This is a genomic window from Streptomyces sp. NPDC001002 (genome assembly GCF_053599215.1).
In genome coordinates, this window is the sequence record NZ_JBSFLV010000013.1 from 1 (window position 1) to 56,297 (window position 56,297).

General features: G+C 71.1%; 53 protein-coding genes (1 of these 53 running past the window's edge). 33 read left to right on the forward strand and 20 right to left on the reverse strand.

Annotated features, from left to right (window positions below):
- Window positions 1–294: 294 nt before the first annotated feature.
- The 5 genes from ACWDR3_RS09005 to ACWDR3_RS09025 form a co-directional block, all read right to left on the reverse strand.
- Window positions 295–1,491, reverse strand: coding sequence for an ABC transporter substrate-binding protein (locus ACWDR3_RS09005; RefSeq protein ID WP_450351787.1), 1,197 nt, complete (start codon window positions 1,489–1,491; stop codon window positions 295–297).
- 42 nt (window positions 1,492–1,533) lie between these two features.
- Window positions 1,534–4,062 (reverse strand): ATP-binding cassette domain-containing protein, encoded by a 2,529-nt coding sequence (locus ACWDR3_RS09010; protein WP_450351788.1) that lies wholly within the window; start codon window positions 4,060–4,062, stop codon window positions 1,534–1,536.
- 12 nt (window positions 4,063–4,074) lie between these two features.
- The gene (locus ACWDR3_RS09015) at window positions 4,075–4,944 is read right to left on the reverse strand and encodes a branched-chain amino acid ABC transporter permease (RefSeq protein WP_450351789.1); all 870 of its coding nucleotides are present in this window, start codon (window positions 4,942–4,944) and stop codon (window positions 4,075–4,077) included.
- Window positions 4,945–5,107: 163 nt separating this feature from the next.
- Window positions 5,108–6,466 (reverse strand): FAD-dependent oxidoreductase, encoded by a 1,359-nt coding sequence (locus tag ACWDR3_RS09020; protein WP_450351790.1) that lies wholly within the window; start codon window positions 6,464–6,466, stop codon window positions 5,108–5,110.
- 188 nt (window positions 6,467–6,654) lie between these two features.
- Window positions 6,655–7,728: an NAD(P)-dependent alcohol dehydrogenase gene (locus ACWDR3_RS09025; protein ID WP_450351791.1), complete on the reverse strand. Its 1,074-nt coding sequence runs from the start codon at window positions 7,726–7,728 to the stop codon at window positions 6,655–6,657.
- Window positions 7,729–7,804: 76 nt separating this feature from the next.
- Here ACWDR3_RS09025 and ACWDR3_RS09030 point away from each other — a divergent pair, with 76 nt between their 5' ends.
- The 17 genes from ACWDR3_RS09030 to ACWDR3_RS09110 all read left to right on the forward strand — a co-directional run bounded on the left by ACWDR3_RS09030 (window position 7,805) and on the right by ACWDR3_RS09110 (window position 22,660).
- On the forward strand, window positions 7,805–8,599 hold the full coding sequence (locus ACWDR3_RS09030; protein WP_450351792.1) for an SDR family NAD(P)-dependent oxidoreductase: 795 nt from the start codon (window positions 7,805–7,807) through the stop codon (window positions 8,597–8,599).
- A 10-nt stretch (window positions 8,600–8,609) separates the two neighbouring features.
- Window positions 8,610–9,743, forward strand: coding sequence for an acyl-CoA dehydrogenase family protein (locus tag ACWDR3_RS09035; protein ID WP_450351793.1), 1,134 nt, complete (start codon window positions 8,610–8,612; stop codon window positions 9,741–9,743).
- A gap of 104 nt (window positions 9,744–9,847) precedes the next feature.
- Window positions 9,848–10,636, forward strand: a complete 789-nt coding sequence (locus ACWDR3_RS09040) for an enoyl-CoA hydratase/isomerase family protein (protein ID WP_351492692.1) — start codon at window positions 9,848–9,850, stop codon at window positions 10,634–10,636.
- The gene (locus ACWDR3_RS09045) at window positions 10,621–10,992 is read left to right on the forward strand and encodes a Zn-ribbon domain-containing OB-fold protein (RefSeq protein WP_450351794.1); all 372 of its coding nucleotides are present in this window, start codon (window positions 10,621–10,623) and stop codon (window positions 10,990–10,992) included. Before ACWDR3_RS09040 ends, ACWDR3_RS09045 begins: the two co-directional genes overlap by 16 nt.
- The gene (locus ACWDR3_RS09050) at window positions 10,989–12,137 is read left to right on the forward strand and encodes a thiolase family protein (protein WP_450351795.1); all 1,149 of its coding nucleotides are present in this window, start codon (window positions 10,989–10,991) and stop codon (window positions 12,135–12,137) included. The genes ACWDR3_RS09045 and ACWDR3_RS09050 overlap by 4 nt, the downstream gene beginning before the upstream one ends.
- A gap of 82 nt (window positions 12,138–12,219) precedes the next feature.
- Window positions 12,220–13,431, forward strand: a complete 1,212-nt coding sequence (locus ACWDR3_RS09055; protein WP_450351796.1) for an acyl-CoA dehydrogenase family protein — start codon at window positions 12,220–12,222, stop codon at window positions 13,429–13,431.
- Window positions 13,428–14,399, forward strand: coding sequence for a phosphotransferase family protein (locus ACWDR3_RS09060; protein ID WP_450351797.1), 972 nt, complete (start codon window positions 13,428–13,430; stop codon window positions 14,397–14,399). Before ACWDR3_RS09055 ends, ACWDR3_RS09060 begins: the two co-directional genes overlap by 4 nt.
- 12 nt (window positions 14,400–14,411) lie before the next feature.
- Window positions 14,412–15,638, forward strand: coding sequence for an acyl-CoA dehydrogenase family protein (locus ACWDR3_RS09065; protein ID WP_450351798.1), 1,227 nt, complete (start codon window positions 14,412–14,414; stop codon window positions 15,636–15,638).
- Window positions 15,635–16,411: an SDR family oxidoreductase gene (locus tag ACWDR3_RS09070; RefSeq protein WP_450351799.1), complete on the forward strand. Its 777-nt coding sequence runs from the start codon at window positions 15,635–15,637 to the stop codon at window positions 16,409–16,411. The genes ACWDR3_RS09065 and ACWDR3_RS09070 overlap by 4 nt, the downstream gene beginning before the upstream one ends.
- Complete coding sequence (locus ACWDR3_RS09075) at window positions 16,408–17,178, forward strand: SDR family NAD(P)-dependent oxidoreductase (protein ID WP_450351800.1); 771 nt, start codon at window positions 16,408–16,410, stop codon at window positions 17,176–17,178. The genes ACWDR3_RS09070 and ACWDR3_RS09075 overlap by 4 nt, the downstream gene beginning before the upstream one ends.
- A complete protein-coding gene (locus ACWDR3_RS09080) occupies window positions 17,175–17,963 on the forward strand; it encodes an enoyl-CoA hydratase-related protein (protein ID WP_450351801.1) in 789 nt (262 codons plus the stop codon). The genes ACWDR3_RS09075 and ACWDR3_RS09080 overlap by 4 nt, the downstream gene beginning before the upstream one ends.
- Window positions 17,964–18,110: 147 nt before the next feature.
- On the forward strand, window positions 18,111–18,737 hold the full coding sequence (locus tag ACWDR3_RS09085) for a TetR family transcriptional regulator (RefSeq protein ID WP_450351802.1): 627 nt from the start codon (window positions 18,111–18,113) through the stop codon (window positions 18,735–18,737).
- A 143-nt stretch (window positions 18,738–18,880) separates the two neighbouring features.
- Window positions 18,881–19,231, forward strand: a complete 351-nt coding sequence (locus ACWDR3_RS09090) for a nuclear transport factor 2 family protein (protein ID WP_450351803.1) — start codon at window positions 18,881–18,883, stop codon at window positions 19,229–19,231.
- Complete coding sequence (locus tag ACWDR3_RS09095) at window positions 19,228–19,602, forward strand: nuclear transport factor 2 family protein (RefSeq protein WP_450351804.1); 375 nt, start codon at window positions 19,228–19,230, stop codon at window positions 19,600–19,602. Before ACWDR3_RS09090 ends, ACWDR3_RS09095 begins: the two co-directional genes overlap by 4 nt.
- A gap of 19 nt (window positions 19,603–19,621) precedes the next feature.
- Entirely contained in the window at window positions 19,622–19,942 is a 321-nt protein-coding gene (locus tag ACWDR3_RS09100) for an EthD family reductase (RefSeq protein ID WP_450351805.1), read from the forward strand.
- Between the two features lie 109 nt (window positions 19,943–20,051).
- A complete protein-coding gene (locus ACWDR3_RS09105) occupies window positions 20,052–21,602 on the forward strand; it encodes a class I adenylate-forming enzyme family protein (RefSeq protein WP_450351806.1) in 1,551 nt (516 codons plus the stop codon).
- A complete protein-coding gene (locus tag ACWDR3_RS09110) occupies window positions 21,599–22,660 on the forward strand; it encodes an MBL fold metallo-hydrolase (protein ID WP_450351807.1) in 1,062 nt (353 codons plus the stop codon). The genes ACWDR3_RS09105 and ACWDR3_RS09110 overlap by 4 nt, the downstream gene beginning before the upstream one ends.
- An 8-nt stretch (window positions 22,661–22,668) precedes the next feature.
- Here the strand turns inward: ACWDR3_RS09110 and ACWDR3_RS09115 are convergent, their stop codons facing one another.
- Entirely contained in the window at window positions 22,669–23,418 is a 750-nt protein-coding gene (locus ACWDR3_RS09115; protein ID WP_450351808.1) for an SDR family NAD(P)-dependent oxidoreductase, read from the reverse strand.
- Between the two features lie 23 nt (window positions 23,419–23,441).
- Window positions 23,442–24,245, reverse strand: a complete 804-nt coding sequence (locus tag ACWDR3_RS09120; protein ID WP_450351809.1) for an SDR family NAD(P)-dependent oxidoreductase — start codon at window positions 24,243–24,245, stop codon at window positions 23,442–23,444.
- 308 nt (window positions 24,246–24,553) lie between these two features.
- On the opposite strand from ACWDR3_RS09120, the gene ACWDR3_RS09125 reads away from it, so the two are divergent.
- Complete coding sequence (locus ACWDR3_RS09125; protein ID WP_450351810.1) at window positions 24,554–25,033, forward strand: hypothetical protein; 480 nt, start codon at window positions 24,554–24,556, stop codon at window positions 25,031–25,033.
- A gap of 54 nt (window positions 25,034–25,087) precedes the next feature.
- A complete protein-coding gene (locus ACWDR3_RS09130; protein ID WP_450351811.1) occupies window positions 25,088–25,855 on the forward strand; it encodes a Stf0 family sulfotransferase in 768 nt (255 codons plus the stop codon).
- On the opposite strand, the gene ACWDR3_RS09135 is transcribed toward ACWDR3_RS09130, so the two are convergent.
- The 6 genes from ACWDR3_RS09135 to ACWDR3_RS09160 all read right to left on the reverse strand — a co-directional run bounded on the left by ACWDR3_RS09135 (window position 25,820) and on the right by ACWDR3_RS09160 (window position 32,521).
- Entirely contained in the window at window positions 25,820–26,467 is a 648-nt protein-coding gene (locus ACWDR3_RS09135; RefSeq protein WP_450351812.1) for a DUF5825 family protein, read from the reverse strand. The two genes, ACWDR3_RS09130 and ACWDR3_RS09135, sit on opposite strands and share 36 nt — an antisense overlap.
- Complete coding sequence (locus tag ACWDR3_RS09140; RefSeq protein ID WP_450351867.1) at window positions 26,464–28,407, reverse strand: RiPP maturation radical SAM C-methyltransferase; 1,944 nt, start codon at window positions 28,405–28,407, stop codon at window positions 26,464–26,466. Before ACWDR3_RS09140 ends, ACWDR3_RS09135 begins: the two co-directional genes overlap by 4 nt.
- A gap of 26 nt (window positions 28,408–28,433) precedes the next feature.
- Window positions 28,434–29,198, reverse strand: coding sequence for a hypothetical protein (locus ACWDR3_RS09145; protein ID WP_450351813.1), 765 nt, complete (start codon window positions 29,196–29,198; stop codon window positions 28,434–28,436).
- Window positions 29,195–30,211 carry a multinuclear nonheme iron-dependent oxidase gene (locus tag ACWDR3_RS09150; protein ID WP_450351814.1) on the reverse strand — a complete coding sequence of 339 codons (1,017 nt, stop codon included), beginning with the start codon at window positions 30,209–30,211 and terminating at the stop codon, window positions 29,195–29,197. Before ACWDR3_RS09150 ends, ACWDR3_RS09145 begins: the two co-directional genes overlap by 4 nt.
- The gene (locus tag ACWDR3_RS09155; protein ID WP_450351815.1) at window positions 30,208–32,307 is read right to left on the reverse strand and encodes a B12-binding domain-containing radical SAM protein; all 2,100 of its coding nucleotides are present in this window, start codon (window positions 32,305–32,307) and stop codon (window positions 30,208–30,210) included. The genes ACWDR3_RS09150 and ACWDR3_RS09155 overlap by 4 nt, the downstream gene beginning before the upstream one ends.
- A 61-nt stretch (window positions 32,308–32,368) precedes the next feature.
- Window positions 32,369–32,521, reverse strand: a complete 153-nt coding sequence (locus tag ACWDR3_RS09160; RefSeq protein ID WP_450351816.1) for a hypothetical protein — start codon at window positions 32,519–32,521, stop codon at window positions 32,369–32,371.
- Between the two features lie 243 nt (window positions 32,522–32,764).
- Here ACWDR3_RS09160 and ACWDR3_RS09165 point away from each other — a divergent pair, with 243 nt between their 5' ends.
- The 4 genes from ACWDR3_RS09165 to ACWDR3_RS09180 all read left to right on the forward strand — a co-directional run bounded on the left by ACWDR3_RS09165 (window position 32,765) and on the right by ACWDR3_RS09180 (window position 39,393).
- Entirely contained in the window at window positions 32,765–35,851 is a 3,087-nt protein-coding gene (locus ACWDR3_RS09165) for a lantibiotic dehydratase (protein ID WP_450351817.1), read from the forward strand.
- A gap of 386 nt (window positions 35,852–36,237) precedes the next feature.
- Complete coding sequence (locus tag ACWDR3_RS09170; RefSeq protein ID WP_450351818.1) at window positions 36,238–36,576, forward strand: hypothetical protein; 339 nt, start codon at window positions 36,238–36,240, stop codon at window positions 36,574–36,576.
- 640 nt (window positions 36,577–37,216) lie between these two features.
- Window positions 37,217–38,353 (forward strand): helix-turn-helix domain-containing protein, encoded by a 1,137-nt coding sequence (locus ACWDR3_RS09175; protein ID WP_450351868.1) that lies wholly within the window; start codon window positions 37,217–37,219, stop codon window positions 38,351–38,353.
- On the forward strand, window positions 38,353–39,393 hold the full coding sequence (locus ACWDR3_RS09180; protein ID WP_450351819.1) for a hypothetical protein: 1,041 nt from the start codon (window positions 38,353–38,355) through the stop codon (window positions 39,391–39,393). The genes ACWDR3_RS09175 and ACWDR3_RS09180 overlap by 1 nt, the downstream gene beginning before the upstream one ends.
- Window positions 39,394–39,412: 19 nt before the next feature.
- On the opposite strand, the gene ACWDR3_RS09185 is transcribed toward ACWDR3_RS09180, so the two are convergent.
- Window positions 39,413–40,552, reverse strand: coding sequence for a M23 family metallopeptidase (locus ACWDR3_RS09185; protein ID WP_450351820.1), 1,140 nt, complete (start codon window positions 40,550–40,552; stop codon window positions 39,413–39,415).
- Window positions 40,553–40,648: 96 nt separating this feature from the next.
- On the opposite strand from ACWDR3_RS09185, the gene ACWDR3_RS09190 reads away from it, so the two are divergent.
- Window positions 40,649–41,278, forward strand: coding sequence for a DUF2461 family protein (locus ACWDR3_RS09190; RefSeq protein ID WP_450351821.1), 630 nt, complete (start codon window positions 40,649–40,651; stop codon window positions 41,276–41,278).
- A 53-nt stretch (window positions 41,279–41,331) separates the two neighbouring features.
- Here ACWDR3_RS09190 and ACWDR3_RS09195 read toward each other — a convergent pair whose 3' ends face one another.
- On the reverse strand, window positions 41,332–42,132 hold the full coding sequence (locus ACWDR3_RS09195; RefSeq protein WP_450351822.1) for a DUF427 domain-containing protein: 801 nt from the start codon (window positions 42,130–42,132) through the stop codon (window positions 41,332–41,334).
- A 48-nt stretch (window positions 42,133–42,180) separates the two neighbouring features.
- Between ACWDR3_RS09195 and ACWDR3_RS09200 the strand changes: the two genes are divergently transcribed.
- The 4 genes from ACWDR3_RS09200 to ACWDR3_RS09215 are packed head-to-tail and all read left to right on the forward strand — an operon-like array spanning window position 42,181 to window position 48,048.
- Window positions 42,181–43,170 carry an NAD(P)H-dependent flavin oxidoreductase gene (locus tag ACWDR3_RS09200; RefSeq protein WP_450351823.1) on the forward strand — a complete coding sequence of 330 codons (990 nt, stop codon included), beginning with the start codon at window positions 42,181–42,183 and terminating at the stop codon, window positions 43,168–43,170.
- A gap of 56 nt (window positions 43,171–43,226) precedes the next feature.
- Window positions 43,227–45,605, forward strand: a complete 2,379-nt coding sequence (locus tag ACWDR3_RS09205) for a tetratricopeptide repeat protein (protein ID WP_450351824.1) — start codon at window positions 43,227–43,229, stop codon at window positions 45,603–45,605.
- Window positions 45,509–46,738: a hypothetical protein gene (locus ACWDR3_RS09210; protein WP_450351825.1), complete on the forward strand. Its 1,230-nt coding sequence runs from the start codon at window positions 45,509–45,511 to the stop codon at window positions 46,736–46,738. The genes ACWDR3_RS09205 and ACWDR3_RS09210 overlap by 97 nt, the downstream gene beginning before the upstream one ends.
- Window positions 46,735–48,048 (forward strand): alpha-glucoside ABC transporter substrate-binding protein, encoded by a 1,314-nt coding sequence (locus ACWDR3_RS09215; RefSeq protein ID WP_450351826.1) that lies wholly within the window; start codon window positions 46,735–46,737, stop codon window positions 48,046–48,048. Before ACWDR3_RS09210 ends, ACWDR3_RS09215 begins: the two co-directional genes overlap by 4 nt.
- A 43-nt stretch (window positions 48,049–48,091) precedes the next feature.
- Here the strand turns inward: ACWDR3_RS09215 and dmpG are convergent, their stop codons facing one another.
- Genes dmpG through ACWDR3_RS09230 form a run of 3 tightly spaced genes read right to left on the reverse strand, consistent with a single transcriptional unit; the run spans window position 48,092 to window position 50,951 of the window.
- Entirely contained in the window at window positions 48,092–49,105 is a 1,014-nt protein-coding gene (gene dmpG / locus ACWDR3_RS09220; protein WP_450351827.1) for a 4-hydroxy-2-oxovalerate aldolase, read from the reverse strand.
- Window positions 49,102–50,088 carry an acetaldehyde dehydrogenase (acetylating) gene (locus ACWDR3_RS09225; RefSeq protein ID WP_450351828.1) on the reverse strand — a complete coding sequence of 329 codons (987 nt, stop codon included), beginning with the start codon at window positions 50,086–50,088 and terminating at the stop codon, window positions 49,102–49,104. Before ACWDR3_RS09225 ends, dmpG begins: the two co-directional genes overlap by 4 nt.
- A complete protein-coding gene (locus ACWDR3_RS09230) occupies window positions 50,085–50,951 on the reverse strand; it encodes a 2-keto-4-pentenoate hydratase (protein ID WP_450351829.1) in 867 nt (288 codons plus the stop codon). The genes ACWDR3_RS09225 and ACWDR3_RS09230 overlap by 4 nt, the downstream gene beginning before the upstream one ends.
- A 152-nt stretch (window positions 50,952–51,103) precedes the next feature.
- Between ACWDR3_RS09230 and ACWDR3_RS09235 the strand changes: the two genes are divergently transcribed.
- Together ACWDR3_RS09235 and ACWDR3_RS09240 are read left to right on the forward strand one after the other, a co-directional pair.
- A complete protein-coding gene (locus ACWDR3_RS09235) occupies window positions 51,104–51,829 on the forward strand; it encodes an IclR family transcriptional regulator (protein ID WP_450351869.1) in 726 nt (241 codons plus the stop codon).
- Between the two features lie 84 nt (window positions 51,830–51,913).
- Window positions 51,914–52,705 carry a PIG-L deacetylase family protein gene (locus tag ACWDR3_RS09240; protein ID WP_450351830.1) on the forward strand — a complete coding sequence of 264 codons (792 nt, stop codon included), beginning with the start codon at window positions 51,914–51,916 and terminating at the stop codon, window positions 52,703–52,705.
- Window positions 52,706–52,745: 40 nt separating this feature from the next.
- Here the strand turns inward: ACWDR3_RS09240 and ACWDR3_RS09245 are convergent, their stop codons facing one another.
- Window positions 52,746–53,159 (reverse strand): VOC family protein, encoded by a 414-nt coding sequence (locus tag ACWDR3_RS09245; protein ID WP_450351831.1) that lies wholly within the window; start codon window positions 53,157–53,159, stop codon window positions 52,746–52,748.
- 253 nt (window positions 53,160–53,412) lie between these two features.
- Between ACWDR3_RS09245 and ACWDR3_RS09250 the strand changes: the two genes are divergently transcribed.
- A complete protein-coding gene (locus ACWDR3_RS09250) occupies window positions 53,413–54,573 on the forward strand; it encodes a S1 family peptidase (RefSeq protein WP_450351832.1) in 1,161 nt (386 codons plus the stop codon).
- A 78-nt stretch (window positions 54,574–54,651) separates the two neighbouring features.
- Here the strand turns inward: ACWDR3_RS09250 and ACWDR3_RS09255 are convergent, their stop codons facing one another.
- The gene (locus ACWDR3_RS09255) at window positions 54,652–55,413 is read right to left on the reverse strand and encodes a YqjF family protein (RefSeq protein ID WP_450351833.1); all 762 of its coding nucleotides are present in this window, start codon (window positions 55,411–55,413) and stop codon (window positions 54,652–54,654) included.
- A gap of 88 nt (window positions 55,414–55,501) precedes the next feature.
- Between ACWDR3_RS09255 and ACWDR3_RS09260 the strand changes: the two genes are divergently transcribed.
- Together ACWDR3_RS09260 and ACWDR3_RS09265 are read left to right on the forward strand one after the other, a co-directional pair.
- A complete protein-coding gene (locus tag ACWDR3_RS09260) occupies window positions 55,502–56,137 on the forward strand; it encodes a DUF6629 family protein (protein WP_450351834.1) in 636 nt (211 codons plus the stop codon).
- Window positions 56,138–56,211: 74 nt separating this feature from the next.
- Window positions 56,212–56,297: the start of an LLM class flavin-dependent oxidoreductase gene (locus tag ACWDR3_RS09265; protein WP_450351835.1), read on the forward strand. The gene runs 778 nt beyond the window's last position; only the first 86 of its 864 coding nucleotides appear in the window; its start codon is at window positions 56,212–56,214; the stop codon falls past the right edge of the window.

Below are 56,297 nucleotides of genomic sequence, written 5' to 3' on the forward strand. Positions count from 1 at the left end.
AAGAAGACGGTGAGGGCGATGCGGAGTCGACTGAGCTCGCTGCGGCTGCCCGGCACGGCGTTGTGCGATCGGGTTTTGTTTATTAGCGGCACAAAATCAGGCTAGGTGGGGGAGAGGGGTGGGGGCAAGGCCGGAGCGCGAACGGGAGCCGTCGACCTGCCGTGGGCCGATAGGTCGAAGTCCCGTCCGCGCAAGGCGCTCGTCCGCCAGCACCTGGCCTGAGCCGCCCGCAGCGCGAGCCGGCGATCGGCTCGCGCTGCGAACGTTGAGACGATCAGCTCCCGCTGGGGTCGTTCAGTCTCGCGTCGGAGGCGTGTAGAAGTCGCCCACGGAAGTCCAGACCCCGTTCTTCACCTCCACGCGTTGCACGCTGCGCGTCCCGAGGTGGTTGTCCGGGCCGAACTTCATCACCGGTGAGACGCCCGGGTCCACTGACGAAGCCTTCTGGTACGCAGCGGTGATCGCCTGGGAGGTGACCGGTCCCTTGACCGTCTTGGCGATTTCGGCGAACACCTTCGCGTTGCTCCAGCCCCACAGGGCGAGGAAGCCGGCGTCCTGGCCGGGCTCGTACTTGGCCATCGCGGTGCGGAACTCCTTCACCGAAGGGTCCGTGTCCGAGGGGGCCTTCACCAGCTGTACGGCCTTGAGGCCCTCGGCGGCGTCCTTGGCCAGCGAGAGCGTCGACTCGGCGGCCACCGGCGCGTAGGCGTAGGTCGGCAAGGAAAGGCCCTGGAGCTTGGCCTCCTTGAGGAAGGCGGCCGCCTCGGGGGAGGTGAGGATCAGGATCACCGCCTGCGTCTTCGCGGCCTTCACCTTGCTGATGACCGGGGTGTAGTCCGTGGTCTGGTACTTGACCGGCAGCCGGTCCACCTCGACCGAGGGGTCCACCTTCTTCGCGACGGGCTCCACCTGCTTGGCCACGTTCACGAACGCGGCCGGGTCACTGTGCACGACGAGGATCTTCTTCGCGCCGTCCTGCACCGCCCACGCGGCGATCGCCGCGGCCTGGTCCTCGTAGAGCGTCTGGGTGCCGAACAGGCCTGCCCGCGGCGGGTCGTACCAGGACTCGCTGCCGCCCACCTCGTTGAGGATCGGGACCTTGGACTGGTTGAGGACGAACGGGAAGGCCGCCTCCGCCTGAGAGGTGCCGTTCGCGTTGACGATGGCCACGACCTTGTCCTGCCCGACGAGTTCACGGGCGATCTGCACTGTCTGCTGCGGATCGGCCGCGTTGTCCTTGACGGTCCACTTGATCTTGCGGCCGTTGATGCCCCCTTGGGCGTTGACCATCTTGAAGTACGCGTCGGCGCCCGCCTTTTCGGGCACGCCGTACGAGGCGGTGGCACCGGTGAGGGGGAGCCACGCGCCGATATGGATCTCCGACGAGTTGCCGCCGCCTCTCGCGGAGTCCTGCCCCGCACACGCGTTGGCGGTCAGCGCCACGACGGCCAGCACGGCCGTCGTTCCCGCGGCGCGGCGGAATCTACTCATTGTCCGGAACACGGTCCACCTCGTTCACTACGGGATTTCAGTTCACCTGGGGGTCCGGGCGGTGGCCGCCGCGGGCGGGGCGGCTTCGAGGCCGCCGCTGAAGTACGCCGATTCCGCCAGGGCCGCGAACTCCGGGTCGCCCGGCCGCCCGTGGGCCGCGACGGCGCCCTCGTGCAGTACGGCCACCTCGTGGCAGACGGACAGGGCGCGGCTGAGCAGTTGTTCGAGCAGGACGACCGTCAGCCCGTCGTGGGCCAGCCGGGCGAGCCGGTCGTACACCTCGTCGACCAGGGCGGGGGCGAGGCCCAACGCCGGTTCGTCGACGATCAGGACGTCAGGGGCGACGATCAGAGCGCGGGCGATGGCGAGCATCTGCTGCTCGCCGCCGGACAGTCCGCCGGCCGACGCGGACATCCGGTCGCGCAGGCGCGCCGGCAGCCATTGGACGGTCTCGTCCATCCGCTCGCGAAGTGCCGAGCCGCCGATACCCGCCGCGTACGCGGCGACTTCGAGGTTCTCGCGCAGGGACAGCGTCTTGAACAGGGCCCGTCCCTCGGGCGCCAGGCTGGTCCGGACGGTCCCGCCGGTCTCCCGGTCACCGTGGGCGGGCCGCAGCGAGCCGTGCAGGATGCCGGCCAGCGTGCTCTTGCCCGCCCCATTGGCACCCGCGATACCCAGCACCACCCCCTGGCGGACGTCGAGTTCGACGTCCCGCAGGGCGACCACACCGCCGTAGCTGTGACCGACCCCGCGCAGCCGGATCATGCTCCGCTCGCCCACCCGCTCCGGCGGCCGGGTCCTGCCGTCGACCGTGCCCAGGTACGACGACCGCACTTTGGGGTCCTGCAACACGGTGTCCGGCGTGCCCTCGCCGATCGTGCGGCCGAAGTCGAACGCCAGCACCCGGTGGGCGACGGAGAAGAGGTCGTCGAGGACGTGGTCGATGACCACCACGGCCGTGCCACCCGCGTGCAGTCTCCTGATGTGCCGTGCCAGCAGGGCCCGTTCACCCGAGTCGAGGCCGCCGAACGGCTCGTCGAGGATCAGCAGTTTCGGCTCCTCGGCCATCGCGCGGGCCAGGTCGAGCCGCTTCTGCAGACCGAACGGCAGCTCCCCGGGGCGCCGGTCGGCCACGTCCGCCAGACCTACGGAGTGCAGCAGCCGCGTGACCTCGGCCCGGTCCCGAGCCGTGATCCGGCGACGGGTGCACAACACGTCCTCCGCGACGGTGAGTTCGGAGAAGACCTCCGCGTGCTGGAAGGTACGGCCGATGCCCAGCCGGCGCCGCGCGGTCGCCCGCGCCTTGAACAGCGGCCGCCCGTCGAACTCGGCGATCCCGTTCACCCGGCCGTTGCCGGTCAGCCCCGACAGCGCGTTCAACAGGGTTGTCTTTCCTGCCCCGTTGGGCCCGATGACGGCCAGGATCTCGTCCTGCCGCAGCGGCAGCGAGGCGTCCTCCAGCGCTTTGAGCCCGCCGTACGAGACCGACACATGCTCCAGACGCAGCAGTACGGGACCCTCGCTCGCCGTTTCGGACGGGAGCTGGAGCGGCGCCGGCTCCACCAACGTGCCCTGTGGCGAAGGGCGTTCGGTGCCAGGCCGGCGCAGCACGCGCCGCAGGAGCCCGCGAGCGGGCTTGGCGAGGAACGGCACGACCCCGCCGGGGAGGAAGAGGAGCACCGCGATCAACACCAGCCCCTGCACCACCGGTTGGGGGAGTCCGACGGCGGACGAGAGCGACGGGTTCCAGGTGAGGTAGATCCCGCCGGCCACGGCTCCCACGATGGTCCCGACTCCGCCCAGCACGCAGGCCGCGATCAGCGAGATGCCGAACGTCAGCGAGAAGGGTTCCGGGCTCACGAACCCGGTGAGCAGTCCGAGCAGTACGCCCGCGAAGCACGTACATGCCCCGCTCACCGCGAACGACAGCGAGGACTGCGCCTCCGGGGCGATGCCGAGCGTACGGGCCGCCAGGGGATGGGACTTGGCGGCCACCAGCCGCATCCGCAGCCCTGAGGCGGCGGCCGGCACGGCCAGCGCGAGCACCACGGAGGCGGCTCCGACCGCGAGGTACTGGGCGTCCGAGCCGCCGCCCGCGAGGGTACCGAGGCCCAGGGCGCTGCGCAGTTGGACCACCGGCACGCCCTGGTCGCCGCCGGTCACGCTGCTCCAGCGGTTGATCAACTCCAGTGTCACCGTGGTGAACGCGAGCGTCAGCAGGGCGATGTAGAGCACCGAGAACCTGGCTCCGGCGTATCCGAGGAAGGCGCCCAGCGCGGCACCGGTGGCCACCGCGCCGAGGATCACCGCCTCCAGCGACCAGTCGTGGCCGCTGCCGTACGCGGCGAAGTAGGCGCCGATGGCGAAGAACGCGGGGTGACCCACCGACCAGATGCCGGACCAGCCGGCGAGCAGACCGACCGACAGCACCACGATCGTGTACACGGCCGCGAGCCCCACCGAGTACATCTGGTACGCGGGGATCGCGCCGCCCGCCATGAACGCCATGAGCACCGCGCCGGCGGCCGGGCCCAGGGCGGCCTTCGCCAGGAGGGAACGGTTGAAGACCATGGAGACGACCCCTCAGACCCGTTGGAAGGTGCGGGTGCCGAACATGCCCTGGGGGCGGATCAGCAGCACCAGCACGGTGAAGGAGAAAACGAACGTGTCCCGGAAGCTGGCGGAGACGTAGTTGGCCGCCAGGTTGTCCAGGACGCCGATGGTCAGACCGCCCAGGACAGCGCCGTACATGCTGGTCAGACCGCCCAGGAAGATTCCGGCGAAGGCCCGGAAGAGCGGTGCGACCAGTGCGGTGGGCACCAGGCCCGACCGTGGCGCGTACAGACAGGCGGCGAGGGCGGCGAGGCCGAGGCCGAGCGCCCAGGAGATCCGGGCCAGGCGTTGGGCGCTGAGCCCGAGCACTCGGGCGGTGTCCGCCGACTCGGCCACGGCGCGCATCGCCGAGCCGAGCGTGGTGCGGGCGAAGAGATAGCCGACCAGCGCCATTGCCACGGCGGCGACGGCGATCGTCACCAGGCTCTGGACCGGCACCGCGGCGCCCGACCAGTGCACCGACCCGTCGACCAGGCTGGGGAAGGCCTTCGGCTGGTCGCCCCAGATCGATCCGGCCGCGCTCTCCGCGATCAGGGACACGCCCATCGTCACGACCAGGGCGGAGAACAACTGCCCCTGCCCCAGGGGCCGGATCACCGTCTCGCGCACCAGCAGTCCCGATGCCACGGTGATGGCGACGGCCGCGAGGATGCCGAGCACCGTCGCGACCCCGCGGTCGTGGAGCGAGACCGCCACGTACAGGCCCAGGGTGGCGAGCGAGGCCATCGCGAAGTTCACGACGTCCGTGGCCCGGTAGATGATGACCAGCCCCAGACCCATGAGGCCGTAGACGGCTCCACTGGCCACTCCGCTGACCAGGACAAGCAGGAACTGGCTCACAGTCCCTCCTTAGGGGAAGAGCGCGTTCGCGCCACTTGGGCAAGAAGCATGATCACCTCACGAACCGCAAAGTTAAAGTGAACTCAATTCAGTACGCTAGGCAGTCAGGAGCCGGACGGGCAAGCCTCGTGCACGGGATTTGTGCCGAGCGCCCGACTCCGGTTCAGTGCGCGGCGACCGTCGGTGACTCGGTGAGCGCGGTCCGTGCCGCCGTCAGCCCGAAGACCAGCGCCGGGGCGAGGCCACCGGCGTAGGCGCGCCGGTACAGGCCGCCGGCGTCCGCCCCGGCCGAGAGCAGGCCGGGCACCGGGCCCCCGCCGTCCGAGTCCGCGGACAGGGCGTGCGCCCCGGCGTCGATGAGCAGCCCGCCGAAGGTGAACGTGATCGCCGGGGCCGCCTCGATCACGTAGAACGGCGGTTCATCGAGCGGCAGTTGGTCGAGCGTCCGCCCGGGCACCGGTGAACCGCTCGCGCTCGTAGTTGCGTTGAACTCCTCGATACGGTCCCGGATCGTGGCCCCCGGATAGCCCCACTCCTCGGGCATCGACGCGAAGTCGTCCAGGCTGTCCGCCACCGCGCTCCGAGCGCCCGCGCGATGGCACAGCTGGAACTTGTCCACGCCGGGGATGCCCTCCACGTACGAGGCGCTGATCCACTCGCGGTGCACCCGCGCGTCGGCGACCAACAGGCCGCGCGCCTGCGGCCGTTCGAGCAGCGCCATGGCAGTGAGATGGTCGCCGACCGTCTCGTCGACGAACCGCTCGCCCGTCGTGTCGAACAGCAGGGCGTGCTCGCTGTAGTAGAGCGCCAGGTCGACGAAGCGCGCGGGGTCGGCCAGCGAGACGCCCGCCGGCATCAGGTGCCCGTAGAACCCCGCGTCCTTCCTGCCGAACGCGGCGCCCGCGGCCCACCCGAGCGTCAGACCGTCGCCCCGGCTGTGCGGGTTGGCCCGCAGTTCGATGTCCGCGGCCTGGGGGTGGACGTGCTCGGCGCGCAGGCGCGGATCCCCCTGGAAACCGCCCGTCGCGAGCAGTGTCCAGGTCGCCTCGATCCGGCGCGGAGATCCGTCCGGCAGCAGGACGTCCGCCCCCTTGACCACCCCGTTCTCCGTCACGAGGGACTGGGTCCAGCAGCCGGTCAGCACCTCCTGGCCCCGGTCGCGGATCAGTCGCTCGCAGGTGTCGAGGTAGTGGTTGGTGTCGACCTGGTGCCCGCGGCCGAAGCCGAGCACGGGCACCTGCGGTCGGCACTCCACGCCGAGCGACCGGACCCACGCCACGCCGTCCGCGAACCCGTCCACCAGAGCGGCGGCCAGCTCCGGGTCGCCGTCCGGATTGACCCGGCGCATCTCCTCGACCGTCGGGGTCGTCCAGATGAAACCGGCGAAGCGGGCGGAGCCGCCGGTGCGTTCCGCCTTCTCCACCAGCACCACCGAGCCACCCTCGGCGGCCACCCGGGCGGCGGCCGAGAGGCCGGCCATTCCGCCGCCGATCACCAACAGATCCACTGTCTCCGTACCCATAGCGGGTCCCACCGCCTTCGCGTCGCTGACTGAAACATGACGCTAATTGAACTCACTTCTGGAGTCGAGAGAGCGGACGACGCGGGGTGGAGCGGTGTGGGTTTCGGCCGGATGTGCCGGGACCGGTCGGGGACCGGTTGAGGATCAGCCGGAGATCGGCCGGAGACCAGTCGAGGACTGGTCGGGGATCAGTCGGGGATCAGCACCGCACGCCCCCGCACCTCACCGGACCGCAGCTTCGCGATCGCCTCCGGCGCGCTCGACAGCGCGAACGGCTCGACTTCGACCCGCAGGGCGCCCTCGCGGGCCAGCGCGATGACCGCTTCCAGTTCGGGCAGGGTCCCCCAGAAGGGCAGCGAGACCCGCGTGCCGGGAGGGAGTGCGCCGGGTTTGCGGACCGCGAGCTCCCCGCCGCCGCTGCCCACGACGGCCAGCTCGCCGCCCGCCCGCAGCACGTCCACCGCGAGACCCAGAGTGGAACGGCTGCCTACGAAGTCGAGCACGGCCACCGCCCCGACCCCGCCCGTCCGGTCACGGAGGACCGTCGCGGTGTCGGGCCGCAGGAGCGTGCCGAAGTGCGCGCCGCTCTCGTCGGCCAGCGTCAACGCCTCTTCCCGTACGTCCACGGCCAGCACGCGCGCGGAGGTCTTGGCCCGCAGGATCTGGACGGCCAGATGTCCCAGTCCGCCGATGCCGAGCACGACCACGCTCGCGCCCGGGGCGTCGCCGAGCGCGCGGCGGACGGTGTGCACGGCGTGGTACGCGGTGAGCCCGGCGTCCGTCAGGGGTGCCGCCTCGGCGGGGACCAGGCCACCCACCGGGACCAGCAGCCGACCCGACGGTACGAGCATCAGGTCGGCCATCCCTCCGTCGCGCCCGAGCCCGGCTCCCGTTCCGACGTGGTCGGCGTCCAGGGCCGCGCGCCGGTCGCAGTAGTTCTCCGCCCCGACCGCGCAGCGCGCGCAACTCCCGCACCCCCAAGGGCCGTACACGACCACGCGCTCGCCGACCGCCGGACCCACGGCCCGCGGACCGCGCTCCAGCACCCGGCCCGCGACCTCGTGCCCGAGGGTGAACGGAATTCGGTACGGGAGATCGCCCGGCCCGGCGTCGATGACATGGAGATCCGAACGGCACAGGCCGGCCGCCTCCACCTGGATCAGGACCTCTTCGGCACCTGGTGAGGGGCGCGGCACCTCCGTGAGGACCGGTGGGCCACCGTGTCGGGTCAGTCTCAGCGCTCTCGTCCTGCCTGTTGACATACGTGGGACAGTAACAAAAATGAAGTCAGTTCAGTAACGGTCAATTCGGTACATGGGCGTGAGGTGGTGGCCATGGATGGGCAGTGAGCACGGGGAGCGCTTCGGTGGGCGGGTCGCGCTCGTCACCGGCGCTGGATCCGGCATCGGCGCGGCGGTCGCCCGGCGGCTCGCCGCGCAGGGGGCCGAGGTCTTCGTCGCGGACGTCGACGGCCCTGCGGCCGAGGCGGTGGCGAAGGAGCTGCTGCGAGCGCACCCGCTGACGGTCGACGTGGCCGAACCCGCCCAGGTGGACCGGGCGTTCGACGAGGTCGTACGACTCCACGGGCGGCTCGACACCGTCGTGCACGCGGCCGGAGTCGACGACCCCACGGCCAAGGAGTGGATCGCGGAAACCCTGGTCGCGGACCGGCCGCCGGACGTGACGACGCGGCTCGGCGACGAGGCGTGGCGGCGCGTGATGCGGGTCAACCTGGACGGCACCTTCCATGTCCTGCGCGCCGCCCTGCGGATCATGGCACCGCGGCGCTCCGGAACTGTCGTCACCGTCGGTTCCTCTTCGGTCTTCGACACCCAAGTCGGTTATCCGCACTACGCGGCCTCCAAGGCCGGCGCGCACGCGCTGAGCCAGTCCGTCGCCAAGGAGGCGATCGCGTTCGGGATTCGCGTCAACATCGTGGCGCCGGGCCCGACCGACACCGGTATGGCCGCCCGGACCCCCGCTGCTCTGCGTCGGGGCTTCGCTGATCCGCGAGTGCGCCCGTACGCCACGCCGGAGGAGATCGCCGACATCGCCCTGTTCCTGGCGAGCGACGAGGCCGCGAACCTCGTCGGCGCGGTCCTCCTCGCCAACGGCGGGCGCTTCACCGTCTAGGGAGGCTTGCATGTTCCGGCTCGATGCCGATCCCACGCTGTTGCTGGAGAGCGACGAACGACGTCAACTCCGCGAGGTGCTGAGGGAGTTGCTGGCCGCGACCTGCGGGCCCGCCGAAGTCCGCAGACAGGCGGAGAGCGCGCGTGGACACGACCGGGCGCTGTGGGACCGCCTCGCCGGCGAGATCGGCGTGCACGGACTCGCGATACCCGAGGAGTACGGCGGTGCCGGCTACACCTTCGCCGAACTCGCCGTGGCGCTGGAGGAGACCGGCCGTGTGCTGTGCCCCGCACCGCTGTTGCCCACCGTCGTCCTCGCCGGACAGGCCCTGTTGGCCAGCGGCGACCGGCGAGCCTGTACCCGATGGCTGCCGGGTATTGCGGCCGGTGCGCGCACGGCCACGGTCGCGGGCTTCCTGCATCCGGCCGATGTGGTGGCCGAAGAGGCCCCCGGCGGCTGGGTGTTGAGAGGTGAGGCCGATTTCGTACCCGACGGAGAGGGTGCCGACCTCCTGGTTGTTGCGGCCCAAACGCCGGACGGGGAGCGGCTGTTCGTCTGTGAGCCGGACGCCGCGACCTGTGACCGCACGGCTCGACGCGTGCTCGACGCCACCCGCCGCCAGGCCCTCGTCCGCTTCCGGGGAGCGCCCGCCGAACCGCTCGGTGAGCCCGGACAGGCACCCGTGATTGTCGAGGCCGTCCTCGACGCCGGTCGTGTAGCGCTGGCCGCCGAGCACGTCGGTGGCAGCTCGCACGCCCTGGACGCCGTACTGGAGTACGTGACGGAACGAACTCAGTTCGGTCGAGCCATCGGGTCGTTCCAGGCGATCAAGCACCGACTGGCCGACCTCCTCGTCGAGGTCGAGGGAGCCCGGTCGGCGTCGGCATACGCGAGCGCCTGCCTGGCCGCGGGGGCGCCGGAACTGCCCGTGGCGGCGAGCGCCGCGGCGGTCGCCTGCACCACCGCGTACCGCCTCGCCACCGCCGAGTACGTCCAGCTCCACGGCGGGATCGGCTTCACCTGGGAGCATCCGGCCCACCTCTGGCTGCGCCGGGCGCGGGCCGACGAGGCGCTGTTCGGCACGGCCGACGACCACCGGTTGCGGTTGGCGCGTCTGCTCGGCCTCACCGGGCGTACCGGCTGATCGCTCGCGGGGTGTCCGCGGCGGTCACTTGCCTCCCGATCCATTGACAGGGGCATCTACTCGCCCACAGAATCGAACTCAATTCAGTTCAGTTGGAGGAGCTCATGGCAGTCGAAGACGAGATCCAGTTCGAACGGGACGGGCAGGTTGCGCGGGTCTGGCTGAACCGCCCGCACAAGAAGAACTGCGTGACCGTGCCGATTCTGAACCGGCTGGACGAGATCATCACCGAGGTCGACGCGGACCCCGAGCTGCGCGTGCTGGTGCTGCGCGGGCGCGGCAACACCTTCTGCTCCGGGTTCGACCTGGACAGCCTCAAGGCCGACTTCGTCGGCAGGTCCAACGCGATCGACGTCGCCGTGCTGTCGGCCAAGGTCTGCGACCGGCTGTACTCGATGAAGACCCCGTCGATCGCCGTCCTCGAAGGCCATGTCACCGCGGGCGGCTTCGAGTTGATGATCTCCTGCGACTTCGCGATCGCCGCGGACGACGCCCTGATCGGGGACTTCCACATCCGGCGCGCCCTGTTCGGCGGCGCCGGCCCGATCTACCGGGTGCCACGCATGATCGGCGTGCGCAAGACCAAGGAGCTCATGCTCACCGGCAAGCTGCTCACCGGGGTCGAGGCCGCCGAGTTCGGTCTCATCAACTCCTCGGCCCCTGCGGACAAACTCGACGCCACCGTCGAGGAGTTCGCCGACCAGCTCGTCGACAAGAGCCCGTTCACCATGTGGATCACCAAGATGACCATCGACCGCAGCCTCGACGCCGACATCCAGTCGCTGATGGTCATGGAGCACCTCGCGGTCGGCGTGATGCTCAACTCCGAGGACGCGGCGGAGGGCGTGGCGGCCTTCCTGGAGAAGCGGGAGCCGCAGTGGAAGGGCCGCTGAGCACAGCGCCCGGGACCGGGAGCCGACTGCGTGGCTCCCGGTGCGCCGACTGCTCGGTGGCCGTCTACCCCGCCGACCCGACGTGCCCGCGCTGCGGGGGACCGGCCGAGCCGGTCGCCCTCTCCGGCACGGGCACGCTGTGGACCTGGACCGTGCAGCGGTACGCGCCCAAGTCGCCACCGTACGCCCCGCCCTCCGCTGGCTTCGCGCCCTTCACTGTCGGATACGTGGAACTGCCGGAAGGCGTAAGGGTGTTGGCCAGGCTCGACATCCAGCCCGAGGACGCGGAGATCGGCATGCCGTTGACGATCACGGCGGGCGACGGCGTGCCCACGGCCGCGGGAGACGCCGTATGAGCGGCGAGGACGTGCTGGTCTGTGGCGCCGGGATCACCTCCTTCGCCCGGACGGAGGCGAGCGGTCGGCAGTTGGCGGTGCAGGCCGTGCGGGCCGCCCTGGCCGACGCCGGACTCCCGTGGTCCCGGGTGCGGGCCGCGTACGGCGGCAGCGATGCGGCCGGCAACGCCGACACGCTGGTCGCCGAACTCGGCCTGACGGGAGTGCCGTTCACCAATGTGCGCAACGGTTGCGCGACCGGCGGCAGCGCGCTGGTGTCGGCGGTGAACGCGATCCGCTCCGGCGCGGCGGATGTCGCCCTCGCCGTCGGATTCGACAAGCATCCGCGCGGCGCCTTCGACCCGCGGCCTGCCGACTGGGGCCTCGACGAGGCCTACGGGCGCGACGGGTTGATGGTGACCACGCAGTTCTTCGCGATGAAGATCCAGCGGTACATGCACGACCACGGCATCAGCCCCCGCACCCTCGCGCTCGTCGCGCAGAAGGCGTACGCCAACGGGGTGCTCAACCCGCACGCCTGGCGTCGCAAGCCGCTCGACGCGGACGAGATCCTGGCGTCCGGGATGGTCAACGACCCGCTGACCCGGTACATGTTCTGCTCGCCCGGCCAGGGCGCGGTCGCGCTGATCCTGTGCAGCCGCGCAGTGGCCCGCGAGCTCGACGCGACGGCGATCACGCTGCGGGCGGCGGTCGTACGGACCCGGCGGTTCGGCTCTTTCGAGGTGTTCAGCCCCTGGGCGCCGGCGGGGTCGCCGACGAGCGTGAGCGCGGACGCGGCTCAAGCCGCCTTCGAGCAGGCCGGGTTGGGACCGCGTGACATCGACGTGTGCCAGTTGCAGGACACCGAGAGCGGCGCCGAGGTGATGCACCTGGCCGAGTGCGGGTTCTGCGAACACGGCGAGCAGGAGTCGCTCATCCCCTTCGGCGCGACCGGGATCGACGGCTCGCTGCCGGTCAACACCGACGGCGGGTGCATCGCCAACGGTGAGCCGATCGGTGCCTCCGGACTGCGCCAAGTCCACGAGGTCGTACAGCAGTTGCGCGGCCGGGCGGGCGAACGGCAGGTACTCGGCGACCCGTCGACCGGCTTCACCCATGTGTACGGGGCGCCGGGCGTGAGCGCCTGCACGGTACTGACCCGCTGACCGGCTGACCCACTGACGGGCTGACCCACTGACCGGCTGACCCACTGACGGGCCGACTCGCTGAGCGGAGGAGAGGAGGACCATGGACGCCATACCCGACCCCGACGAGTTCCGCGCCGAAGCCCGGCGCTGGCTGAAGGGCGTGGCGACAGCGCGCGCCGCACACCGGGAATGGGGGCGCGGCGACGACTCGGTGGCCGTCTTCGAGAACTGGACCGAGGCCGAGGAACGCACCCATACCGACCGGACACGGGACTGGGAACGCATCCGTTACGACCAGGGCTGGGGCGCGATCGGCTGGCCGCCGGAGTACGGCGGACGCGAACTGCCCCCGTATTACGAGCAGTTGTATCGCGCGGAGGAGTCCGCGTTCGACGTACCCCGGCGCACCGAGATCTTCCCGGTCACCCAGCAGCTCGTGGCACCCGCGATCCGGATCTGGGGCACCGAGGAGCAGAAGCGGCGCTGGCTGCGGCCCATGCTGCGCACCGACGAACTCGCCTGCCAGCTCTTCTCCGAGACCGAGGCCGGCTCCGACCTCGCCGCCGTGCGCACCCGGGCCGTACGGGACGGCGACGGCTGGATCCTGAGCGGCCACAAGATCTGGACGTCCGGTGCCAGGGTGGCCAGTTGGGGTGTCGCCGTCTGCCGTACCGACCCTGACGTGCCCAAGCACCCGGGCATCACGGTCTTCCTCGTGCGGATGGACGCGCCGGGCGTGACCGTCCGGCCCATCCGGCAGATGACCGGCGGCGCGAGCTTCAACGAGGTGTACCTGGACGACGTCTTCGTGCCCGACACCGACCGGCTCGGTCCGGTCGGCGAGGGCTGGCGGGTGACGCTCACCGTGCTCGCCGCCGAACGCCTCGATTCCGGGGGGCTCGGCCTGGACAACGCCGATCGCGCGCTCGACCTGGCCCGGCACATGTCCCGTCCGCTCACCGACGGTGAAAGGCAGCAGGCGGCCGACCTGTTCGTGCGCACCCTCGTCCAGCGCCTCATCGGGCTGCGCGTGACCTCGGCCCTCGCGGCCGGACGCGAACCGGGTGCCGAAGCCTCGGTCGGCAAGCTCCACGCCACCGCGACCATGCGCGCCACCACCGACCTCGTCCAACAACTCCTCGGGCCGCGGCTGGCCGCCGACACGGGGGAGTGGGGCACGTACGCCTGGACCGAGCACCTGCTAGGCGCGCCCGGCTATCGCATCGCCGGCGGCAGCGACGAGATCCAGCGCACCATCCTCGCCGAACGGGTGCTGGGCCTCCCCAAGGAGCCGAAGGGAGACGGACGTTGACCACCACGACCGAGGTGAACGAACTTGCCCGACGGGTCCGCGCCCGCCTCACCGAACACCATCCCGGCGAGCCGCTCGGCGACCTGCGCACTCTTCTCGGCGGCCACTCCGGGCTCACCTATTCCATCGCGGCGGGGTCGCTCTCGTATGTCGTGAAGGCGGTCCCGCCGGGCCAGCGAGCCGTCGGCCGCAACGACGTGTTGCGTCAGGCCCAAGTACTGGGCGCTCTCGCTGGATCTGCCGTGCCCGTGCCGGGTGTTGTCGCCGTCGACGAGGCCGAACCTGCCTGGTTCGCCATGGAGTTCGTGGCGGGCGAGGCGATCGAGCCGGTTCTCGACGAGCACAGTCTCGATCCCGAGCTGTGCCGGAACCGCATGCTGGCGGTCGCCCACGTGCTGCGCGCACTGCACGCCACGACAGGCACACCGTCGACGGAACCTCTCGACCCCGCCGGTGAGTTGGACCGCTGGACTCGCACCATGCGGGCCGTACCGGTGGAGCTCCGGCCGGGTGCCGAGGATGTGCTGAGCGCGCTGGCCGACCGTATCCCCGACGGCGTTCCTTCTACCCTCACCCACGGCGACTTTCGCCTCGGCAACGTCCTTTGTGAGGGTGCACGTCCGGCCGCCGTCGTGGACTGGGAGATCTGGGGGTACGGGGATCCGCGTATCGACCTGGGCTGGTTCCTTCTCTTTGCCGACCACCACAACTTCCCCCGGCTCGGCCGCGCCGTGCCCGGCCTGCCCACCGAGCGCGAACTGCTCACCGCCTACCTCGCCGGTCGGCCCGAACCCCCCGACCTCGACTGGTTCCGTGCGCTGGCCCGCACCAAGATGGCCGCGATCATGGGCCACAACCTGCGTCGGCACCGCGAGGGCAAACACCACGACCCCGACCAGGAGCGGCTGCCCCCGACCATCGCGGCGATGATCCGCGCGGCCGGCGACATCCTCGCCCGACGGTCCTGAAGGAGTGCCACCATGGATTTCGGACTCTCCCCGAGGGCCGACGAACTCCGCTTGCGCATGGCCGCGTTCATGGAGGAGTACGTCCTGCCTGCCGAGCCCGTCTACGACCGGCAGCTCGCCGAAGCGGACGACCCGCACGAACTGCCGCCGATCATGCGCGAGTTGAAGGAGAAGGCGCGCGCCGAGGGCCTGTGGAACCTCTTCATGGCGCACGGCCCTGAGCACGATGGTTGGGGCGCCGGACTCACCAACCTCGAATACGCCCCCCTCGCCGAACTGGCCGGCCGCTCAGTCATCGGCCCCGAGGTCTTCAACTGCTCCGCCCCCGACACCGGCAACATGGAACTGCTCGCCCTCTTCGGCACACCCGAGCAACAGGACCGCTGGCTGCGGCCGTTGCTCTCGGCAGAGATCCGGTCCTGCTTCGCCATGACCGAGCCCGAGGTCGCCAGCTCCGACGCACGCAACATCCGTACCCGGATCACCCGGGACGGCGACGAATACGTCGTCGACGGACACAAGTGGTACACCTCCGGGATCCTCGACCCGGACTGCCGGCTGATCATCCTGATGGGCGTCACCGACCCGGACGCGCCCACCTACCGACAGCAGAGCATGCTGCTGATCCCCCGGGACACACCGGGGATCACCGTGCTGCGCGATCTGCCGATGTTCGGCTACACCGACCGCTGCGGCCACGGCGATGTGCTCTTCGAGGACGTACGGGTCCCGGTGTCCTCGATGCTCGGCGGCGAGGGCGACGGATTCGCCCTGGCGCAGGGGCGGTTGGGGCCGGGCCGGATGCACTACGCCATGCGCGCGGTCGGATTCGCCGAACGGGCGCTGGAGTTGATGTGCCGCCGCACCCTGACCCGTACCGCTTTCGGCGGGCCGCTCGCCGAACGCGGTGTCGTCCGCGAGTGGATCGCGCGCAGCCGTATCGAGATCGAGCAACTGCGGCTGCTGGTTCTCAAGTCGGCCTGGCTGATGGACACGCAGGGCAACGCGGCCGCCCGTACCGAGGTCGCCGCGATCAAGGTGGCCGCGCTGGAGGTGGCCCACAAGGTCGTCGACCGGGCGGTCCAGGCGCATGGGGCCGCGGGGGTCAGCGACGACACCGTACTTGCCCGGCTCTACGCGATCACCCGCGCCCTGCGGATCGCGGACGGCCCGGACGAGGTGCATCTGCGCACGGTCGCCCGGCGTGAGCTCGCCAAGTACCCGGAGGAGTCGGCGTGAACGGACAGGTGCTGGACCGCCGGGTGGCCGTGATCACCGGCGGCTCGCGGGGGATCGGCCTCGGCATAGCGAAGGCCTACCGGGAAGCAGGTGCCCATGTCGTCATCGCCGCCCGCAAACCGGCCGGACTCGCCGCCGCGCGCGAGGAGTTGCTGCGCGTCAAGGGCGACGGCGAGGTGCACGACGTGGTCGCGCACGCCGGAGAGCCGGCCGATGCCGAGCGGTGCGTGGAGGAGACCATGGACCGGTTCGGCAGGCTGGACATCCTGGTCAACAACGCGGCCACCAATCCGTACATGGGCCCGCTCCTCGACCTCGACCCGCCGCGCGCCCGGAAGACCGTCGAGGTCAACCAGTACGGCATGGTGCTCTGGACCCGGTGCGCCTGGCGGGCGTGGCTACGGGAGCATGGCGGCGCGGTCGTCAACATCGCCTCCGTCGGCGGGCTCGTCGTCGATCCGCAGATCGGCTGGTACAACGCCACGAAGGCGGCCATGCTGCACATGACGCGGCAACTCGCCTACGAACTCGGGCCGTCGGCCCGGGTGAACGCCATCGCGCCCGGTCTGATCAAGACCGAACTGGCCCGCGCTGTATGGGAACCACGGGAGCCGATCCTGACCGCCAGGCTTCCCCTGCGTCGGCTCGGGACCGTCGAGGACGTGGCCGACGCGGCGGTGTTCCTCGCCTCCGACGCGTCCTCCTGGATGACCGGGCAGACGCTGGTCCTGGACGGCGGGGCGACCGCGTTGCCGATCGGGGTGGAGGCGTGAGCGCGCCTGCCGTGGACCTGTTCTCGCTGCGCGACCGGGTGGCCGTGGTCACCGGCGCCTCCTCCGGGCTCGGCGCGCGGTTCGCCACCGTGCTGGCCGCGGCCGGCGCCACCGTGTTCGCGGCGGCCCGGCGACCGGACCGGCTGAAGGAACTGGCCGACGGCGACCCGCGCATCCACCCGGTCGTCTGCGACGTCTCGCTCGAACACGACCGGGTACGGCTCGTCGAGACCGTGCTGGAGCACGGCTCGGGCATCGACGTCCTGGTCAACAACGCGGGAGCGCCCGGAGCCGTACGGGCCGAGGACGAGAGCTCCGGCGACTTCTCGGACGTCCTGGCCGTGAACCTCGTGGCGCCGTTTCATCTCGCCCGGCTGCTGGCCGAGACACCGTCCCACCATGACCGTACGAGAGCCGTCGTGAATGTGTCTTCCGTCCTCGGGCTTGTGTCCGGTGCCCCGCTCGGGGGCGCCGCCTACGCCGCGTCCAAGGCTGGACTCGTCGGGCTGACGCGGGAGTTGGCCGGGCAGTGGGGGAGGGAGGGGGTGCGGGTCAACGCCCTTGCTCCGGGCTGGTTCCGGTCCGAGATGACCGACGGGCTGTTCGCCGACGAGCGGGCGCGGCGGTGGGTGGAGCGCGGCACGATGCTGGGGCGCGGCGGCCAACAGGACGAGCTGGACGGGGCGTTGCTCTATCTCGCCTCCGACGCCTCCTCGTACTGCACCGGACAGGTGCTCACCGTGGACGGCGGATGGACGGCGCGATGAGGGTCACGTGCGAGATCGACGGCGACGGGGTCGCGCACGTCGAGATGTGCCGCGGCGCCGGCAACGCGATCGACCTCGCCATGGCCAGGGGGCTGCGGGACGCGGCGCGGGAGTGCGCGGGCGCACGGGTGCGTGCGGTGCTGCTCAGCGGGCAGGGGCGGTCCTTCTGCGTGGGCGGCGACCTGAGCGAGTTCGGCGCGCTGGACGGTGAGCGGCTGGCCGGGCACCTCGCCGAGGTCACCGACGCGCTGCACGAGGCGCTGCGGATCCTCGCCGGTCTCGACGCCCCGCTGGTGGCGGCCGTACAGGGAGCCGTCGCGGGGGCCGGACTGGGGCTCGCCATGGCCGCCGACCTCGGGTTCGCGGCCACGGACGCCGGGTTCACGGCGGCGTACACCGGGATCGGGTACTCCCCGGACGCGGGCGTCAGCTGGCTGCTGCCCCGGCTCGTCGGGCCCAAGCGGGCGCTGGACCTGCTGCTGACCAATCGCCGGGTCTCCGCCGCCGAGGCGCTGGACATGGGGCTCGTGAGTCGGGTCGTCGCCCCCGAGCGGCTACAGGCCGAGGCTGAGGAAGCCGCGAGGGCTCTGGCGCACGGAGCGACAGGGGCGTACGGGGCGACCCGCCGCCTTGTCGGCGGGGCGCTGTCGACCGGACTGCACGAACAGCTCGACGCGGAGGCGCACCGGCTGGCCGCGGCCGCGGTGTCCGCCGAGGGGCGGGAGGGCGTGGCCGCCTTCCTCGCCAAGCGGCGGCCGGACTTCCCGCGCGCGGTGACCCGGTGAAGCGCGCGACCGTACGTCCAGGGTGTGCGGCTGCCCGGGGTACGCGGCTCCCCGCCCGGTCCTCGACTCGTAACCAACCTGAACTTGGGTCTACTCTCGGACGACCGGCCGGTGATCGGAACCGGCCGTGGAGCAGAGGGAGCGGCAATGGCAAGGGCACGGATCGTGGATCCGGAGGAGGGGCCCAGGTCGAAGCGGGCAGCCATCCTGGTGGCCGCCGTGGAGCGGTTCGGCGAGGACGGCTACGAGGGCACCAAATGGTCCGAGGTCGCCGACCGGGTGGGTATCGGGCAGACCGCTCTCTACCACTACTTCGAGTCGAAGGCCCACTGTCTGCTCACGATCATGCGCCTGGAGCTCCAGCGCTCCCACGACATGTTCGTCGAGGCCACGGCCGACGCGACCGACCCGGTCGAGGAACTGCGTGCGGCGGTGCGCGCCGCCTTCGCGGTCAGCGAGCAGGAGATCCGCCAGATGCGCATCCTGCAGGCCAACATGTCCCTGCTGGCCAGCCCGCGTAAGTCCAAGCGCGAGGAGACCGAGCGGGTCGCGGCGCGCCAGCTGGTGCAGATGGTCGAGCGGGACTGGACGAATCTGCTGATGCGCGGCATGTCCAAGGGCGCGTTCCCGGTCCGCGACGCGCACACCCTGGGCCTCGCCGTGCTCGGCATGATCGTCAGCGTCTGGCGCTGGTACCGCCCGACCGGGGCGATCCCCCTGCCCGAGATCAGCGAGATGATCGAGGAGTGCGTGGTGCGGATGGTCGCCGAATAGCCGATCGGTCGGGTGTCGTCCCGCCTCTTGTCGGGGGCGGGCCGTCCGTCTTACAGTCAAACTGAATTGAACTCAGGTTGTTTTTCGACCTCAGGGATTCTTGAGTCTCAGGGATTTTTGAACCTCAGGGAGTGCGATCCGCAATGGTGCTTCGCGAATACATGGCCCGCATGGACGGCCAGGACCCGGAGAAGGTCCTGGACCTGGTGGAGCCCGGCTTCCGTTTTCTGATCGCGCTGCCCGGCACTCAGCGCGCCGGGGAGTCGCGCGAGGACTTCGCCGCGTACATCGCCGGGCGACAGGCCGTGGACCGTACGCACGAGATCAAGCGGTACGCGGTCGACGGCGACGTCGAGACGGCGTACGGGTTCGTGGTCGAGAGCGGCGTGACCAAGGGGGCGTTCCTGTCCGCCGTGCAGGTCTCGCCCGCCGGCCTGATGGCCCGTTACCAGTCCTTCTTCACCACCGACTTCGACCTGGTGGACCGGCCGTGACCGCGCCGTCCACCGCCTCCTTCCTGACCACGTGGTTCGCGATCCTGGACAGCGACGACGCTGACCGGATCCTCGACCTGATCACCGACGACTTCTCCTTCTCCATCCTGTTCTCCACCGGCGGCGACGGCGCGACCGACTTCCATGGTGGCCGGGCCGAGTTGGAGGGCTACCTGGCGCAGCGCGAAGTGGGCGTCCGTACCCACCACTTGCTCACGGCGAGCGCCGTCGGCACGGACGAGCTGTTTCTCGGCGAGGTGCGGCGCTCCGGCGAACCGGAGGCGACCTTCGTGGCCGGCGCCCGGCTCGACGAGTCCGGCCGGGTACGGCGGTTGCTCATCGGGCGTTCGCCCACGGTGCTGTTCACTTGAGAGGCCCGAGGAGGGCGCGATGTACAACCTGATCCTGCTGGCCGCACGGCCACCGGACTGGACCCACGAGCGGTTCATCGACTGGTGGCGCGTCGACCACGCCGAACTCACCCGCACCCTGCCCGGACTGCGGTCCTGGCGGCACACCGACCTCGACGCGGCCCTCGAACCGCGCTCCGAGGGCTGGGACGGCGTCTCCGTCCTGAGCTTCGACACGGCCGAGGACCTGCGCAAGGCGCTGGACAGCCCCGAGTGGGCGGCCGCGGTCGCGCAGGTGGGGGACATGCGGGGCCGACGGATCGCCGTCATGGGCGGCGAGATGGAGTTGTACGCGGGCTGAGTGGGGCCCGGCGGGTCGAACGGGAGGGTCGTAAAGGGCGGTTGTCCGGGGCGGTTTGTACGGGGCCGAGCCCCACCACCTTTCGCGCGAAGAGGCGAGGAAGCAGCGGATGCGAGACACAGTGCGGGAGTTCCAGGAGCGCGCGGAGAAGGCCGACTTCACTGCCGTAGTCGACGACTTCGGCCGCCACACCGCGCGCGGCCTGCTGGAGCGCGCGGCCGAACTGGCCGACGCCATGAGACCGGACGGAGCGGCGGGCGGGACGGCGGGCGGGACGGTCCTGCTCCAGGCCGACAACTGCTGGCGCACCGTCGCGGCGACGCTCGCCGTGGGACTCACCGGCGGAGTCCTCGCGCTGGTCAACCGGCATACGACACAAGCGGAGTTCGACGCCGCCCTGGAGGACATCCGCCCCGACGTCGTGATCGCCGAACCGTCGGCGGTCGCGGAGTGGCGGGGCCAGGAGGGCCTGCCGGGTGCCGGGGCGGTCCAAGTCCTGGATGGCTGGACGATGTTGGTCGGCCGCGGTCCGCGAGACGTCTCCCGCTGGTCCGGGGGCTCGGTCATCGGGCTCACCTCGGGTTCCACCGGGCGGCCCAAGGGAGTCGTCCAGTCGGAGGGCGCGCTGCGGTACGCCTGCGCTCGCACCGCCGAGATCAACGGGCTGCGCGGCGGCGACGCGGTGGCCGCGATCGTCCCGCTCTCGTCAACTGCCGCGTACTGCTTCGGTGTTGGCATGGCGCTCACGCTCGGCGGGCCCCTCGTCCTGAGCGGCCGGTGGGACCAGGAGGAGGCGCTCGTACGGATGTCCGCGAACGATGTCCGCTGGACGATGTGCGTGCCGACCATGGCCCTCCAGATGGGTGCGGCGGCAGCCGGGTCGCGCGTCCTCGGAGGCGTCCGCTCCATCACCGTCGGCGGTGGACCCATGGACCGCGGTGCCCTGGCCCGCGCCGAACGCTCCCTCGGCACCCGGATCCTGCGCGTCTTCGGCATGTCCGAGTGCCTCGGGCACACCTCGCCGCGGCCCGAGGACTCCGAGGAGGTCCGCCTGGACCGGGACGGTCGGCCGTTCCCGGGCACCGAGCTGCGCGCGGTCGCCCCCGACGGCACCGTGCTCGGCCCCGGCCGGACGGGCCGGGCCCAGGTCCGTGGCCCCTCCCTCTTCCTGGGCTACGCCCGTGACGGCAAGGTCGAGCCGCCCGCGCTCACCGCGGACGGCTTCTTCCCCACCGGGGACCTGCTCATGACCGGAGACGACGGCACGGTCACCATCATGGGCCGGGAGAAGGACGTCATCATCCGCGGCGGCCGCAATCTCGACATCACCGAGATCGAACGGGCCGTGGCCGCCCACCCCGGAGTCGCCCGCGCCTGCGTGGTCCCCGTGCCGGATCCGCTGCTCGGCGAACGCGCGGCCGTGCTCCTGGTGACCGAGCACGGGCAAGGCGGGATCGACCTGGCCGAACTCACCGCACACCTCGCACAGACCGGGCTCTCCAAGGCCAAGTGGCCCGAATTCGCCTTCACCGTCGCCGAGTTGCCGCAGACCACGGTCGGCAAGCTCGACCGGTCCGGAGCCCGCACGCTCGCCCACCGACTGCACGCCCGGCTCACCTCGGAGCCGGCCCGGCCGGCCCACCGGCAAGGAGATGCATGACCACCCCCACGACCCGCACCCCCCGTTTCGACCGCGGCCGATGGGCGGAGGCAGGAGCCGAGACCGTACGGCCCGGCGTCCACCGCATCCCGCTCCCGCTGCCGGACGACGGACTGCGCGCGGTCAACGTCTACGCGTTGGAAGGCCTGACGGACGGGCTGCTCCTGATCGACGGAGGATGGTCGATTCCCGAGTCCCGCACGGCACTTGAGGACGCCCTAAACGGCATCGGTCACGAACTCGGCGACATCAGCCACATCCTGGTCACCCACATCCACCGCGACCACTACACCCAGGCCGTCGCACTGCGTCGGCTGCTCGGTGCCCGGGTCTACCTCGGCTCGGGCGAGCGGCGCGGTCTGGAGCTGCTCGGATCGCTGCGCTCGAACCGGCCCGTGGGCTCGTTGGAGACGCTTGCGAGGGCGGGCGCCGGCGAACTCGCCGCGCGCATGGCCGCGATGGACTACGGCGACTTCGACCCGGCCGTGTGGGACGCGCCGGACCGGTGGCTGGAGGCGGAGGAACTCCGCTTCGGGGACGCGCGGTTGACGGTCGTACCGACCCCCGGACACACCCGGGGCCATGTCGTCTACCTCGACCAGGCGCGCGGGCTGCTGTTCTCCGGCGACCACGTCCTGCCGCACATCACCCCGTCCATCGGCTTCGAACTCGGTGGCGCCGACCTCCCGTTGGGCGACTATCTCGACTCGCTGCGCCTGATGACGACCCTCGGCGACGCCCGACTGCTGCCCGCGCACGGTCCGGTCGGCGACAGCGTGCACGCCCGGGTCGGCGAGCTGCTGGCCCACCACGACGACCGGCTAGCGCAGACACTGACGATCCTCGGGGACCGTACGCTCAACGCCCATGACGTGGCGGGGGAGTTGGGGTGGACCCGGCGCAAGGTGTCCTTCGCCGACCTCAACGCCTTCAACCAGATGCTCGCCGTCAACGAGACCGCGGCCCACCTGGACGTGCTGGTGGCCCGCGGTCTGGTCCGGAACGTGCGGCAGGACGGCGTTGATCACTACACCGTGAGTGCGGGAGAGCGCGTCTAACCGGTCGATCAGCGCGCCGTCCATCCTCCGTCGACGTACAGCTCCGAACCGGTCATGAAGCTCGCGTCGTCCGAGGCCAGGAACGCGACGGCCGCCGCGACCTCCTCCGGCGTACCGAGGCGGCCGAGCGGGGTGCCCTCCAGCATCGCGGTCAACCGGGGTGTGTCGCGCCACAGTTCGCGGGAGCGGGGCGTCTCGATGAAGCCCGGGTGCAGGGAGTTGACCCGGACGCCGCGCTTGGCCCAGTGCAGCGCGGCGTTCTTGGTCATGAGGCGTACGGCGCCCTTGGCCGCGTGATACGAGAACTGGGCGCCGAAGCCGCCGACCGTACCGAAGATCGACGCCACGTTGACCACGGAGCCGCCGCCGGAGCGCTCGATCGCGGCGCCGCCGTACTTCATGCCGAGCCAGACACCGGTCTGGGTGACCGCGATGACCTGGTTCCAGGTCTCCGAGGTCTCCGTCTCCACGGTGCCCATCGCGGCGATGCCGGCGTTGTTCACCAGGACGGACAGGGTGCCGAGTCGGTCCGTCACCCGGTCGACGACCGCCTGCCAGGCGGCCTCGTCGGTGACGTCAAGGGCCAGCCCCAGGGCCTCGCCGCCGACGTCCCCGGCGAGTTTCTCGCAGCGTTCCGCGTCCACGTCCGTGACCACGACCGCCGCGCCCTCGCCCGCGAGCCGCCGTACGACCGCTTCCCCGATGCCTCCCGTGGCACCGGTGACCAGTGCCACCTTGCCGGCCAGCCTCGCATCCATGGTGTTCCCTTCGCTCTTCGTCCTCAGCCCTTGACGCCGCGCCAGGCCAGCGCGCCGCCGTCGATCACGTATGCGGCGCCCGTGATGAACGCGGCGCCGTCCGAGGCCAGGAAGCAGGCGAGCCGCGCCACCTCCTCCGGCCGGCCGAGCCGGTCCACCAACTGCGGTGCCACCAGCTCCCGTTCCATCGCCCCGCGGTCCTCGGCCGCGGCGAAGTAGTCCTGCGCCAGCGGTGTGTCGATGACCCCGGGGCAGAAGCAGTTGCAGCGCACCGGGGCGAGGTCGACCGCGGTGACCTTGGTGAGGTGGATGACACCGGCCTTGGTGACGCCGTAGGCAGGGGCGTTGGGGAAGCCGACGAGACCGGAGACCGAGGCCGCGTTGACGATCGCCGGGTTCCGCGGAGAACGGCGCAGGAAGGGTGCCGCGAACTTGGTCGTCAGCCATACGGCCTTGAGGTTGACCTCGTAGACCGCGTCCCAGACCTCCTCGGAGAGCGAGTCGACTCCCCGTCCCTGCTCCGCGGTGAACGCCGTTTCGATCACCCCGGCGTTGTTGACCAGCACATCGAGCCCGTCGAACCGCTCCGCCGTGCGCGTCACCATCGCTTCGATGTCGTCGCGGACGCGCAGATCGCACACGATGGCCTCGGCCTTCGCCCCGGCGGCCCGCACCAACTCCGCCGTCTCGGCCACGGTCACGCCGTTCAAGTCGGCGACGGCCACCGCGGCGGCGCCCTGGCGTGCCGCCTCCACGGCGATCGCCCGGCCTATGCCCTGGCCCGCGCCGGTGACGAGCGCGGTCTTTCCTTCGAGGGAACCCAGCATGCGGTCTGCTCCCGTCCACTGGAAGTGAACCAACTTCAGTTCGGTTTGGAGTCTAGTCATCCGGTGGGTGAGCGACAAGGTGCGCGACGGCTCGCGAGATCGGTCAGGCGGTGGGCGAGCCAGCGGCCGTTTCCTGCATCACGTCGGAGCGGACTGTTGTGCTCTGTCACACGCCTCGGGGTAAGGCCGTTCACCTCGCGTTGGATTCTTGTTGGGGCGTCTGCCGCTACTGTCTGGCGAGCACTCAGATCGACGACCGCAAGACGACGCGAACCAGTATCCGTGCTTTCCGAATACGGGAGATACACGTGAAGGTATTTCGCCTGCCGTTCGTCCTCGCCGTTGCACTGGCGGCCCTGTTGGGAACTCTCGTATCGCCCGCTTCGGCCGTGGAGCGCACCTGTTACGGGAAAACGGGAAACTTCAACGACAACAAGATTCTCCTGGTGGACTGGGACCGAGGCGAAAGCGAATGCTTCGGCGTCGCGCCGTCCGGCAGTATTTGGCACACATGGCAGACCGCCGACGCGTGGTACGAGATGCCGGGCAACGGCCGTGCCTCGTATGTCGCACTTGGCTATGACATCTACGACGGCATTTTCGAGTCGAACTCTCAGAACATCGGGAAAGCCGTAAAGGTCGTCACGACGAGCAGTTCGTACTGCAATTATCTTGACTACGCGACCAACACCTGGGGTGGCTGGTACGAGGTATCCACTTTCAGCACATGCACGAGCTCACCCAACACCGGGCACGAGGCCACGCATTGGCTCCTGCCGCTGGACTGACCGTGCGCCACGGAGCCGGTGACAACCACTCGTGCCGGGCGCGAAAGTGGTCTCATGGCGCTGCGCTATCGGACCAACGACTCGGAGTTCGACTTCCCGCCCTTCGCCGGTCTGCCGCCGGTGCGCTACGTGCTCGCGTCGACCCCGCGATGCGGCAGCAACATGCTCGCCCGCGCCCTGTGGCACACCGGGCTGGCGGGCTTCGCCGAGGACTACTTCGCCGACGCCTTCGTGCTGGACTACTTCGAGCGGTGGGGATTCGACTCCGGTGATCCGCAGGAGCTCGCGGCGGGCTATGTACGGCAGTTGATGACATGCCGGACCAGCCCCAACGGCGTGTTCGGCCTGCGGATCCACGCGGGGCATCTCGGGAGCCTGGAGGCCGACCCGTACGACATCCTCCAGGCACCCCGGTACATCTGGATCCAACGCCGAGACCGGTTGCGCCAGGCCGTGTCGTACACCATGGCCGAGCAGACCGGTGTCTGGATCCTGGACGGGACCTTTCTGCCGGAGGGCAGCACGCGCGCCGCTCCCCGGTACAGCTACGAGGAGATCCGCCGGCATCTGCGGATGCTCGACCGTGATCTGTCGGTCTGGGAGGAGTACTTCGGGCGGCACGGTGTCTCCCCGTACACCGTCGTCTACGAGGATCTGGTCGCCGACTACGAGGCAGGTCTGCTGGGTTGCCTCGATTTCCTCGGTGTCGGCGCGCCCGCGTCCGTGCCGGCTCCCGGGATCAGGCGCCAGGCCGACGAGTTGACGGAACAGTGGGTCGAGAGGTTCCTACGGGATCGTCGTGCTGAGCGGCCAACGTCGTAGGCGGTACGGCGTCCACCACAGGTAGCGCCCGGCGCGATGGACCAGGTTCTCGCGCAGGTGACGCTCCAGGACCCGCTCCGTCGATGCCGACGCGATCACCGGGACACCGTCCAGCAGGCCCTGGAACGCCGTGCTCCGGGGGGCGTTGACGACCAGGCGTCGGAAGGAACCCCAGCGGTGGTCGCGGATCTCCAGGAAACCGGGGCCGCGGCGGTAGCCGCACTTGGCGATGTGGAACGAGCCGCGCCACGCGGTGACCACGTCGTGTTCGGTCTCCGCCTCCGTGGAGCCGCCGAAGACGGCTGCCGGGGGATGGAGGTGGCTCAGCGCTCGCCACTCGGCCGGGTCGGGCATGCGCAGGGTCCAGTCCACCGCTATGCCGTGGCTGGTGAGTTCCCGGATGGCGAGGAGAACGGCCACGGCGGACGCGCCCTCCGGATCGGTGAGGTCCACGGGCTCGTGGATCTGGACGAACTGGACGCCCTCCGCGGCCAGTTGTGCGACTGCTTCCGTCGGGGCGTCCGGTGGTTCGTCGAGGGTGCCGTAGTACATGCCCGGCAGGCGCGTGGCCGCCGGGTCGCGGTCCCTCCAGAGGGTCAGCTCCGTCTTCATCGCGCGTCTCCTCGGGCCGGGGCCACCAGAGCGGGAACGAGCGATGTGTCGTCCCCGCGCAGTCCGGCGCCGTCGAGCCGCAGCAGATCCTGGTTGGCCACGGCGGGCGCGACCTGCACGTACTGCCCGCCCTCGGCGAAGACCAGGCCGAGGGCCTGCCAACGTGCCAACAGGCCGGCCACGCGCTTCTCCGTCACCTCGCCGGCCGACGCCCCTGCGTCCGCGCACCGGGCAGCCGCCTTGCGCACCAACGCGGGCACGCTGTGCGGCGTGTCGAGCAGCCGGAACACCGCCACCTCGAACGGGTCCGTGAGGTCCAACAGCCGCCAGGAGAAGCCCGGTCGGGTGTCGACCAGGACGATGTGTCCGCCGAGGTCGCAGTGGGTCAGGCGGCTGCGCGGGTACGCGCCCGTCCAGTCGGCGACGGCCGCGCGCAGCCGGTCGCGGCAGGCGTCGGCGATGCCTTGGTTCGTTGAGTCGAAGATGTAGACCAGGTCGGCGAGTTCGTCGTCCGGCAGGTCGTAGATGTGCTGGTAGTGCGCGGCGGGGCGCAGCTCGGCGAAGCCCAGTTCCGGGCGGTCGAAGTAAGGACTGAACCGTTCGACCTTCAGGCGGGTGGAGTTGGCCGGCGGTCCGAGATGGTGCAGCGCGGGCAGCTGCTCGATGATCTCGTCGTAGTCCTCGTCGGTCTCACCGGGGAAGCCGTAGAGGTAGTTCCAGCTGAGGTTGACCCCGACGGTCTCCGCGTCGCGCAGCAGCCGTACGTTCTGGCAGCCGGTCACCCCCTTGTCCATCAGCTTCAGCACCCGGCTGCTGAGGCTCTCCACGCCCGGCTGCACATAGCTGACTCCGGCCGCGTACAGCGTCGCCAACTGCTCGCGCCGCATGTTCGACTTGATCTCGTAGCACAGGCGCAGGTCGTACCCGGACTCCTGGAGGAGCGGGGCCATGGAGTTGAGGTAGGCCATGTCGAGGATGTTGTCGGTGACCCAGACGTCGAGGACGCGGTGGCGCTCGACCAGGCCGAGGATCTCGTCCACGAACCGCCGCGGGTCCTTGCTGCGGAACTCCATGAACGAGCCGTTGAGGCCGCAGAAGGTGCAGTGGTGCTTCTCGCCCCACCAGCATCCGCGCGAGGCCTCCACCACCAGCCGCGGTTCCACCCAACTGCCCGCCGTGGACTGCGCGTGCCGCTCGAAGTAGTCGCCGTAGTCCGGGGTGACCAGTGCGCCCGGGGGCAGCGGGGCCGCGTCCATGGGATGCGCCACGGACCGGCCGTTGGCATCGCGGCGGCACAGGCCGGGGATGGCGGTCAGGTCGTCGGCATCGCCGTCGCGGAGCGCGGCGAGCAGTCGGGGGAACGCGATCTCGCCCTCGCCGCGCACCACGAAGTCGACGTACTCGAAGTTGCGGTGCAGCGCGGCGCCCTGAGGGCCGTCGCAGTTCGCGCCGCCGAAGACGGTGGTGGTGTCGGGTGTCAGTTCTTTGACCACGCGGGCCGCCGCGAGGGCCGCCGCGTTCTGCGCGAACGTGGTGGTGAAGCCGACCACGTCCGGTGCCGTGGCGGCGATCTTGGCGGCGGTCTCCCGGACGAACAGCGGCGCGAGTTCGTGCAGTTCGCGCGCCTTGGCCAGCATGTGCTCCGGCATTTTCCCGCCGAAGTGATCGGTGAACTCGGCTACCCGCCAACGGGGTTGGGCGTTGAGGGCGGCCGAGAAGATCCACTCGCTGTGCCCGGAGAAGTACGAGGTCGAGCAGAACTCGTACTCCTCGAAGCCGTATTCCGTACGAGCGGACACCCAGTCGGCGAAGTCCAGGTTGGCGTGCACCACTTCGACGTCCGCGGCGCCGTCGGGGAAGACGTCGAGGATCCGGCGTTTGAGAATGCCGAGGGCGAGGGACGGCGCGTCGAGCGACGACCACGGCATGTCCACCAACACGATGTGCAAGGCGGTTCCTCTCCCCGTCACCACAGTCCGCGGCGGGCCAGTGCCTGCTGCGCGGTCTCGCGCCCGTCTGTCGCTTCGGCGTCGAAGGCTTCCGCCACCCGCCCGGACACCACGCCGTGAGCCAGCCCGGCGGGCGTGGTGAAGTACGCGTAGTGCACCACGTCCGTGCCCCCGGCGTCGGGGCGTTCGCCCGAGGTGGCTCCCCAGGTGGCTGCGGACGCCGCCGCGTACGTCCGCACGGCAGCGTGGCCTCGGTCCGTGGCGACGATCCCCTCCGCCTCGATCACGAACGACAGCGGCTGCTCGCACGCCAGCGCCGTGAACAGGGCGATCATCAACTCGTGGGTCACGGTGTCGCGCAGCACCCCTGACCCGACGCCATCCACCAGGTAGGACGCGAACGCCTCCTCCGCCGACAACCCGGGGGCGGTGTACGGGATCAGCCGGTACCGGGTGAAGTGCGGTGAGCCGAGGAAGCCGGTGAGCAGGTCGGACTCCGAGGCACCGGTGTCCTGGAGCAGTCGCAGGCTGCGCGGGAACGTGGTCGCGAGGCTGCCGCCGCTGCCCGGCCGCCAGACCTGGGAGCGCAACCGCCGTGCGGTGGTGTCCAGTTCGGCCAGATCGACGGAGGCCAGACACTCCAGCTCGCCCGGATCCGCCGCCACGGTCGCGGCACCCTCGTCGGCCAGCCGGGCCCGCAGGTCCGCGTCCAGCAGCAACCGCATGAGCAGGTCGGTCAGTTGCTCGCCGTCCAGCGACGCGCCCGGTTCCACCGTGGTCATGCCGCCTCCCCACGCTGCCAGTTGGCGACGAGGTCTCGCAGCCGCGCGTAGTTCCGCCGCGACTTCTCGACCAGTTGCCCGTCCTCGCGGTACATCGGGTCCTCGTAGGACACCCCGAGGAGGTTCGGACAGCGCGGCAGCAGATACTCGGTGAGCTCCAACTGCTCGTCCAGCAGGACGCCGTGGTGCAGGTCGCGGAACTTGCCGCCCACGATCTGGCAGCCCGACAGGTGCAGTTCGCGGCAACGGGACAGGGGCAGGGCCTCGATCCCGTCGTACATGCTCTTTCCGGTACGTCCCCTCAGCCACTGGTAGCTGAGCAGATGACCGACGTCGAGCGTCACCCGCACGTCGGCGTCGTCCGCGAGCCGGGCGAAGTACTCGAAGGCGTCCATGTGCCCGAGGACGAACGAGCCGCCCTCGGTGAAGCCGGGGAACTCGACGTGCAGCGGCGGTTCGAGCAGCCGGGCCGCCTCCGCCACGTTCCGGGTGGCGAGCTCCAGGCCCGGCTCGGTCAGCGGCGGCGGGAGCGGATAGGGCATCGGTATGCCGCGCAGGCTCCAGATGCCCAGGTCCTCGACCACCCAGGAAAAGCCGTAGCGGGCGGCCAGTTCGTTGGTGAACTCGGCGGCCGGGCGGCGGTCGTAGCGCTCGGGCGTGCCCATGTTCAGCTCGGTCTGGTGGAAGGCGCGGGCCAGCCCGGTGGGCACCGCCTCGAAGAAGCGGTCGTAGGCGCGCACGTAGTCGGCCGGCCGTACGCGGGCGCGTGAGCGCGGCTGGAACGCTAGGGCCGAGTAGGCGAAGTCGCCGCCGTGGCGGTGCAGGAAGGCGCGGACGCGGTCGGTGATGTCGCCGCCGCCGTCGTCGCTCTCCACGAATCCGATGCCGCGCCTGCCGAGGCGTCCGCCGCCCCACGGCATGTCCATCAGCACCCCCAGGCCCATCCGGGGTGGGGCTGCGATGTCGGTGACGGTTCGGGCGCCGCCGGGTGCGGTGCGCGGCGGGTGCGTCATGACGAACTCCTGGCTGAGGGGGCCGGGTTGGCTGAATACGCCGGGTCTGCTGAATGCGCTCGGTCGGTTGCATGCGCTCGGTCGGTTGCATGTGCCCGGCCGGTCGAATGCGCTGGGTCGGTTGACTGTGTCGGATCGGGGGTGCCCGCCGCCGCGTCGGCCAGGCGGGCCAGCAGCCGGCTGCCACGGTCGGTGCGGGCCGTGAGCAGGCCGTCGGCGCGCTGTTCCACGTCGGTGCGGGGGAGTGCGTAGAACCGCTCCCGGACGAGGTCGGCGAGGGTGACGCGATCGGCCGTGCGGTCGTCGGCGTACGCGGGCATGGCGCGTACCCATGTGTGCGGGCGCAGGGCCGCGACGGCGGGCGTGCGATGGCCGTTCGCGGTGGAGCGGGTGGGTGCCGAGCCGTTCGCCCGGCCCGGTCTGACGGTGTCGAAGATCCGCACCAGCCGGTCCAGCGCCTCGGTGCGCGTGGGGCCACCGGGGACCGTCAGCGGGTGGCCGACCCGGCCGGCCAGGTAGCTCAACTCGGGGTTGCCCGCGAGGCGTTCGGAGGTGTCGAGGGAGAGCCCGTACTCCTCCGGGCTGCCCACGAGCCTGCTGCCGGGCTCTGCCACCATCAGCTCCAGCGCGTCGATGCCGATCCGCCGCTCGTTGTCGACGAGGAAGCGCAGGGAGGCCTCGAACTCGTCCGGCGTCTCGTCCAGGACCTGGCCCATCACGGTGAACCGGACGGTGATGCCCGCCGCGTCGAGGTTGTCGAGGATCCGTTGGTAGTCGGCCGCGCGCACGCCCCGGTCCACCCTGTCCAACAGGCGCTGCGAGGTGCCCTCGTAGCCGACCGAGATCATCGCGCAGCCGACCGAGGCGAGGTCGTGGCAGAACTCCGGGTCGGTCAGGGCGCCTTCCAGTCGGCTGCGCACGCCGAATCGGACCCGGATGCCGCGTTCGCGTACCGCGGTCATCGCTTTCTGGATCAGCCGCAGGTTGGTGTTCTCGTCCGCGACCGACACGTACCGGGTGCCCGTTGTCTGGACCACGGCCTCCACGGCGTCGGCGATCTGGGTCGCGGTGCCCTGCTGGTAACTCCCTTGCGGGAGCGACCGGTTGCCGTAGGAGCAGAACGCGCATCGCCCCCAGTAGCAGCCGACGCACGAGACGATCGCGAGCTCCAAAGCCTCGTTGAGATAGGAGCGGAACGGCAGTCCGGTGAAGTCGGGTGGTCCGAGGTCACGGAAGCGCAGGGTCACCGGGGGCCCTGTGCGCGGCTCGCCCCCGGAGCGCGGCAGCCAGGTCATGCCGGGCACGGCGGTGAGCGCAAGTGTCCCGTCCAGCGCGTCCAACCAGCGTTCGAGCGGCTCCTCCCCGGCGGTCGGGCACAGGGCGTCCACCGTCTCCCGGACTCCGGGCAGTTGGGCGAGCCTGTCGTGACGGAGCATCACCTGCTGGCCGCCCAGACAGATTTGGGTGTCCGGCGCCAGCCGCCGGATCCAGGCGGCGATCAGCAGCGCGGGCGCGAGCTGGCTGAAGAACGCGACGGACAGGCCGACCACCCGGGGCCGATGGTGGTCGAGCAGCTCGGTCACCATGCGGTGCAGCGAGGCGACCGGTACGTCCGACGCGGCGGGCGGCCGGTCGGCGACCTGGCGTACGGCATCGTCGAGTTGACCGAGGTCCTCCCATGTCCGTACCAGGAAGGTGTCGCGGACCAGGAGTTCGAGGGCCAGCGTGGCGAGCCGGACCGCGCGGTCGGGGCCCAGCTCGCCGGCTGACTCCTTGTGCAGGACGTGGGCACGCAACTCGCCGATGTGCGTGGCGAATACGTCGGCGACCGCTCGGCGATACCAGTCGCTCACGGCCGTACCGTCGTCGCCTGTGTCCTGGGCGCGGACCGCGTCGTCCAACAGCGAGGGACAGCGCAGCAGTTCGTGGAGCACCGCGATGTTCAGGTCGGCCTGGTGCACCCGCCGACCCCGGCGGCGCAGGTGGCCGGTGAGGTAGGGCAGGCTCAGATACGGGAAGAACCTTGCCTCGGTCTGCGGCGGGAAGAGCAGCAGAACGTCGGTGCGGGTAGGGTCCGCCGACTGGCTGGACGGCACGACCCACCTCCTCGTCCCACCGGTCTCGTCCGTCGAAGAGTTGCCTCGGCTCCCGGACGTCCTAGTCGGGGATGTCCTCGGTGCTCTCCGCCGCGATGTAGGTGTACGTGTGGTAGGCCGCGCCGAGCTTCAGCTCGCTGGAGTCGATCACTTGGAGTTCTTCGAGCTCACCGAATTCCTCATCGACGAGTTTCTCAATAGACGCTGCGGTCATGATTCTCTCCCCTTCGCAGACATGATCGGAATGTGCCGATTGCCGTGTGCGGCGCCCACGCTAAGCTAGACGGTGCGTCCGTCAACAGCCCATACGTCGTCGTTTAGTTGGGGCGGCATTCAGCCAGTTCAACGACTCATGGAGACTCCGGGGCACCGGGGTGGCGCAGCGCCGGTCACGATGACCATGACTCATAATCGCCCTCGGCGCCGCGCGGTTCGGAAAAATAGAGGTCAACGCCGTATGGCGGACAACGTCGTTGTGCTGCTGGAGGGCCGTTTGTACCGCCATGTCGATGCGGCCGTGGTTCGGGCGGCGGTCGGGCGTCCCGACCGTCCGGTGGTCTGGCCGGACCTGACCGGTCCGTCCGCGCACACGGAGTCGTGGCGGGCGTGGCTTCAACAGCTGTGGCAGGCAACGGATTTCGCCACCGCGGTGGAGTTCTCCAGCCCGGACCTGGCGAGACGGGTGCATCAGATCTGCGTCGGCGATCCGGTGCCGGAACCCGCCGTGCGGCGCGCGGTGTTCTCGGTGCTGCGCTATCTGCTGCGCGCCCGTTCGCGTGCCACTCCGTTCGGCCTGTTCGCCGGTGTCGAGGTTGCCCGCACCGGGGCAACTCCCTTGCTGCGCACGGGCACGAAGCACCGGGCGATCACCAGGCCGGACGCGGCCTGGACCGCGGCTCTGGTCGATCGCTTGGAGGAACACCGTGAGCTATGCCCCCAATTGACGCTGCTCGCTTCCAGCCTCGCGTTCGAGCGCGATGGACGCCTGATGATCGAGCACCGCTCAAGCAGCGCGAACGGCGGCGACCCCGTGCACGTGGGGATCCGCGCGACCGAGCCGGTCCGCATGGCCATGGACGGGGCAAGGGTGCCCGTTCTGTGGGCGGTTCTCGCCGAAACGCTCGCCGCCGGTTTCCCTGAGGCTTCGCCCACCGCGATCGAGAACCTGCTCGCGAACCTCGTACGACAGCGATTCCTGATCACCGGCCTGCGTCCCGCGGTCACGGCTTCCGACCCGATCGCCGCCCTGCTCGGACAGGCACCGCACCTGCCCGCGGTCGAAGCCACCGAGTTGCGCGAGGTCAAGGCGGGACTGGCACGGCACGACGACGCGACTGCCGCGGGTGTGGGGGCTCGTGCTGAACGTGCGCGGGTGAGCGCCGTGATGAGACGGCTGTGTCCCGCTGCGGAACCCGGGCTCGCCCTCGACCTGCGGTTGGACTGGGAGTTGGTGATCCCGGAGGCGGTGGCCGAGGAGGTGGCGGCGGCCGCCGCGGTGCTCACGCGCCTGGCACCGCGGGCGGCGCTGAGCCCCGAGTGGGCCGCCTGGCACGCCCGTTTCCTGGAGCGCTACGGCCCGGGAGCGGCGGTTCCCGCCCTGGACGCCATCGACCAACTCGGCTACCCGTCCGGCTACCTCGGCTCCACAGCCGCTTCGACGGCCCCGACGCTGACCGCCCGCGACAGCCGGCTGCTGAGCCTCGCGTACACCGCCGCGATGAGGCGCCGCCACGAGGTCCGACTCGACGATGCCGCGATCGACGAACTGGCGGTGGTGGATCCCGGCAGGCCCGTGCAGCCGAGCACCGAGGTGACCGTGCGGATCCACGCCGCGAGCGTATCCGCCCTGGAACAAGGGGAGTTCACGCTGCACGTCGGCGGGGTGGCCCGTGCGGCCGGAGCGGGCACCGGGCGCTTTCTCCACCTGTTCGACGCCGACGACCGCCGCCGGATGGCTGGCGTGTACGCGGCCCTCCCCGGCGTACAGCAGGACGCGCTGATCGCGCAGATCAGCACCACCCCGCTGTACGTACGCTCGGCGAACGTCGCGCTCACCCCGCAGGTGGCGGAGCTGGTGATCCCCCTCGGCGACCACCCCGGCCCGGACACGGGCCAACTGCCCCTGACGGACCTGGCGGTGACGGCCGATGACGACCAACTGCACCTGGTCTCGGTCTCCCGCCGTCGCCCGGTGCACACGATGCTGCTGAACGCCGTGGATCTGACCCAGCACACCCATCCGCTGGCACGGTTCCTGGTCGAAGCTCCGGTGGCACTGGCCGTCCCGTGCACCGGGTTCGCGTGGGGAGCCGCCGTCTCCAGCCTGCCGTTCCTCCCCGCGCTGCGCTACGGGCGCACCGTACTGTCCCCGGCCCGCTGGACGCTCGGCGCGGACGACCTGCCCGACGCGCGGACACCATGGCCGCAGTGGGACAAGGCCCTGGCCGAGTGGCGTCGTGAGGTGCTCCTGCCCGAGCACGTGTACCTGGGCGACGGAGACCGTCGTATGAACCTGGACCTGAGTGAGCCCTCGCACCGGGTCCTGCTCCGTACGCATGTGGAGCGTGACGGGAAGGTGTTGCTACGGGCCGCACCGGAACCCGGTGACCTGGGCTGGACCGGCGGTCGCGCCCACGAGATCGTCATCCCCCTGGCGGCTGCGGACGAGCCTCGCGCACCGGTCCGCGAATCGCGCGACGTCGTGACGCGCGACCACGGCCGACTCCCCGGCAGCGGCAACCTGCTCTCCGTCAGCTTGTACGGGCACCGCGACCGTCAGGACCCACTGCTGACCCGGCATCTGTCGTCCCTCCTCGGGGAGTTGGGAGAACCCCGCTGGTGGTTCGTCCGCCATTGCGACCCCGAGGACCACGTAAGTCTTCGACTGTCCTGCGCGCCCGGTTCCCTCGGTACCGCCGTCGAGCAGATCGGCGAGTGGACCCGGCGGCTTCGGCACGCGGGCCTGATCACCCACACGAGCCTGGAGACCTACTACCCGCAGACCGCGCGCTTCGGCGGCCCTACGGCGATGGAAGCGGCCGAGGAGTACTTCGCGGCCGACTCGGCCGCCGTCCTCGCCCAACTCACCGCGCAGAAAGGTCATGACGCTCGCGCGGTGACCGCCGCGAGCATGGTGGACATCGCCGTCGGCCTGCTCAGAGACGTCGCGAAGGCGATGCGCTGGCTGGTCGGGCACGCCCACACGGAGCGGAGCGCCCCACCCCGAGCGATCTACGACCAGACCATCGCCCTGACGACCGCCCTCCTCACGCCCACCGCCCCCGACACCCTGGTGCTGGACGCGCGCGTTACCGCGAGCTGGTCCGCACGCCGAGCCGCACTGGCCGCGTACCGCACCGCACTTGAGGGCGCGGGAACGCTGTCCCCGCAGGACCTGCTTCCGGACCTGCTCCATCTCCACCACGTCCGGATGCACGGGCCGGGACTTCCCGAGGAACGCGCGCACCTGCACCTGGCCAGAGCCGCCGCGCTGAGCTGGACGGCACGCGCGAGGACGGATCCTCACGGTCGCAGCAGTGGGTGATGAATCACGGTCGCAACAGTGGGTCATGAAGGTGCCGGACCTACAGGGGCGTCGGCGCCGGCGATCAGTCGCTCCGCATCGGGGAGAAAGGTCTTGAGGTCGGCCTGGTCCCTCCCCTCGATCCCGATGGCGAACAGGTGGCTCCTGCCTCCGTACGCAACGTCGGAGAGATAGAGCCGCAGCACCGTCCTCGTCATCGGCTGCGGCGGCTCCGCCGGCTCGCACAACTCTGCGGGTTCATCGAGGACTTCGGCTCCGGCTCCGACAGCCACCGCGTCTGCGGGCATCCCGGGCTTCGCCCGGAGTGCCTCTCGGGGGGTTCGGATCCCGGAAGCCTGCCGGCAGGCCCGCACCGGACGTCGCATTTCTTCAACGGGCAATTCACAGTGACTTTCACCGGACGGTGGGAGAGCCCCGAGGACCAGCCCGTCGAGTTCTCCGTGGCGCCGGAGGGCAGTTGGGATCTGCACCGGGTCCTGTTCTGGTCCGATCTCATCCCGGTGGGCAAGGACCGGAAACCTGCCGCCGGGGTGCACAGCACCGCGTCTGATCTGGTGGCGTGGCTCAGAACCCGCCCGAACGTAGAGGTTTCCGAGCCCCGCGAAGGCACGATCGGCACCGACGCTCTCCCTGCGCAGGTGGTCGACGACATCGCGACTTCCGGCAAGGCGGTGAACGAGGCCGCCGACTGCCCGGTCAGGGCCGCGGGACCGCGAGGAGTTTGAGAGCGGATTTCACGACAGACCCCCACGTTGCTCCGGTGTCCGGATCAACCTAAATGCTCCCAGGATCCGATGCGACGGCATAGCGAAAGCACGGACCGTGCACCGGCATTGTTGCGAGAGCGGCCAGGTCGGGTCTGTCGCACGAGTTCAAGACCGTACCGGGTGTGCAGAGTTGGTCATTCCTCCTACCGTGTTTCCGGCAGTCCACCGGCTGCCGGGAGAGTGCTGGGAAAGCGGGGCTTCGTTGAACGACTTCGTCGCGGTCTGTGCGGCTGAGCTGGTGCGGCACATGCGGGACGACTCCTGGCCGGCCGTCCGCGACGCCCTTGTCGCGTTTCTCGTCGACGACGAGCCGGGGAGCGAGACGCACGCGACCGGCGTCCGGCAGGAGTTGGACCGAGCCCGCGGCGATCTGCTGCACGCCGCCGAACATGGCGAGCGGGACACGGCCGCCGACGTCGAGGCGGAACTGCGCATGCGATTGCGCCGTGTGCTCCGGAGCCGACCGCATGCCGCCGGTCCGCTCCGGTTGCTGGTGAGCCAGTTCAGGTCGACCGCCGGTCCCCGAGAGGAGTCCGGCGGTGAAGTCGGCCGGCCTCAAGTGCTCCCACAGCCACAGCCCCCGTCCCCGTCCTCCACGGTGAGGAAGCCCAGCGCCTTGGAGACCGCGACACCGAAGGTGCCGCGAGGCCGCCGCAAGGAGATCGTCGCTGCTCTGCTGTTCAGCGGCGGCCCCCTCTTCGAAAGCTCCATACCGCTGTCGGTGTTCGGGATCGACCGCCAGGACGCCGGTGTGCCGCGCTACCGACTGCTCGTGTGCGGAGGCGAAGAAGGCCCACTGCGGACGACGGCAGGCGTGGAACTGATCGCACCGTACGACCTGGAAGCGATGTCACGGGCGGGCACGGTCGTCGTACCGGCGTGGCGTTCGATCACTTCACTACCGCCTGAGGACGCGCTCGACGCACTGCGCCGGGCTCACGACGAAGGCGCCCGCATCGTCGGACTCGGCACGGGAGTGTTCGTCCTGGCCGCGGCGGGCCTGCTGGACGGCCGCCCCGCGACCACACACTGGATGTACGCACCGACGCTGGCCAAGCGCTATCCCTCGGTGCACGTGGATCCGAGAGAACTCTTCGTCGATGACGGAGACGTCCTGACCTCCGCGGGTACCGCGGCCGGAATCGACCTCTGCCTCCACATCGTGCGCACCGACCACGGCAACGAGGCCGCGGACGCGCTGGCCCGGCGCCTGGTCGTCCAGCCGCGCCGGACGGGAGCTCAGGGGCGCCACCTGGACCGCTCGTTGCCGGACGAGATCGGCGCCGACCCGCTCACCGAGGTCGTCGCCTGGGCGCTGGAGCACCTCCACGAACAGTTCGACGTCGAGACGCTGGCAGCACGCGCGTACATGAGCCGGCGCACCTTCGACCGGCGCTTCCGTGAGCTCACGGGCAGTGCCCCGTTGCAGTGGCTGAGCACACAGCGAGTTCTCCAGGCGCAGCGCCTCCTGGAGACCTCCGAGTACTCCGTCGACGAGATCGCCCAACGCTGCGGATTCCGCTCCCCGGTGGCCCTGCGGGGTCACTTCCGCCGACAGATGGGTTCCTCTCCGGCCGTGTACCGGGCGGCCTACCGTGCTCGCCACCCCGTGGACGGCGGGATCCTTCACACCTCGCCCGGGCCCTCACCGGCTCCGGACGACGACGAGTGGCCGGCCCCGCCGCCCACACCGCCGGCCGGTCCGCTGCCCGCTCGACGGGGTACCGGCGCCTGATGGGAGACATCGCCAAGGGAGCGCTGGGCGGCGCCTGGGCACTGCTGGTCGGGTGGGTGCTGCCCACCGCGCTCAACCTCGCCGTCCTCACCACGACCCTGCTGCCCAGCCTGCGCGGGGTCTCGCCGTTCGCCCACGTATGGGGCCTGGCCGAGGGCCGTGGCGCGTTGGCCTTTCTCACCGCCTCGCTGATGCTGGGGCTGGTGCTGAACGCCCTGCAGAATCCCCTTTACCGCATCCTGGAGGGCTACTTGCTGTGGCCCCCGCCGGCGTACGAACACGGCTGCCGCCGCCATCAGGCCATCAGGCGTTGTCTGACCGACCGGTTGCTGCTCATGCGCCTCGAACGCCGGGCCACCGAGGCCGAGTTGTCCGCCCTCGACAGAGCGGACCTCACGCTCCTGCGCCAGAGCCCTCACCTGACCCGCTACCGCAGCCTCGACCGGCGCAGCACCGTCACCGGCCGGTCCCTCCTGCAAGAGCGCCTGGCCCGCTACCCGGTCGGCGACGGCCACCTCGCGCCGACCCGACTCGGCAACGCCATCCGCCGGTTCGAGGTCTACGCCCACGACCGCTATCAGCTGGATTCGCAGCTCCTGTGGAACGAACTGACCGCCACCGCTCCGGAGCAGGCCCGCCGCCAGGTCGACACCGCACGGACCAGCGTCGATTTCTTCGTCTGCCTGCTCTACGGCCACCTCGCCGTCCTGTTCGCGGCAGCCGTGACCCTCGTCGTCACTGCCACCGGCAGACCGGTCGCAGTGTCCACCGCCCTCGTCCTCGCCGCCCTCGTCCCCGTCTGGTACCGCTGCGCCGTCAGCGCCACGGATGAGTGGGCCGCCGCCGTGCGGGCCCTGGTCAACGTCGGGCGACTCCCCCTGGCCGCGTCGCTCGGTCTGGACATGCCCAAGGAACTGGCCGCCGAGCGCGTGATGTGGTCCCTGGTCTCCCGGATCCCCCGCATCCCGTACCACGAGCACGCCGCAGCACTGGACCGCTACCGGCGCTCGCCCGCGCCCGCCCCGGACGACACGGCGTAGTGCCATCGAGTCCCGTGCGTCAGCCGGGCGGCCTGAGCCAAGGCACCGGGTCCATGTACTGACCGTCCAGAAGCACCTCGAAGTGCAGATGAGGACCCGTGGACAGGCCCGTGGAGCCGACGAGGCCCACCGGGGAACCCGTGGTCACCGACTGGCCGACGGTGACCTGGAGGGCGGAGAGGTGGCTGTACGTCGTCTCCAGCCGTTTGCCGGCGATCGTGCCGTGGTCGATCACCACGCGGTTGCCGTACGCCGTGGTCATGCCCGCGAACTCGACCCGGCCGTCCCGCGCGGCCGACACCTGGGCGCCCTTCGGCGCGCCGAAGTCCACCCCGGTGTGCAGCTTGGTGACGCCGGTGAGCGGGTGCTTGCGCGAGCCGAAGGGGGAGGTGATCGTGAGGGTGGTGACCGGCGGGGACAGCAGGGCGGAGGCGTTCTGACCGCCGGTGTCCTCGGGAGTCCGCCGTACGAGGGCGTCGTACTGCGGACGCCGTCCCTTGACCCCGTCGACGAACGCGAGCGCGCTGCCGGACACGCGGCCCGCCTTCGCCACCGCGTCCGTCCCGACCGCGTACGCGGCGAGGGTCAGGTCCGTGAGGTCGCCATTGACGGTTCCCTCGGTCCTCAGGGCCGTTACCTTCTTGGCAAGCGCACAGTCCTGCCTGCCCAGCGCCATGATCGCGTCCACCTGATCGTGGGGTGAGGAGCGGCCGTTGGCGTCGGCGTCCTTGCCCCAGGTCCGCCACTGGGCGTCCGTGAAACGGGCGATGCCCTGCTGCGAGAGGCTCGCGGTGTCGTCGCTCCATCCCGAGAGCTGATCGATCTGCGCGGCGAGCACGGCCGGTGTGACGACCGTGCAGTCGGCGGTCGCCTTGCGCAGCCAAGGGACGTACGAGGCATCGACGTTGCTGATGTCCGACGGTGCCGGATCCGCGTCCTGGGACAGCGCGGGGGAGAGGCCGCCGGTGTAGGCCAGGTAGCCGGACACTCCGATGAGCGCCACCAACGCGGGTGCCACGATCAGGAGGAAGGGGCCGGGGCCGCGACGGCGTGGACGGACTGCGGGCGGTGGTGGTGGGGTGCTCAACACCGGTTCGGCATCCGCCGGTTCGGGGATGCCGTCGACGGCCGGGGACGTCGGCGGGATGTTCGAGCTCACCCTCGGACGCTAGCGGCTCCTTGACGGGACGACACCGGCCGCGAAGACAGGGACAAGGGCAGCGGAGTTGCCTCAATGGGCAAGTAAGGTCTCCGCATGGGCGAACGGTTCACGGGGTGGCCCGAGGGGGCATTCGACGTGCTGCTCCAACTGGAGGGCGAACCCTCGCAGTCGGTGCGGGAGAAGTGTCGGAAAGAGCGCGAGCAACTGGTGCGGCAGCCGATGATCGCGCTGCTCAACGACCTCGCGGACAGGGACGCCGCATACGAGGACTTCTCCGTCTGGCACTACCGGACGAACTCCTGGTGGTGGCAGCACCAAGGCGCCGTGATCCGGCTCGCGCGCCATGTCGAGATCGGGGTGCGCTTCGACCTCGACGGACTGCGGATCCAGGGGGCCTGGTGGTACCCCGTTCCCGAAGAGATCCGCACGTTCCGGCAGGCGGTGGCCGCCGAAGGCAGCGGTCGTGAACTCGCCGCCATCGTCGCGGAGTTGAGGAAGCGAGGGGACTGCGAAGTCACCGGTGACCTCATGAAAAGGGTTCCCCGGGGCTACCCAGTCGACCATCCGCGTGCCGAACTGCTGCGCCACCGCTCGTTGATCGCGGTCCGCCCGCTGGGGTGCGAGGGCTGGCTGCACACCCCGGAGGCGGTGGACGTGGTGCTGGACGCCGTCGGGGACCTGAGCGACATGCTGTCCTGGCTCGTTCGGCACGTGAGCGTCTGAACCGAGCCTTGGGTTGCCCAACCCCCCTTGTCTTGGGTTTCCCAACTCCCCTTCTACGGCCGGTGCTTGCTGAAGTGCGTCACCGGACGCTCCAGGCGCTCGCCGTCCACGGTGATGTCGAGCACCTCGTTGTAGAAGGCGAGCAGCCCTTGGATCGCGCCCACCGCGGGCAGCGGAGCCGCGTAACTCCACACCAGGTTGGGCGGGACGTCCCCTTCGCCGGCCCAGGACCAGTACGCGGCCGTGCCCTTGTAGGGGCAGCCGGTGTGGTGGTCGGTGGGGGTGAACAGGTCGAGGCGGACATCCTCGCGCGGGATGTAGTAGCGGGTCGGCAGACCGGTCTCGAAGAGGAGCACCGGCTGGTGCGTGTCCGCGACCACCGTGCCGGCGATCTCGACCTGGACGTGCCGGCTGCTGGCGATCGCGTCCACCCGCTTGTGCGGATCACGAGGGTGGATGAAGATCTCCTCTTCCTCCTCGTACCAGTGGTCGAGGCCCCTGCCGCTGCGCCGGAACCACTCGAAGGCGATGTGGTCGGCGAGGTCGGCGGCCGGGAACGTCCAGGCGGCGTTCTCCAGCAGGTCGCCGTCGACTTCGAGGTCGTAGAAGATCTGCGATCCGGTGTGCGTGCCGGTCGGCGGGTTCTTCGCGGGGCGGAGCAGGTCCTCGCGCACCTCCGCGCGCGGGAAGGCGTACAGCGGCACCGGCACGCCGGGCTCCCAGACGAGGACGGGATGGCGGCTGTCGACGACGGTCACCTTGTCCTTTCGGCCGCGTACCCAGCGATCACTGGGTTCCCAGAGGAGGCCTTCCGGGGTGCTGCGGAGAGACTCGGCGGTGGTGAGTGCGGTCATGTCCGTTCTCCTTCTCCCTCGGGTTCTCTCCAGTCGATGATGACAGGCATGACTATGTCGACAGCGTTCACGAAACTGTTCGGTGTACGGCACCCGATCGCGTCGGCGCCCATGGGCGGGTCGGCCGGCGGGGCGTTGGCCGCCGCCGTCTCGCGGGGTGGCGGGCTGGGGTTGGTCGGGGCTGGCGGCGGTGAACGGGAGTGGCTGGCAAGGGAGTTGCCGGTCGTGGCCGGAGGAGGGCATCCGTGGGGAGTCGGGTTCCTGTGCTGGGCGGCCGATGTGGGGGCGGTGGAACAGGCCCTGGAGTACGGTCCCGACGCCGTGGTGCTCTCCTTCGGTGACCCGAGCCCCTTCGTCGGGAGCGTCCGGGCCGCCGGTGCGGCGCTGATCGTGCAGGTCACCGATCTGGAGGAGGCCCGCCGGGCGCTCGATGCGGGGGCCGATGTCATCGTGGCGCAGGGCACGGAGAGCGGTGGGCACGGGGCCCGGCAGGGGAGGGCGACGCTGCCCTTCGTGCCGGTGGTGGTGGACCTGGCGGGACCGGTACCGGTGTTGGCGGCCGGTGGGATCGCGGACGGCCGCGGCCTGGCCGCCGCCCTTGTGCTGGGGGCCGACGGCGCGCTCATCGGCACCAGGTTCCAGGCCACGGCCGAGGCCCTGGTCGAACCCGCGAGCGCCCGGGCGATCGTGGCGGGGCGCGGGGAGGACACGGAACGCAACCGGGTGCTCGACATCGCGAGGTCGTCCCCCTGGCCCGACCGGTACACGGCGCGCACCCTCGGCCACCCCTACCTCGACCGCTGGCGGGGCCGGGAGGCGGAACTCGCCGCGGACCCCCGTGCCCGCGACGCCTATCAGGCCGACGTGGCCCGAGGCGACCTGCCGCCACTGCCGGTGTGGGCCGGCGAGGCCGTCGACCTCGTCAACGATCTGCCGCCCGCGGAGGGACTCGTCGGCACGCTCGCCGCCCAGGCCGAGGAGGCCTTCGCCCGAGCGGGAAGGCCTTCGACGGGAGGCGTCACGATCGAGACGCCATGATTCACACCCGGACCGCAAGGAGTCATTCCCGCACCCCGGCCCTATTCTGAGGAGGCATGGAGGAGGCCGCGGGCAACGACGGGTTCGGTGAAGTGCCCGAGTCGGACGGGTCGTTCGGGCCGCTGGTGGTCTCCGGGCAGCCGATGTTCCTGCGGGCCGCGCACGTCGAACTCCCCGAGGAGAACCCGGATCCGACCGTGCTGCCCTCGATCACGCTGCTGGAACGCGCAGCCTCTCTCGGCGTGGACGCGGACGAACTGCCCCTCTCTCCCACCCAGTTGCTCGCGGGCCAGTACCGGCTGATCCGCCCGCTCGGCTACGGCGGGATGGGCGAGGTCTACCTCGCGCTCGACACCAAGGTCGACGACCGCGAGGTCGCCATCAAGATCCTCCACCCCGAACAGGCGGCCTTCGCGGCGGGCGCGCTGGCCCGCGAGCGGCGGGCCCTGGTCGACCTCAGCCACGACGACATCATCCGTGTCTTCAACTACGGCCATCACCCCGAGGTCGGCGACTTCCTCGTGCTGCAGTACGTGGACGGGCTCACGCTGGAGGAGGTGCGGGCACGGGCGCGGCTGAACCCGGACGAGTTCGGCGGGCGCCGCTTCCACGAGTTCGTTCTCGCGTACGGCGTGCGCATCCTGTCCGCGCTCGGACATCTGCACGCCGACCGGCCCGGCCGCGTCTACGGCGATCTGAAGCCGGGCAACGTCATGCACGACGGCACCGCGACGAAGATCATCGACGTGGGGAGCGTACGGGCCTCGGGGGCGCCGGGGCTGACGACGTATGGGTTCCGCGCCCCGACCGTCGGCCCGGACGGCGGATCCACCGGCCAGGACGACCTGTTCAGCCTGGGCGAGACACTGCGCCGCCTGACCGGCCTCGGCACGTCGCCCCAGGACCTGGCCGTCCTCGCCGACCTGGCCTCGCTGGCTCCGGATACGGCCGAGGCGGCACAGGGCGCCGACGCGGGCCCGGTCGCCAAGGGGACACCGGGCGCCACCGACCAGTCGCGGCCCGGCACAGGAAGTCCCCCCGCCCCGAGCCCCACCACCCCCGCCCCCCGAGGCCTCGGCCTCGTCTCGCTCGCCCGGGTGCTGCACCGCGCGACCCGGGCCGAGCGGGCCGAGCGGTTCGCCGACGCCCGTGAGATGGCCGAACAACTGCGTGGTGTCTTCCGGGAGTTGAGGTCGCTCAGGACCGGCACGGAGACCTTCGAGCCGTCCCCGCTGTTCCTCCAGACGCCGTACGCCCTCGACGGCGCCCTCGGCTCCGCGCCGCCGCTCTCCCGCTGGGCGGCGCCCCGGGCGCCGTCGCTGTACGCACCGCCGACGCCCGCGCAGGCGGCCCAGCGGCTGCCCGTCCCGCGCCCCGACCGCGACGACGACCACCACACGGAGCTGAGCAGGCTGGGCGAGGCCGACCCGGAGGCGCTGTTGCAGCACACCGCGGTCTGGAGCGACTCCACGGAGGTCCATCTCCTGCGCTGTCGGCTGCGGTTGCGGACGGCCGCCGACGGGCCGGAGGCCGCCGAGCGCGAGCTGCGTGCCGCCGAGGCGTCGGTCGGGCCCGAACGGGCACCGTACGACTGGAGGTTGGACTGGCATCGGGGGCTCGTCGCGCTCGCCCGGGACCAAGTCGCCGTCGCCAGGCGGCACTTCGACCGGGTGTACGCGGCGATCCCCGGCGAGTACGCGCCGAAGCTGGCGCTCGGCCACTGCGCCGAGCGGCTGGGGCGATGGCCCGAGGCGCTCACGTTCTACGAGGCCGTGCGGCTGCGCAATCCGTCCCTGGGCGGCGCCGCCTTCGGTGCCGCCCGCGCCCGCCTCGCCCTCGGGGACGAACGGGCGGGGGAGGAGGCCGTACGCGTACTGGACGCCGTCCCGAGGCACTCCCGGCACCGCACCGCGGCCCGTACGGCGGCCGTGCGGATCGGGGTCGAGCACGTACGGACCGTCGAGCGCGCCGAGGACGTACCGGTGCTGCTGCGCGGGGTGTTGGAACGTCTCGTCCTGCTGTTCCACGCGCACGGGCTGACCGACGAGGAGGCCCGGGTGCGGATGACCACCGAGGTGTGGGAGAGCGTGCGGGACGTGCTCGCGCGAGGCGCCCTCGACGCGGCCGGGCTCGCCGCTCTCTCGGCGGCCGCCGACCCGCGGCTCGGCCTCCCCGCCGACGGACCCGGTGTGCGCAAGGACCTCTCCCGGCTCTACGTCACCCTCGCCCACCAGGCCGCCCGCTCCGCCGACCCCGCGGACGCGGGCGTCGCCGAGACCCTGCTGGACCGTGCCTACGAAGTCCGCCCGCTCGCCTTCCGACACCACAGGGACAGCCCATGGCTCGGGAAGAGAGCCGCAGACCGGCTCCGGACCCTCACCTCCGTGGCGTCGCGCGGAGTGCCACCCGACTCGCGCGGGCAGCGGCCGCCGTAGTCGCGGTTTTCGGCGAACTCGCCCGCCGCGCCTGCCGTTACGCCTGGCCGGCGGCCACCGGTCGGCGCAACCGCGCCTATCTGCACGACCGGTTGGTGGCGCTGCCCCTGCTCGCCGTGGTGGGCTTCGGCGCGTTCGGCTGGGCGTACACGGGTGTGCGCGACGACTCCGCCGACGTGCGGGAGCGCGTGGTGCCCGCCCTGGTCGACCTCGCGGATGCCAGGAACTCCCTGCTGGTCGCGCAGGGCGAGGCCGAGCGAAGTCTGTCCGCGGGGCGGGCGGCGGAGCTCGGCGGGCTCAGCGAGCGGTACCGGACGCGGGTGGCGCGCGCGACGCAGAGTCTGAACCAGGTCACCCGCAGCGGGGCGTTGACGGTCGCCGAGGAACAGGAACTGCGGGTGGTCTCCGCGCTCGTCGTGGACTACACCGGCTGGGTGGGCCGGGCGCAGGGCGACGCGAGCGACCCGGTGCTGCGCGCCGCCGAGTTGACCTACGCGCGCAGCATGCTCTGCTCGGCGTCCGTCGCCCCGGCGCAGGCCGACGACGCCTACCCGCCGTGCCCGCCGGACACCGGTTCCAGCGCCACCTCGATCGTCGACCGGGTGTCGGGCCTGGAACGCGGGCTGCGGGAGCGGCTCGCGCACCGGGCCGCGTGGGGCGCCGGCGTGCTCGCCGCCGCGGTCGTCGCGGGGCTCGCCTTCGTCCTGCTCGCCGCCGGACTGTGGCGGACGGTCTCCTTCCTGCGCCGCCGCTTCCGGATCCGGCTCAGCCTCCCGCTGGTGGCCGCCGCCGTGCCGCTGCTCGCCGTACCGCTCCTGACAGTTGACGCGCTGCTCGCCCAGCACGCGCAGGACGCGGCGGTCCCGTTGGCAGGCGCGCTCGCCGAGCAGACCTCGCCGCGGATCGAGGTGATCGCGGAGGAGCGCCCCTTCGACGGTCCGGATCCGCGCGCCATCGAGGTCCTGCGGGCCCGGATCGACGACGGCCTGGCCGACGGACGGCTCGCCGTCCTGGACGGAGCCGCCCCCTTCGTGTTCCCGACCGGCCTGGTCGCCGCCGCGCTGATCGCCGGCGCCCTGCACGGCTACCGCCGCGAGTACCTCGTCGTCACCCGCCCGGGAGCCGTCTCATGACCTGTCTCATGACCCGGTCCACGCGCCTCTTCCTCCGCCGCCCGCTGTGCGTACTCCTCGCGGGCTGTCTGCTCGCCCTCGTCCCCGGCTGCACGCCCAGCCCCCGCGACCCGCTGGTCGTCCTCGGCCCGTGGACCGGCAAGGAGGGCGAGGCCTTCGAGGCCGCCCTCGCGAAACTCGACGACGGGACCGGACGGCGGTACACCTACGAAGGCACCCGCTCGCTCCGTGAGACGCTCGTCTCGCAGCTGGAAGCCGGTGACCCGCCGGACGTGGCGATCCTCAACAGCATCGGCGAACTCACCGAGTACGCGCGCCGCGACCGGCTCAAGCCCCTCGCCGAGGAGAGCGCCGAACGCGCCTACGCCCCGTGGTCGCCGACCCTCCTCGTGGACAGCAAGCGCCGTACGTACTGGGTGCCGTTGAAGGTCGACCTGAAGAGCCTGGTGTGGAGCAGGAAGGGCGCGTCGAGTGCCGTCCCCAAGTGGTGCGTGGGGATGGCCTCGCAGGCTACCTCCGGCTGGCCCGGCACCGACTGGGTCGAGGACATCCTGCTCCACCAGGCGGGCCCCGACGTCTACACGCGGTGGGCCACCGGCCGGCTCGACTGGCGCGCCCCGGCCGTCGAACGGGCCTGGACCACGTGGGCACGGCTGCTCGGCAAGCGTTCCCCGGCCTCCGTCGAGCAGTCCCTGACCACGTCGTTCGAGGGCGCGTCCGGCCCCGGCGGGCAGCCGCGCGGCCTGCTCGACTCACCCGGCTTCGACTGCACGCACGAGCACCAGAGCGCCTTCATCCGGTACGTCTACGCCGACCAGGACGTCCGCGTGGAGCCGTCGGCCCGCTATCTGGACGGGCGGTCCGAGGAGCGGGACACCTTCGAGGTCTCGGGCGACATGGCAGCCGTCTTCAGCGACGACGAGGCGGCCCAGGTACTGGTCGAACGGCTCTCCAGCCCGGCCGGCCGGGAGATCTGGCGGGCCCAGGCCGACCCGCCAGTGCGGCCGTTGTTCCCGGACCCGGCCGGGCTGCCGCCGACGACGCCCACGGACCCGAACGAGCAGGAGATCGACTCCCTGCTGACCTCAGGCGCCCGCACCCTGTGCTTCGACGCCTCCGACGTGATGCCACCCGAACTGCGCGACGCCTTCCACCGGGCCGTGCTGGAGTTCTTCCGGGACCCTTCCCGACGCCATCTCGCCTCACTGCTGGGGCAGTTGGAGACCGTACGGAGCGAGGCGAACGCCGAGTCGGGCGGCGACCGCACGTTCCGCCCGCCGGAGGACATCTGCGCGAGTCCTGGGGGATGAGGGAAACGGTGTGGGTACGCCGCCCGCGGCACGGGTGCCAGGCTCAGCCCTCGCTCCGCCCCGCCAGATCCAGCGCGATGTCCGTGATCATGTCCTCCTGGCCGCCGACCATCCCGCGCCGGCCCACCTCCACCAGCACCGAGCGCGTGTCGAGGCCGTAGCGGGCCGCGGCCGTCTCCGCGTGGCGCAGGAAGCTGGAGTACACGCCGGCGTAGCCGAGGGTGAGGGTCTCGCGGTCCACCCGTACGTCGCGGTCCTGCAGCGGTCGTACGACGTCGTCGGCCGCGTCCATGAGGGGGAACAGGTCGCAGCCGTGGTCCCAGCCCATCAGGTCCGCGACCGCGATGAACGCCTCCAGGGGGCAGTTGCCGGCCCCGGCGCCCTGGCCGGCGAGGGACGCGTCGACGCGGGTGGCGCCCTCCTCGACGGCGACGACCGTGTTGGCCACGCCGAGGGCGAGGTTGTGGTGGGCGTGGATGCCCGTCTCGGTCGCGGGGTCCAACGCGTCGCGGTAGGCGCGGAACCGGTCGCGCACGCCGTCCATGGTGAGGCGGCCGCCGGAGTCGGTGACGTAGACGCAGTGGGCGCCGTAGGACTCCATCAGCTTGGCCTGGCGGGCCAGTTCGGCCGGTTCCGCCATGTGGGACATCATCAGGAAACCGGCGACGTCCATGCCCAACTCCCGCGCGGCGGCGATGTGTTGGGCCGAGATGTCGGCCTCGGTGCAATGGGTGGCGATCCGTACCGAGCGGATGCCGAGCGAGTGGGCCTGCTTGAGGTCGTGCACGGTGCCGATGCCCGGCAGGAGAAGGGTCGTCGGCACGGCCTGGTGCGTGGCGCCCACCACCGCCTCGATCCACTCCCAGTCGGTGTGCGCGCCCACCCCGTAGGTGACGCTGGACCCGGACAGGCCGTCCCCGTGGGCGATCTCGATCGCGCCGACGCCGGCCGCGTCCAGGGCGGCGGCGATGGTGCGGGCCTGCTCGACGGTGTAGCGGTGGCGGACGGCGTGCATGCCGTCCCGCAAGGTCACGTCCTGCACGTACAGCCTGGTCACTTGGCCGCCTCCGGGGTGTGGTGCGTCGCCACGCGCTCCGCGGTACGCAGCGCCGCGGACGTCATGATGTCGAGATTGCCGGCGTAGGAGGGGAGGTAGTGGGCGGCTCCCTCGACCTCCAGGAAGACCGAGACCCGGGCCGCCGGGCCCCGGGTGCCGGCGGGCAGCAGTCCGCGCAGCGGATCGTCGTCGGCGACCCGGTCGAACTGCACCTTCTGCTTCAGCCGGTAGCCCGGCACATACGCCTGCACCCGGCCGACCATCTCCTCCACCGAAGCGGTCACCGCGGTCTCGTCGCAGTCGCCGACCAGGCAGTACACGGTGTCCCGCATGATCAGCGGCGGTTCGGCGGGGTTGAGCACGATGATCGCCTTGCCGCGGGCCGCACCGCCCACCTTCTCGATGGCCGAGGCGGTCGTCTCGGTGAACTCGTCGATGTTGGCGCGGGTGCCGGGTCCCGCCGAGCGGGAGGAGATGGAGGCCACGATCTCGCCGTAGTGGACCGGCGTCACCGCGCGCACGGCGGCGACGATCGGGATCGTGGCCTGGCCGCCGCAGGTGACCATGTTGACGTTGGTGGAGTCCAGGTGCTCGTCCAGGTTGACGGACGGCACGACGTACGGGCCGATCGCGGCCGGCGTCAGGTCCACCACCCGGCGTCCGAGGTCCCGCAGCACCCGGTCGTTGTGGTGGTGGGCGCCCGCCGAGGTGGCGTCGAAGACGATCCCGATCTCCTCGAACTCGTCCAGCCGCACCAGGCCGTCGACGCCCTCGTGCGTGGTGGCGACCCCGAAACGGCGGGCCCGGGCCAGACCGTCGGAGTCCGGGTCGATGCCGACCATGGCGCCCATCTCCAGGACGTCCGAGGTGCGCAGCACCTTGATCATGAGGTCGGTGCCGATGTTGCCGGAGCCGATGACGGCGACCTTGGTTCGGGCCGAAGTACCGCCGCTTGTAAGGGACTTGGCGAGGGTGTCGGTCATCGCCGGTCTCCTTCGGTGGACGTTTCCGTCGGCTCTTCCGGCGCCTCTTCCTCCGCCGCGAACGTCACCCGCACCGATCCCAACCCGGAGATCCGCGCCTCGAAGGTGTCACCCGGGTCGACGGCCACCATCGGGCCGAGCGCCCCGGTGAGCACGATGTCGCCGGCCCGCAGCGGATCGCCCGCCTCGGCGAGGGTCGACGCGAGCCAGACGGCCGCGTTGAGAGGGCCGCCGAGGCAGTCGGCGCCGGTGCCCGCGGAGACCTGCTCGCCCGCGCGGGTCAGCGTCATCCGCACCCCGCGCGTGTCGAGCGCGGTCAGCGGTACTGGACTGGTGCCGAGGACGAAGAGGCCGGAGGAGGCGTTGTCGGCGACCGTGTCGACGAGGGTGATGTCCCAGCCGGCGATCCGGCTGTCCACGATCTCCAGCGCGGGCAGCGCGAAGTCGACGGCGCGCAGCACGTCGGCCACGGTGATCCGGGTGTCCGGCAGATCGGCGCCCAGCACGAGCGCGACCTCCGCCTCGATCTTCGGCTGGAGCAGCCGGCCGGCGGGCACGGTGCCCGCGTCGGGGACGGCCATGTCGGCCAGCAGCGCCCCGAAGTCCGGCTGATCGACGCCGAGTTGGCGCTGGACGGCGGGGGAGGTGAGGCCGATCTTGCGGCCGACGACGCGAGTGCCCCGCTGTTCGAGGGACCGCGCCACATTGAGGCGCTGCACGTCATACGCGGCCGTGATGTCGCCGTCGGGCAGCAGGGACCGTACCGGAGGACAGGGCACTCCGGTACGGGTGGCCTCGGCCAGGGTGTCGGCGGCCTTGACCACCGCGGCGGACGGCCGGTCGGCGCTGGGGGGTGTCGGCATGCGACCACTCCAAGGAACGAGGGACGAGGAACGAAGGGTGAGGGGCGAGGACGTACGGCGGGCGTACGAGAGTCTGATGACGTCCGGTATAGACGTGCCTGTGCCACACCGGCAATCATTGTTCCGTGACACGGAACACCGACCAGGGCAACATGCTCGACAAAGCCGCGGTCATCCTGGACTGCTACCGCCCGGATGGCGGCGCGTACCGTCTGACGGAACTCGCCGAGCGCACCGGCTTCAGCAAGACCACCACGCACCGGCTGACCGCGGACCTCGTGCGGCTCGGATTCCTGGAGCGGGACGGCGCCGTCTACCGGCTCGGCGGCAAGCTCTTCGAACTCGGCACGCTCGTGCCCCGCCGCCACGGCCTGCGCGAGACGGCACTGCCCTTCGTGCAGGACCTGTACGAGGCCACGCACGAGACCGTCCATCTCGGTGTCCGCGACGACCACGACGTGGTCTACCTGGAGCGCGTCCACGGCCACGACCCGCTGCCCCTTCCCTCGCGGGTCGGCGGCAGACTGCCCCTGACCTGCACCGGCGTGGGCAAGGCGCTGCTCGCCTTCTCCGGCCCCGAACTCACCGAGCGGATCCTCGCCGAACCGCTGCCGCGCCTGACGCCGCACTCGGTGACCGACCCGGTGCGGCTGCGCACGGCCGTCGAACAGGCCCAGGTCTCGGGCCTCGCCTACGAGGAGCAGGAGGCCGCCCTGGGCGTGTGCTGCATCGCCGCGCCGGTCTTCGACGGCGGCGGTACGGCCGTCGCCGCGCTCTCGGTCGCCGTGCCACGAGCCCGCTTCAGCCCCGCCCAGCTCGCCCCGGCCGTACGCACCGCGGCCCTCGGACTCTCCCGGGCGCTGCGCCAGGCGCGCTGAGCCCGGACCGCGCCCCTGGGGGCCGCCCCAATCGGATATACGCGCCTCTATCGGTACACCGACCTGGACCGCCATCATTCGGACATGACGACTCTCGACGACGCGAGCGCATTCGGTGCCGGATCGGCCCTCCCGGCGCTGCCGGAGGACTGGGAACGATGTCTGGCCGTGGCGGCACATCCGGACGACATCGAGTACGGGATGGCGTCCGCCGTGGCCCGGTGGACGGCCCAGGGGAAACAGGTCACGTATCTGCTCGCCACCCGCGGCGAGGCGGGTATCGACGGACTCCACCCGGACCAGGCGGGACCGCTGCGGGAAGCCGAGGAACGGGCCGGGGCGCGCGAAGTCGGCGTGGAGACGGTGGAGTTCCTCGACCACACCGACGGGATCATCGAGTACGGGCCCGCGCTGCGCCGTGACATCGTGCGGGCGATCCGCCGGCACCGGCCGGAGGTCGTGGTGTCGGGGGCGTTCGACGTCCGCATGATCGGCGGGATGACCAATCAGGCCGACCATCGCGTGGTCGGGCTCGCCGCGCTGGACGCGACCCGGGACGCGGGCAACCGCTGGATCTTCCCGGAGCTCGCCGAGGAGGGCTTGGAGCCCTGGGGCGGAGTCCGCTTCGTGTGCTTGGCCGGCAGTGATCGGCCCAGCCACGGCGTGGACATCACCGGCGAACCGCTGGAGCGCGGGATCGCCTCGCTGGCCGCCCACGCCGAGTACACCAAGGGACTTGGCGCGCACGGCTTCGAGCCCCGGCCCTTCCTGACCTGGGCGGCCGGGATGGCGGGCCCGGCGCTCGGTGTGGAAGCGGCGGTCCTCTTCGACGTGCACCAACTCGCCTTCGAAGGACCGCCGCCCTGGGAGCAGTGACTCCGCGCGGTGTGAGGGAGCGACCCGCGGAGTCCGGCCGTCAGCCCTGCGTCTCGCCGATGTTGACCATCCACGGGATGCCGAACTTGTCGGTACACATACCGAACACGTCACCCCACATCTGCTTGTCCAGCGGCACGGTCACCGTGCCGTCGGCCGACAGCTTCTCCCACCAGCCGCGCAGGTCCTTCTCGTCGTCGCCGCTCAGGCTCACCGAGAAGTTGCCGCCCGGGGTGTACTGCATCTCGGGCGGGGTGTCCGCGCCCATGAGGGTGAAGCCGCTCGGCGTCTCCAGCATGCCGTGCATGATCTTGTCGGCGTAGGACGCGTCCGGCTGGCCGAACTCCCCGAAGGTGTTCAGCGCGAGGGTGCCGCCGAACACCTCCTGGTAGAACTCCAGCGCCTGACGGGCGTCCCCGTCGAAGCTGATGTAGGGGTTGAGTCGTGACGCCATGAGAGCCTCCTGTGCAGGGGCAGAGGTCAGATGTCCGCACAGTAACGCGGGGCACTGACAACGGCCCGCCGGCCGGTCTCCGGAGCCGCACGGCAGGCCCGTCCACGTCCCTCAACATCTGGTCAAAACTGCTTCTGTGATTGGCATGGACCTGACTGGATGTCGTCGCTAAGCTCTGCCGCGCAGGCTTGAGAGCGCTCTCACGCACCCGCTGTTCCACCCCACCTTGTTGGAACGACGAAGGGCAACTCCCTTGAGACGCAAGCGACTCCTGCACGCGGGCCTGGCGGCCCTGCTGATGCTCGGCGGCTTGACCGCCGCGAGCACGCTGCCCGCGGCGGCGAACGACTCGACCGCATCCCCCTCCACCCGACCCGCCTCGGCCGGACTGCTGTCGGCCATGCAGCGGGACTTCGGCCTGACCGAGTCCCAGGCCGAGGCCCGCCTCAAGGCCGAGGCGACCGCCACCGACATCGACCCGAAGGCGCGCAAGGCGGCCGGAGCGGCTTACGGCGGCTCCTGGTTCGACGCGTCGACCAACCGGCTCACCGTGGCCGTCACGGCGAACGCCTCCGCCACCACCCGCCAGGCCGTCCGCGCCACCGGCGCCACGATCCGCACGGTCCGGCACAGCGCACGAGAACTCGACGCGACCAAGGCGCGCATCGACCGGCTGAACGCCCCTGCGGGCGTGAGCAGTTGGCACGTCGATCCGACAGCCGGCGCGGTCGTCGTCGAGGTCGTCCGCGGCGACCGAGCTGACAACGATGTCCGGCGCTTCCTGGCCCAGGCCCGCGCAGCGGGTCCGGTCACCGTCGAGACGGTCGCCTCGGCGCCCGGCACCTTCGCGGCCGGCACGGTCGGCGGCGACCCGTACTACACGGGCAACGTCCGCTGCTCCATCGGCTTCTCGGTGTACGGCGGCTTCGTCACCGCCGGACACTGCGGCCAGCCCTCGGCCGCCGTCTACGGCTGGGACCGCTCCTACGTCGGCAATTTCCAGGGCTCCTCGTTCCCGGACAACGACTACGCGTGGGTCAGCGTGGGCAGCGGCTGGTGGACGGTTCCGGTCGTCCTCGGTTGGGGCACCGTCTCCGACCAGTTGGTGCGCGGCTCGGCCGTGGCGCCCGTCGGCTCCTCCATCTGCCGCTCGGGCTCGACCACCCACTGGCACTGCGGCAACGTCCTGGCCCTGAACGAGACCGTCAACTACAGCCAGGGCGCGGTGCGTCAGCTCACCAAGACCAGCGTCTGCGCCGAACCCGGCGACTCCGGCGGCTCGTTCATCAGCGGCGACCAGGCCCAGGGCGTCACCTCCGGCGGCTGGGGCAACTGCAGCAGCGGCGGCGAGACCTGGTTCCAGCCCGTCAACGAGATCCTCAACCGGTACGGCCTGACCCTGCACACGGCCTGACCGCACTCCTGGCTCAGGGGGCCTTCGCCGCCCGGCGACGGCGAAGGCCCCGGGTGCGGGTCGGGCCGCAGGTCCCGGCTAGGGCGTCGGAATGCCCGCCGGCCGGGCCGGGCGGCCCAGCCGTACCGGGACGCCGGGGGAGTACAGCACGCTGACCGGTGGGTTGGTCGGGGTGGGGAGGCCGGCCGCGGTGACCAAGTCCTCCTTGCAGGTGAGGAGTTCCGCGCGGTGCAGGGGCCAGCGTGGGTGGTCGTTCGGGAGGTAGGCCAAGGGGTCGGGGCCGCCGAAGAAGGCGTTGTGCATGCCCCAGCGGGCGGTGAGGAAGTGTTCCAACTCCGTTGGTTCTCCGATGGGTTCACCGGTCCTGACCACGATGTCGCTGTGCGCTCCGCGTGGGCCCGGCCAGCGGCGGGAGCTGCGGTAGGCGACGGTGTCGCCGTCCGTGCGGACGGTCATCCGGGACCACAGGTACGGCAGCCGGAAGCCGAGGCGGCCCATCACCACCGGGATCAGCCGGGAGGCGTCCATCGAGCGGAACACGACACCCCGCCGTCCGTGCGCGTCCACCGAGTAGAGCCGCACATTGGTCTCCGGGAAGGTACCGAGGTACGGCACCCCGGGCAGCCGCAGCCAGCCCACCCGGTGCATCCGGAAGGCGACGAGCCCGACGAAGGTGACCCCGTCATGCGTGTCCGGGACGGTGCCGGGCGGCAACAGCGGTGCCACGACGTCCGGTTGGACGGCCCAGTGGATGAAGGTGAGGTCGAGCCACTGCTGGGTGAGGAGCGGGGCACGTATGAGGGCGGGCGCGTCGGGTGTGACGGGGGCGGGGTTCGGCACGAGGGTCAGGATGGCAGAGGGGAGAGTCGGGTCATAGCGTGGGGGATGCCCCGGAAGGGTCCGTGACGGTCGAGGTGATGGTGACGCGATGTGCTGGAGTGCGACGGCAGATCTCTGGGCGGGTACCGCCATCGCCTCCGTCGGCGCGGTCTGCGTGGCCCGGACCCGGCGTCGCAGGGACCTGCCCCTAGCCGCGCTGCCCCTGGTGCTCGGCGCCCACCAGCTGGTCGAGGCCCAGGTCTGGCACAACGGCGGCGGCACCGGACCGGCCACCGTCGCCTGGGCCGTCATCGCCCTGCCGCTGCTCGCGGTATTCGTGCCCGTCGCCGTGCTGTGCGCCGCTCCGGCCCGGGCCAGGCCCCGGCTGTTGATCCCGCTGGCCTCCGGCGTCCTGACCGCCGCCGTGCTGGCCTACAGCCTGGCCACTCGTACCGTGCGCGCCGACATCCGCGGCCACACCGTCGGCTACGTCATCGGCCTCGACCACGGGCGCCCGCTCATCGCGAGCTACCTGCTCGCCACCGTCGGCGCGCTGCTGCTCGCCGGTGACCGGTGGCTCGTAGGACTGGGCGTGCTGGTCGGCGTGGGGGCCGTGATCTGCTCGGCGCTGTGGCGGACGGAGTTCGTCTCGACCTGGTGCGCGCTCGCGGCCGTGTGCTCCGTGGTGCTGCTCGGCTGGGCGGGGCGACGGCCGGCGTATCACCCGGCCGGTGTCGGAATCTGATCCCCGACCGGTCGCCGGACCGTCACCTGTGCGCATGATGGGCTCGAAACGAGTTCCTATTACCGGAGGAACAGATGGACATCGGGATCGGCCTTCCCAACACGGTTCCCGGCACCGAACCACCGACCCTGCTCGACTGGGCCCGACAGGCCGAGGGAGC

Bases quoted from the DNA above. Each gene is read 5' to 3' on its own strand.
- ACWDR3_RS09110 (WP_450351807.1), top strand. From the start codon at position 21,599: ATGACCACCCCCACGACCCGCACCCCCCGTTTCGACCGCGGCCGATGG.
- ACWDR3_RS09050 (WP_450351795.1), top strand. From the start codon at position 10,989: ATGAGCGGCGAGGACGTGCTGGTCTGTGGCGCCGGGATCACCTCCTTC.
- ACWDR3_RS09065 (WP_450351798.1), top strand. From the start codon at position 14,412: ATGGATTTCGGACTCTCCCCGAGGGCCGACGAACTCCGCTTGCGCATG.
- ACWDR3_RS09040 (WP_351492692.1), top strand. From the start codon at position 9,848: ATGGCAGTCGAAGACGAGATCCAGTTCGAACGGGACGGGCAGGTTGCG.
- ACWDR3_RS09085 (WP_450351802.1), top strand. From the start codon at position 18,111: ATGGCAAGGGCACGGATCGTGGATCCGGAGGAGGGGCCCAGGTCGAAG.
- ACWDR3_RS09030 (WP_450351792.1), top strand. From the start codon at position 7,805: ATGGGCAGTGAGCACGGGGAGCGCTTCGGTGGGCGGGTCGCGCTCGTC.
- ACWDR3_RS09230 (WP_450351829.1), bottom strand. From the start codon at position 50,951: ATGCCGACACCCCCCAGCGCCGACCGGCCGTCCGCCGCGGTGGTCAAG.
- ACWDR3_RS09135 (WP_450351812.1), bottom strand. From the start codon at position 26,467: ATGAAGACGGAGCTGACCCTCTGGAGGGACCGCGACCCGGCGGCCACG.
- ACWDR3_RS09260 (WP_450351834.1), top strand. From the start codon at position 55,502: ATGTGCTGGAGTGCGACGGCAGATCTCTGGGCGGGTACCGCCATCGCC.
- ACWDR3_RS09160 (WP_450351816.1), bottom strand. From the start codon at position 32,521: ATGACCGCAGCGTCTATTGAGAAACTCGTCGATGAGGAATTCGGTGAG.
- ACWDR3_RS09200 (WP_450351823.1), top strand. From the start codon at position 42,181: ATGACTATGTCGACAGCGTTCACGAAACTGTTCGGTGTACGGCACCCG.
- ACWDR3_RS09105 (WP_450351806.1), top strand. From the start codon at position 20,052: ATGCGAGACACAGTGCGGGAGTTCCAGGAGCGCGCGGAGAAGGCCGAC.
- ACWDR3_RS09120 (WP_450351809.1), bottom strand. From the start codon at position 24,245: ATGCTGGGTTCCCTCGAAGGAAAGACCGCGCTCGTCACCGGCGCGGGC.
- ACWDR3_RS09205 (WP_450351824.1), top strand. From the start codon at position 43,227: ATGGAGGAGGCCGCGGGCAACGACGGGTTCGGTGAAGTGCCCGAGTCG.
- ACWDR3_RS09190 (WP_450351821.1), top strand. From the start codon at position 40,649: ATGGGCGAACGGTTCACGGGGTGGCCCGAGGGGGCATTCGACGTGCTG.
- ACWDR3_RS09080 (WP_450351801.1), top strand. From the start codon at position 17,175: ATGAGGGTCACGTGCGAGATCGACGGCGACGGGGTCGCGCACGTCGAG.
- ACWDR3_RS09195 (WP_450351822.1), bottom strand. From the start codon at position 42,132: ATGACCGCACTCACCACCGCCGAGTCTCTCCGCAGCACCCCGGAAGGC.
- ACWDR3_RS09025 (WP_450351791.1), bottom strand. From the start codon at position 7,728: ATGTCAACAGGCAGGACGAGAGCGCTGAGACTGACCCGACACGGTGGC.
- ACWDR3_RS09150 (WP_450351814.1), bottom strand. From the start codon at position 30,211: ATGACGCACCCGCCGCGCACCGCACCCGGCGGCGCCCGAACCGTCACC.
- ACWDR3_RS09010 (WP_450351788.1), bottom strand. From the start codon at position 4,062: ATGGTCTTCAACCGTTCCCTCCTGGCGAAGGCCGCCCTGGGCCCGGCC.
- ACWDR3_RS09100 (WP_450351805.1), top strand. From the start codon at position 19,622: ATGTACAACCTGATCCTGCTGGCCGCACGGCCACCGGACTGGACCCAC.
- ACWDR3_RS09225 (WP_450351828.1), bottom strand. From the start codon at position 50,088: ATGACCGACACCCTCGCCAAGTCCCTTACAAGCGGCGGTACTTCGGCC.
- ACWDR3_RS09005 (WP_450351787.1), bottom strand. From the start codon at position 1,491: ATGAGTAGATTCCGCCGCGCCGCGGGAACGACGGCCGTGCTGGCCGTC.
- ACWDR3_RS09145 (WP_450351813.1), bottom strand. From the start codon at position 29,198: ATGACCACGGTGGAACCGGGCGCGTCGCTGGACGGCGAGCAACTGACC.
- ACWDR3_RS09035 (WP_450351793.1), top strand. From the start codon at position 8,610: ATGTTCCGGCTCGATGCCGATCCCACGCTGTTGCTGGAGAGCGACGAA.
- ACWDR3_RS09235 (WP_450351869.1), top strand. From the start codon at position 51,104: ATGCTCGACAAAGCCGCGGTCATCCTGGACTGCTACCGCCCGGATGGC.
- ACWDR3_RS09115 (WP_450351808.1), bottom strand. From the start codon at position 23,418: ATGGATGCGAGGCTGGCCGGCAAGGTGGCACTGGTCACCGGTGCCACG.
- ACWDR3_RS09055 (WP_450351796.1), top strand. From the start codon at position 12,220: ATGGACGCCATACCCGACCCCGACGAGTTCCGCGCCGAAGCCCGGCGC.
- ACWDR3_RS09165 (WP_450351817.1), top strand. From the start codon at position 32,765: ATGGCGGACAACGTCGTTGTGCTGCTGGAGGGCCGTTTGTACCGCCAT.
- ACWDR3_RS09020 (WP_450351790.1), bottom strand. From the start codon at position 6,466: ATGGGTACGGAGACAGTGGATCTGTTGGTGATCGGCGGCGGAATGGCC.
- ACWDR3_RS09130 (WP_450351811.1), top strand. From the start codon at position 25,088: ATGGCGCTGCGCTATCGGACCAACGACTCGGAGTTCGACTTCCCGCCC.
- ACWDR3_RS09245 (WP_450351831.1), bottom strand. From the start codon at position 53,159: ATGGCGTCACGACTCAACCCCTACATCAGCTTCGACGGGGACGCCCGT.
- ACWDR3_RS09090 (WP_450351803.1), top strand. From the start codon at position 18,881: ATGGTGCTTCGCGAATACATGGCCCGCATGGACGGCCAGGACCCGGAG.
- ACWDR3_RS09240 (WP_450351830.1), top strand. From the start codon at position 51,914: ATGACGACTCTCGACGACGCGAGCGCATTCGGTGCCGGATCGGCCCTC.
- ACWDR3_RS09180 (WP_450351819.1), top strand. From the start codon at position 38,353: ATGGGAGACATCGCCAAGGGAGCGCTGGGCGGCGCCTGGGCACTGCTG.
- ACWDR3_RS09210 (WP_450351825.1), top strand. From the start codon at position 45,509: ATGGCTCGGGAAGAGAGCCGCAGACCGGCTCCGGACCCTCACCTCCGT.
- ACWDR3_RS09215 (WP_450351826.1), top strand. From the start codon at position 46,735: ATGACCTGTCTCATGACCCGGTCCACGCGCCTCTTCCTCCGCCGCCCG.